The organism is Rhodothermaceae bacterium (assembly GCA_009838195.1).
In the GTDB taxonomy this organism is placed as follows: domain Bacteria; phylum Bacteroidota; class Rhodothermia; order Rhodothermales; family Bin80; genus Bin80.
The window spans coordinates 76288-133958 of record VXSC01000008.1; the positions used below are offsets into that span (position 1 = coordinate 76288).

General features: G+C 50.7%; 43 protein-coding genes and 1 tRNA gene (2 of these 44 only partly in view). 22 read left to right on the forward strand and 22 right to left on the reverse strand.

Annotated features, from left to right (window positions below):
* The coding region (locus F4Y64_01665) for a 30S ribosomal protein S1 (GenBank protein MXX96306.1) at window positions 1-2447 on the reverse strand (2447 nt) is incomplete at its 3' end.
* A gap of 154 nt (window positions 2448-2601) precedes the next feature.
* Window positions 2602-3267 carry a (d)CMP kinase gene (locus tag F4Y64_01670; protein MXX96307.1) on the reverse strand — a complete coding sequence of 222 codons (666 nt, stop codon included), beginning with the start codon at window positions 3265-3267 and terminating at the stop codon, window positions 2602-2604.
* Between the two features lie 11 nt (window positions 3268-3278).
* Here F4Y64_01670 and F4Y64_01675 point away from each other — a divergent pair, with 11 nt between their 5' ends.
* The 5 genes from F4Y64_01675 to F4Y64_01695 all read left to right on the forward strand — a co-directional run bounded on the left by F4Y64_01675 (window position 3279) and on the right by F4Y64_01695 (window position 10724).
* Window positions 3279-3809: an RNA methyltransferase gene (locus F4Y64_01675; GenBank protein MXX96308.1), complete on the forward strand. Its 531-nt coding sequence runs from the start codon at window positions 3279-3281 to the stop codon at window positions 3807-3809.
* A 14-nt stretch (window positions 3810-3823) separates the two neighbouring features.
* Window positions 3824-5245 carry a hypothetical protein gene (locus F4Y64_01680; protein ID MXX96309.1) on the forward strand — a complete coding sequence of 474 codons (1422 nt, stop codon included), beginning with the start codon at window positions 3824-3826 and terminating at the stop codon, window positions 5243-5245.
* The gene (scpA, locus tag F4Y64_01685; GenBank protein ID MXX96310.1) at window positions 5235-7352 is read left to right on the forward strand and encodes a methylmalonyl-CoA mutase; all 2118 of its coding nucleotides are present in this window, start codon (window positions 5235-5237) and stop codon (window positions 7350-7352) included. Before F4Y64_01680 ends, scpA begins: the two co-directional genes overlap by 11 nt.
* Complete coding sequence (meaB, locus tag F4Y64_01690) at window positions 7330-8307, forward strand: methylmalonyl Co-A mutase-associated GTPase MeaB (protein MXX96311.1); 978 nt, start codon at window positions 7330-7332, stop codon at window positions 8305-8307. The genes scpA and meaB overlap by 23 nt, the downstream gene beginning before the upstream one ends.
* 152 nt (window positions 8308-8459) lie before the next feature.
* A complete protein-coding gene (locus F4Y64_01695; protein ID MXX96312.1) occupies window positions 8460-10724 on the forward strand; it encodes a glutamine--tRNA ligase/YqeY domain fusion protein in 2265 nt (754 codons plus the stop codon).
* Here F4Y64_01695 and F4Y64_01700 read toward each other — a convergent pair.
* The 3 genes from F4Y64_01700 to F4Y64_01710 form a co-directional block, all read right to left on the reverse strand.
* Window positions 10682-11074 (reverse strand): ACT domain-containing protein, encoded by a 393-nt coding sequence (locus F4Y64_01700; protein MXX96313.1) that lies wholly within the window; start codon window positions 11072-11074, stop codon window positions 10682-10684. The genes F4Y64_01695 and F4Y64_01700 overlap by 43 nt on opposite strands.
* Before the next feature lie 4 nt (window positions 11075-11078).
* Window positions 11079-12563: a glutamate--tRNA ligase gene (locus tag F4Y64_01705; GenBank protein ID MXX96314.1), complete on the reverse strand. Its 1485-nt coding sequence runs from the start codon at window positions 12561-12563 to the stop codon at window positions 11079-11081.
* A 280-nt stretch (window positions 12564-12843) separates the two neighbouring features.
* Window positions 12844-13776 (reverse strand): hypothetical protein, encoded by a 933-nt coding sequence (locus tag F4Y64_01710; protein MXX96315.1) that lies wholly within the window; start codon window positions 13774-13776, stop codon window positions 12844-12846.
* A 379-nt stretch (window positions 13777-14155) separates the two neighbouring features.
* Here F4Y64_01710 and F4Y64_01715 point away from each other — a divergent pair, with 379 nt between their 5' ends.
* The 5 genes from F4Y64_01715 (at window position 14156) to F4Y64_01735 (ending at window position 20542) form a co-directional block, all read left to right on the forward strand.
* Window positions 14156-16156 (forward strand): hypothetical protein, encoded by a 2001-nt coding sequence (locus F4Y64_01715; protein ID MXX96316.1) that lies wholly within the window; start codon window positions 14156-14158, stop codon window positions 16154-16156.
* On the forward strand, window positions 16153-16995 hold the full coding sequence (locus F4Y64_01720; GenBank protein ID MXX96317.1) for a hypothetical protein: 843 nt from the start codon (window positions 16153-16155) through the stop codon (window positions 16993-16995). Before F4Y64_01715 ends, F4Y64_01720 begins: the two co-directional genes overlap by 4 nt.
* A gap of 91 nt (window positions 16996-17086) precedes the next feature.
* Entirely contained in the window at window positions 17087-18463 is a 1377-nt protein-coding gene (locus tag F4Y64_01725) for a peptidylprolyl isomerase (protein ID MXX96318.1), read from the forward strand.
* Window positions 18464-18467: 4 nt separating this feature from the next.
* Window positions 18468-19490 carry a MoxR family ATPase gene (locus F4Y64_01730; GenBank protein MXX96319.1) on the forward strand — a complete coding sequence of 341 codons (1023 nt, stop codon included), beginning with the start codon at window positions 18468-18470 and terminating at the stop codon, window positions 19488-19490.
* Window positions 19491-19576: 86 nt separating this feature from the next.
* Window positions 19577-20542 (forward strand): DMT family transporter, encoded by a 966-nt coding sequence (locus F4Y64_01735; GenBank protein ID MXX96320.1) that lies wholly within the window; start codon window positions 19577-19579, stop codon window positions 20540-20542.
* Here F4Y64_01735 and F4Y64_01740 read toward each other — a convergent pair.
* The gene (locus F4Y64_01740; GenBank protein MXX96321.1) at window positions 20502-20684 is read right to left on the reverse strand and encodes a hypothetical protein; all 183 of its coding nucleotides are present in this window, start codon (window positions 20682-20684) and stop codon (window positions 20502-20504) included. The genes F4Y64_01735 and F4Y64_01740 overlap by 41 nt on opposite strands.
* Before the next feature lie 210 nt (window positions 20685-20894).
* Here F4Y64_01740 and F4Y64_01745 point away from each other — a divergent pair, with 210 nt between their 5' ends.
* Both F4Y64_01745 and F4Y64_01750 read left to right on the forward strand, forming a co-directional pair.
* Window positions 20895-21524 carry a hypothetical protein gene (locus F4Y64_01745; protein MXX96322.1) on the forward strand — a complete coding sequence of 210 codons (630 nt, stop codon included), beginning with the start codon at window positions 20895-20897 and terminating at the stop codon, window positions 21522-21524.
* A 122-nt stretch (window positions 21525-21646) separates the two neighbouring features.
* Window positions 21647-22555, forward strand: a complete 909-nt coding sequence (locus F4Y64_01750; GenBank protein MXX96323.1) for a transposase — start codon at window positions 21647-21649, stop codon at window positions 22553-22555.
* A gap of 616 nt (window positions 22556-23171) precedes the next feature.
* Here the strand turns inward: F4Y64_01750 and F4Y64_01755 are convergent.
* Complete coding sequence (locus F4Y64_01755; protein ID MXX96324.1) at window positions 23172-24269, reverse strand: hypothetical protein; 1098 nt, start codon at window positions 24267-24269, stop codon at window positions 23172-23174.
* A 711-nt stretch (window positions 24270-24980) separates the two neighbouring features.
* On the opposite strand from F4Y64_01755, the gene F4Y64_01760 reads away from it, so the two are divergent.
* Window positions 24981-25598: a hypothetical protein gene (locus tag F4Y64_01760; protein ID MXX96325.1), complete on the forward strand. Its 618-nt coding sequence runs from the start codon at window positions 24981-24983 to the stop codon at window positions 25596-25598.
* 155 nt (window positions 25599-25753) lie between these two features.
* On the opposite strand, the gene F4Y64_01765 is transcribed toward F4Y64_01760, so the two are convergent.
* The 4 genes from F4Y64_01765 to F4Y64_01780 form a co-directional block, all read right to left on the reverse strand.
* Window positions 25754-26368, reverse strand: coding sequence for a hypothetical protein (locus F4Y64_01765; GenBank protein MXX96326.1), 615 nt, complete (start codon window positions 26366-26368; stop codon window positions 25754-25756).
* A 33-nt stretch (window positions 26369-26401) separates the two neighbouring features.
* On the reverse strand, window positions 26402-27718 hold the full coding sequence (locus F4Y64_01770) for a recombinase family protein (GenBank protein MXX96327.1): 1317 nt from the start codon (window positions 27716-27718) through the stop codon (window positions 26402-26404).
* A 175-nt stretch (window positions 27719-27893) separates the two neighbouring features.
* The gene (locus F4Y64_01775; protein MXX96328.1) at window positions 27894-29816 is read right to left on the reverse strand and encodes a type IIA DNA topoisomerase subunit B; all 1923 of its coding nucleotides are present in this window, start codon (window positions 29814-29816) and stop codon (window positions 27894-27896) included.
* Window positions 29813-32134: a DNA topoisomerase 4 subunit A gene (locus tag F4Y64_01780; protein ID MXX96329.1), complete on the reverse strand. Its 2322-nt coding sequence runs from the start codon at window positions 32132-32134 to the stop codon at window positions 29813-29815. The genes F4Y64_01775 and F4Y64_01780 overlap by 4 nt, the downstream gene beginning before the upstream one ends.
* A 655-nt stretch (window positions 32135-32789) precedes the next feature.
* Between F4Y64_01780 and F4Y64_01785 the strand changes: the two genes are divergently transcribed.
* Both F4Y64_01785 and F4Y64_01790 read left to right on the forward strand, forming a co-directional pair.
* A complete protein-coding gene (locus F4Y64_01785; protein MXX96330.1) occupies window positions 32790-34586 on the forward strand; it encodes a Na+:solute symporter in 1797 nt (598 codons plus the stop codon).
* A gap of 25 nt (window positions 34587-34611) precedes the next feature.
* Window positions 34612-35001 (forward strand): co-chaperone GroES, encoded by a 390-nt coding sequence (locus F4Y64_01790; protein MXX96331.1) that lies wholly within the window; start codon window positions 34612-34614, stop codon window positions 34999-35001.
* 128 nt (window positions 35002-35129) lie between these two features.
* On the opposite strand, the gene F4Y64_01795 is transcribed toward F4Y64_01790, so the two are convergent.
* Window positions 35130-35203: transfer RNA gene (locus F4Y64_01795), tRNA-Met, on the reverse strand.
* A gap of 88 nt (window positions 35204-35291) precedes the next feature.
* On the opposite strand from F4Y64_01795, the gene F4Y64_01800 reads away from it, so the two are divergent.
* The 3 genes from F4Y64_01800 to F4Y64_01810 all read left to right on the forward strand — a co-directional run bounded on the left by F4Y64_01800 (window position 35292) and on the right by F4Y64_01810 (window position 40489).
* Window positions 35292-36461, forward strand: coding sequence for a DNA polymerase III subunit delta' (locus F4Y64_01800; protein MXX96332.1), 1170 nt, complete (start codon window positions 35292-35294; stop codon window positions 36459-36461).
* Window positions 36462-36608: 147 nt separating this feature from the next.
* Complete coding sequence (locus F4Y64_01805; protein ID MXX96333.1) at window positions 36609-37610, forward strand: Signal peptidase-like protein; 1002 nt, start codon at window positions 36609-36611, stop codon at window positions 37608-37610.
* A 236-nt stretch (window positions 37611-37846) separates the two neighbouring features.
* Window positions 37847-40489 carry a T9SS type A sorting domain-containing protein gene (locus F4Y64_01810; GenBank protein ID MXX96334.1) on the forward strand — a complete coding sequence of 881 codons (2643 nt, stop codon included), beginning with the start codon at window positions 37847-37849 and terminating at the stop codon, window positions 40487-40489.
* A gap of 117 nt (window positions 40490-40606) precedes the next feature.
* On the opposite strand, the gene F4Y64_01815 is transcribed toward F4Y64_01810, so the two are convergent.
* Window positions 40607-42730, reverse strand: a complete 2124-nt coding sequence (locus F4Y64_01815; GenBank protein ID MXX96335.1) for an elongation factor G — start codon at window positions 42728-42730, stop codon at window positions 40607-40609.
* 148 nt (window positions 42731-42878) lie between these two features.
* Here F4Y64_01815 and F4Y64_01820 point away from each other — a divergent pair, with 148 nt between their 5' ends.
* From F4Y64_01820 to F4Y64_01830, 3 genes are read left to right on the forward strand one after another with little or no spacing between them, the layout of a single operon-like run.
* A complete protein-coding gene (locus tag F4Y64_01820; protein MXX96336.1) occupies window positions 42879-43754 on the forward strand; it encodes an acetyl-CoA carboxylase carboxyltransferase subunit beta in 876 nt (291 codons plus the stop codon).
* Window positions 43744-44460 (forward strand): glucosamine-6-phosphate deaminase, encoded by a 717-nt coding sequence (nagB, locus tag F4Y64_01825; protein ID MXX96337.1) that lies wholly within the window; start codon window positions 43744-43746, stop codon window positions 44458-44460. The genes F4Y64_01820 and nagB overlap by 11 nt, the downstream gene beginning before the upstream one ends.
* Before the next feature lie 22 nt (window positions 44461-44482).
* Window positions 44483-45604 carry a 3-deoxy-7-phosphoheptulonate synthase gene (locus F4Y64_01830; GenBank protein ID MXX96338.1) on the forward strand — a complete coding sequence of 374 codons (1122 nt, stop codon included), beginning with the start codon at window positions 44483-44485 and terminating at the stop codon, window positions 45602-45604.
* Here F4Y64_01830 and F4Y64_01835 read toward each other — a convergent pair.
* Window positions 45580-47367 carry a M3 family oligoendopeptidase gene (locus tag F4Y64_01835; protein MXX96339.1) on the reverse strand — a complete coding sequence of 596 codons (1788 nt, stop codon included), beginning with the start codon at window positions 47365-47367 and terminating at the stop codon, window positions 45580-45582. The two genes, F4Y64_01830 and F4Y64_01835, sit on opposite strands and share 25 nt — an antisense overlap.
* Before the next feature lie 85 nt (window positions 47368-47452).
* On the opposite strand from F4Y64_01835, the gene ytxJ reads away from it, so the two are divergent.
* Window positions 47453-47773, forward strand: coding sequence for a bacillithiol system redox-active protein YtxJ (gene ytxJ / locus F4Y64_01840; protein ID MXX96340.1), 321 nt, complete (start codon window positions 47453-47455; stop codon window positions 47771-47773).
* Here the strand turns inward: ytxJ and F4Y64_01845 are convergent.
* Window positions 47690-48040 carry a DUF3470 domain-containing protein gene (locus F4Y64_01845; protein MXX96341.1) on the reverse strand — a complete coding sequence of 117 codons (351 nt, stop codon included), beginning with the start codon at window positions 48038-48040 and terminating at the stop codon, window positions 47690-47692. The two genes, ytxJ and F4Y64_01845, sit on opposite strands and share 84 nt — an antisense overlap.
* Window positions 48041-48086: 46 nt before the next feature.
* Window positions 48087-50717 carry a methionine synthase gene (metH, locus tag F4Y64_01850; GenBank protein ID MXX96342.1) on the reverse strand — a complete coding sequence of 877 codons (2631 nt, stop codon included), beginning with the start codon at window positions 50715-50717 and terminating at the stop codon, window positions 48087-48089.
* A 94-nt stretch (window positions 50718-50811) separates the two neighbouring features.
* Window positions 50812-51888, reverse strand: coding sequence for a 5-methyltetrahydrofolate--homocysteine methyltransferase (locus F4Y64_01855; protein ID MXX96343.1), 1077 nt, complete (start codon window positions 51886-51888; stop codon window positions 50812-50814).
* A 141-nt stretch (window positions 51889-52029) separates the two neighbouring features.
* On the reverse strand, window positions 52030-53073 hold the full coding sequence (metF, locus tag F4Y64_01860) for a methylenetetrahydrofolate reductase [NAD(P)H] (protein MXX96344.1): 1044 nt from the start codon (window positions 53071-53073) through the stop codon (window positions 52030-52032).
* A gap of 1307 nt (window positions 53074-54380) precedes the next feature.
* On the reverse strand, window positions 54381-55397 hold the full coding sequence (gene recA / locus F4Y64_01865; GenBank protein ID MXX96345.1) for a recombinase RecA: 1017 nt from the start codon (window positions 55395-55397) through the stop codon (window positions 54381-54383).
* A gap of 324 nt (window positions 55398-55721) precedes the next feature.
* Entirely contained in the window at window positions 55722-57020 is a 1299-nt protein-coding gene (locus F4Y64_01870) for a competence/damage-inducible protein A (protein MXX96346.1), read from the reverse strand.
* A gap of 9 nt (window positions 57021-57029) precedes the next feature.
* Window positions 57030-57671: the 3' portion of an orotate phosphoribosyltransferase gene (gene pyrE / locus F4Y64_01875; GenBank protein ID MXX96347.1), read on the reverse strand. 6 nt of this gene lie beyond the right edge of the window; 642 of the gene's 648 nt are visible here — the last part of the coding sequence; its start codon lies beyond the right edge, outside the window — the gene reads right to left on this strand; the stop codon is at window positions 57030-57032.
* Window positions 57670-57671, reverse strand: partial view of a CDP-alcohol phosphatidyltransferase family protein gene (locus F4Y64_01880; protein MXX96348.1) — a 2-nt sliver only. It continues 583 nt past the right edge of the window; only 2 of the gene's 585 nt are visible here; its start codon lies off the right edge, out of view; only part of the stop codon is in view: it crosses the right edge, with 2 bases visible at window positions 57670-57671. The genes pyrE and F4Y64_01880 overlap by 8 nt, the downstream gene beginning before the upstream one ends.

A 57671-nucleotide genomic window follows, 5' to 3' on the forward strand; every position in this document is an offset into this window, starting at 1 on the left:
TCCGCAGCGGACGTCTCTTTCTCAGAAGCCTTCGTCTCTGAAGCTTCTGTATCGGGTGCTTCTTCCTCAGAAGCCTTCACCTCCGGCACTTCCGCAGCGGACGTCTCTTTCTCAGAAGCCTTCGTCTCTGAAGCTTCTGTATCGGATGCTTCTTCCTCAGAAGCCTTCGTACTGGATGCCTTTTCCTGCTCCTCCAACTTTGCCTTCAGTGATTCAAGTCCACTGAGTTCTCCAATCGTAGTGGGACCACTCGCTGCCTGCTCACGCTTCGTATGTTGACGAACCGCCTTCTCTTCCGATCGACGCTGCGCACGCTTAGCGTGCTCCTCTTTCTGGCGTTCTTGAGCCTGCTCCTGCCTCTGTCTGGCAGTTTCACTCATCACGATTTCTTTTTGGCTCACATCCAGTCGAATCACTCGGAGATCCAACTCATCTCCTTCTTGATATGGTGGGAACCCACTCTCGTGCTTGTTCTTGAGCTCATTGCTGGGTACAAAAGCCTCAACTTCAAGAGGCAACTCCACCGTTAGGCCATTACGCTCAATCCGTACAACCTTTGCCTGATGGTCCGTCCCAGTCTCATAAACCGTTGCGAGATTGGTCCATGGATTCGTCTCAATCTGCTTATGTCCTAGAGCAATCCGCTGACGCTTCTCATCCACATCCAGAACAACAACCGAGAGTTCCTGCCTTTTCTTAATTAATTCACTAGGGTGGCGGATCGTTTTGGTCCAGGATAGATCGGATACATGTACCAACCCGTCAATCCCCTGCTCAATTTCAACGAAAGCTCCAAAGTGAGTGATGTTGCGTACACGGCCTCGAAGCACCGTCCCGGGAGGATAGCGCGTTGCAATACCTTCCCAAGGATTGACCTCGAACTGCTTCATCCCGAGCGAGATTTTCTTCATATCGTGGTCTATACTCAAGACAGAGACTTTCACGACCTGTCCCAATGAAACCCGCTGCGATGGATGGCGGATATGTCCGGTCCAACTCATCTCTGAGACATGCACCAACCCTTCAATACCCTGCTCAAGCTCAAGAAAGGCACCATAGTCCGTGATGGAGACGACTTTGCCTTCCACAATATCCCCCGGCTTGTAGCGCTCTTCGATATTCTCCCATGGATGAGGCTGTAACTGCTTCAGACCCAATGAAATACGCTGACGTTCCTTGTCGTACTCAAGCACAACAACTTTCAACTCCTCGTCGAGTGAGACAACCTCGGTTGGATGGGAGACACGGCCCCAGGTGAGGTCTGTGATATGAAGAAGACCGTCAACTCCTCCCAGATCGACGAATACCCCAAAGTCTGTGATGTTCTTGGCAATTCCCTCCAGGACCTGCCCCGTCTCCATGGTGGAAAGAATGCTCTCTCGCTGAGAGGCGAGCTCACGCTCAATCAATGCTTTATGGGAAACGACCACATTCTCGTTCTCGGCATTAATCTTGACGATTTTGAATTGCATCTTGCGATCCAAGTATGAATCAAAATCTCTCACAGGACGCATGTCAATCTGAGATCCGGGCAAAAACGCTTCCAACCCATCAATCAGATGCACCAGCATGCCACCTTTAATCCGCCGGACGATCGTCCCTTCCAACACAGTTCCGTTTTTGAACGCATCCTCTACCTGCTCCCAACGTCGAACTTTCTCTGCCCTTTCTTTACTGAGAACGAGTTGGCCATGATAGTTTTCAATCCGCTCAAGATATACCTCAACCTCATCCCCGACCTTCAACTCACCTGAAAATTCGCTCTTGGGGATCACGCCATCACTTTTGAACCCAATATCGATCACGACATCTTTGTCACTGATCGAAATAATTCGTCCCGTTACAATCTCATCTTTCGAGACTTTGCTGAGTGAACTATCAATAAGTTTGATCAGCTCTTCTGCTTCGGCCTGCTCCTCATCGGTGGTTCCCGCCTGTGCGTCTAGGCTGGAAAGTGGGATGACTTCTCCGAGAATTTCTCCTGTATATCCTACCCTGAGTGGCTCTTCACCAATATCTTCCGGGGTGGAAGGCTCCGCGTCTTGAGGCTCCTCAGGAGATTCGGCGACCTCCTCGTCACCGGAGGCAGCATCCGAGGGCTCTAAAGCTGTCTCATCTGCGACCTCCGTCGTATCGGAAGGTGCTTCGTCTTCCGATTCAGTTGACTCCTCGGATGTTTCTGCCGCTGACGTATCTACGGCAGCATCAGAAGGCGTCTCCGATTCAGTTGATTCCTCCGGTGTTTCCGTAACGGTCTCTACAGCAATAGCCACCTCAGAGGGTTCCGCGGGTTTACTATCAGCTGTATCGACGGTAGTACTGGGATCAGGCTCCAATGACTGATCCGCCGAACTTGGCGGTGCACTGGCATTATTCTCTTCTATCTTTGGCTCTGGACTTTCCGCGTTGACAGAGTCCTCTACGATTGCTTGTTTTTCTTCTGACATAAAAATTTGACCCGATGTTAGGTAGGATGCACTTCCTTTGCACCAGCATCAGGTGAGGGTTTTAAAATTTAAAGGGGACACTTACGTGCAGGAAGTTGCGATATAAATCACAGACACGGGTGCCATGCAGCCCACTTATACTATCCCCAAAAATTTATCGTTCCAAGATATATTCGAGTACGATAGCTGCCTGCTCATCGGGAGTCAGATCATCCGTATTGATTACGATTGCATCGGACGCTTTTTTGAGGGGTGCGATCACGCGTTGTGAATCCTGACGATCCCGCTCAATAATTGCATCGCAGACTTCCTGAAAGGAGGTCTCAATCCCTGTTTGAGAAAGCTCGGCAAGTCGGCGACGGGCTCGTACTTCGGGAGAAGCTGTGACGAAGAATTTCCATTTCGCATCCGGGAAGACCACCGTTCCAATGTCTCGACCAACTGCAACCACCCCCGGATCTTCATCGAAGCGATCCCCGATCCCATGTTGGACGCCCAGCAAAAATTCCCGGACGCCCCTCAGCATCGCGATCCGACTGGACATTTCTGTGATCCGGGAGGTATGAAGCCGGGAGGATACGTCTTCCTCGTCAACGTAAACCTTCGTACGGGATTGAATACAATTGACTTCTAAGTTCATCGTTGGTAGATAGGCCGCAGCACCGCGCTCGGTACTTTCTATATCGTGCTTAAGGAACCCAAACGCCACTGCCCTATACATCACACCAGAATCCATGAATACGAATCCCGAGACTTCAGCAACCTGATGCGCCATGGTACTCTTACCCGACGCAGCCGTACCGTCAATTGCTACAATCACTTCAACTTAAGATGCGAAAACTCCGTCATGAAGAAATTGATCGACCATCTGCCGATCAGGTCCGGTTGCTGCCACGTCACCCGGTCACCGTTGTGCTGAACAATATACGATCAGTCCACAATGTAGGCTCCATCTTTCGCAGCTCGGATGGTGCCCTTGTTGAACGTATACTCCTCACGGGAATTACGGCAACTCCCGAGAATCCTCAAATGCACAAGACTGCCCTCGGTGCCCAGGACACGGTGCCTTGGAGCTACGAACCAGACGCAACGGTTGTAATTGATCATTTACGCAGCTTGGGCTATACCATCGCTGTCTTGGAACTTACCGATTCTTCCATACCCGTTTCCGCGGTCTCCCATGACTATTTTCCGCTTTGTCTGGTCATCGGTAACGAGCTCTCCGGGGTAGACCAGTCCCTGATCAATCAGGCAGACTATGCCTTGGAGATCCCACAATATGGTGCCAAGCAGTCCCTGAATGTGGCCGTCGCCTACGGCATCGTTATCTTCGACCTCATTAAGATCCTGCGGAATAAGTGATCATCCTTATACAGATGATAGAGCCTCTTGACTTACTGAATTTTTTCCCCGCTGTGGAGGACAAACAATGGCAGGATCTAATCTCGGACGATCTATCTTGGCAACCCATCGAGGGAATTGCAGTCCAGCCATATTATCGACGTGGTGCATCGCAGCCGTCTCCTATACTTGATCACAGCGGATGGCTCATCCGTGCTGATGTTGATCTAGAAGATGCTGCGGCTGCCCTGGATGCTGGTGCAGAAGCACTGGGATTTGTCCTGCCGGAGCCGACCCCTGTTCCAGAAGAGCTGCCCCTTGGAAGGATCCCTCTCTTTTTCCGCGGCGAAGGGGTAGATCTGGAATTTATCCAAGCTCTCCGCACCAGTACGAAGGAAAAAGGACATGAATCTGTACAGCTTCGTGGCGCAGCCATCCTCCCCGGACCACAATCAAGCCGTACAAACTTGCAGGCCGCAACGGGAACCGGGTTATGGACGGAGTGCATTGACCTTGAGACCTGGCATGACCAGGGCGCAACTCATGTGCAGGAGATGGCCTGCGGATTGGCACAATTATCTGACCTGATGGCGGAGCTTACACCTGACTGCAGCGCTGAGCATGTCTACTTTCGTGTCCCGGTTGGGGAGCGCTATCCATTAGACATTGCTCGATTGCGTGCACTGCGCCTGTGTGTGAGGGAGGTTCTGCAGGCCTATTCTGTGCAGATGCAGACCATTCCTGTCGTGGGAGTCCCAAGCCGTCGCTATGAGTCGGTGCTGGATCCCGATACGCACCTGGTCCGTCAGACCCTCCAGCATGCGGCCGCGATTCTCGGGGGCTGTAACGTGGTGGTCTCCTCCGGTACTGGACCGAACCTGCGAATACAGCAAATATTACGTCACGAAGGGAATCTCGGTGTCATTGTGGATGCAGCAGCAGGATCTTGGATGATTGAGCACCTGACAGATGCTCTTGGGCACGCTGCCTGGAAACTCTTTCAAAAGATTGAAGCATCCGGGGGATTACAAAAAGCAACCCCCTGGATCAAGGAAGAAATCCAACATGCAGATGTGCAGCGAAAAACCGCGGTATACACCGGCAAGGAGATCATCGTGGGTGTCAATACATACCTCTCTGATCAGGTGAAGCAAACAGCCCCGCAAACAAGGAGCATTGCCGCCCCACTTGAACATATCCGCCTTCGCGCAAAGGCGATGGGTAGCCAGACGCGTGTCATGATTCACGGCACGTGCGACCACCTTTGGCTTGAACGTCTTTTGGATTTATGTGCATGCACGATCCATTCTGGAGAAGCAGATCTTACCGTCACGGAGACCAAGGAAGGATTTCTGGCCCAGAACACTCAAAATGAAGCGGTTCACCTCTCTATCGGGGAGCCACTTCATCTTGCTGCCGACCGTCTCTTACAACTGCTGGAGAATCATGCGGCCTGATTTTGCATCCATCCCCTTCCAGCGATCCAAGACCTCTTCTGGGATTGAGCCTGAGACCAGCGAAAAAAGCCTCCAGTATGGCGCCGCCGACATGGAAGCATTTGAGCATCTGGATTATGCTGCAGGCATCCCCCCCTTCCTGCGCGGCCCCTATGCATCCATGTACACGATGCGCCCATGGACGATCCGGCAATATGCCGGATTTTCCACGGCAGAAGAATCCAACACTTTTTACAAAAATGCGCTCGCGGCAGGCCAACGCGGGCTCTCGGTCGCCTTTGATCTCCCGACACACAGAGGATATGACTCCGACCATGCATTCGTCCATGGTGATGTTGGACAGGCGGGAGTTGCAATTGACAGTGTTGAGGACATGCGGATCCTGTTTGCAGATATTCCGCTTGAAAATATGAGCGTGTCCATGACCATGAACGGTGCGGTGTTGCCCATCATGGCATTTTTCATCGTAGCGGCAGAGGAATTCGGGGTGCAACCCAACCAGCTTAGCGGTACGATTCAGAACGACATTCTGAAAGAATTCATGGTGCGCAACACCTATATCTACCCGCCCGCACCTTCCATGCGTATTGCAGGGGACATTATTGAATGGTGTGCCCATAAGATGCCCCGCTTCAATCCCGTATCTGTCAGCGGGTACCACATGCACGAAGCCGGAGCGCCAGCTGACCTGGAGCTTGCCTACACACTTGCCAACGGACTCGAATACGTACGCACCGGTCTTGATCGCGGCCTGGAGATTGATTCCTTCGCACCGAGACTCTCCTTTTTCTTCGGGATTGGCATGGATCATTTTACGGAGATTGCCAAGCTCCGGGCCGCCCGTTTGCTCTGGGCTAGACTCATGCAGTCATTTGCTCCCCGGAACCCGAGGTCCATGGCCCTGCGCATGCATTGCCAGACCTCAGGCTACAGCCTTACTGCACAGGATCCCCACAATAATGTAGCTCGTACGACCCTTGAGGCACTCTCTGCCGTTTGCGGCCAAACCCAATCGCTACACACGAATGCACTGGATGAAGCACTTGCACTTCCTTCAACACACGCGGCCAGAGTTGCCCGCAATACGCAGCTGATTCTGCGGGAGGAATCGAGGCTGACCCGCACGATTGACCTCTGGGGAGGCTCCTACCTGGTTGAGCATCTAACTCATGCATTAACGCATCAGGCCTGGAAGCATATTCGAGAAATTGAGTCAATGGGAGGCATGACGAAGGCCATTGCGACCGGCTTTCCTAAGATGAGGATCGAGGAAGCCGCGGCCGCCAAACAGGCACACATTGATCGGGGGGACGAAATCATTGTCGGCGTGAATGCCTTCCAATCCGGGGCAAATACCGAGATCCCGCTACTTCGAGTCGACAATGCGGAAGTTCTCGCCAATCAGTCCCGCCGATTAGAAGAACTGAAGAAATCCAGGGATATGACAAAGGTACGTGCGTCTCTGGAAAACCTACACGCTGCCGCATCCCAAAAGAACTTAAATTTACTGGACGCCGCAGTAGAGGCAGCGCGGGATCGTGCGACGCTGGGAGAGATCTCCAGTGCCCTCGAAACCGTATTTGGCCGTTACACTGCCCACAACGAAACCGTTACCGGTATTTACTCTGCCGTTATGGAAACCGATCAAGCTACTGATCGCGCCCGCTTCCTTGCAGATCAGTTTGCAGACCGCTCAGGACGCCGACCGCGGATCTTGGTCGCAAAGCTTGGCCTGGACGGGCACGACCGTGGGGCACGGGCGATTGCCACGGCATTTGCCGACCTGGGATTTGACGTTGATGTGGGACCGCTCTTTCAATCCCCTGAAGAAGTGGCTCGCCAAGCGATTGAGAACGATGTCCATATTACGGGAATTTCCAGTCTTGCTGGCGCTCATAGAACGCTTGTACCTGAGTTCATGAAGATTTTGGAGCAGCATCACCGGGCCGACATTGAAGTCGTTGTCGGAGGAATCATTCCAGCCGAGGACTACCCCTTACTTCACCAATCGGGGGTCCGTGAAATTTTCGGCCCTGGAACCGTCATCGCAGAGGCAGCAATTACGATTCTGCACCGTTTACTGGATGATCATGCTCCGAAATCCTGAAATTGAATCATTGGCGGAGGGGATTCTTGCTGGGGATCGCATGAGCCTCAGCCAGGGGATTACACTTCTCGAAAGTACATTGGAGGCGGACTGGGAAACATCGGAACGTCTACTCAGCTCTCTGCTTCCCAGAACGGATACCGCGCTCCGCGTTGCAGTCACTGGTGCTCCGGGAGTCGGGAAAAGCACGTTCATTGAGGCACTTGGGATGCATCTGGTTGAGTCTGGAAACAAGGTTGCTGTCCTGACGATTGATCCATCCAGCCCCCGAACCGGTGGGAGTATTCTAGGTGATAAAACACGTATGCCCCGGCTTGCAAAACATCCTGACTCATTCATTCGCCCCTCCCCTTCTGGAACCATCACGGGTGGGCTTGCCCACGCCACACGCTCTGCAATCCTTCTTTGCAATGCTGCGGGATATAACCCTATCCTGGTTGAGACGGTCGGTACCGGCCAGGGGGAGTATGCCGCACGGCAGACAGTTGACGTGGTCCTTTTACTGGTACTGGCACATGCCGGCGACGAACTACAGGGAATCAAACGCGGCATTCTTGAGACCGCAGATCTCATTGCCGTCTCCAAGGCAGATGGCCCCCTGAAAGAGAAGGCCTCCCTTACTGCCAAAACCTACCGGCGTGCACTTGCCCTTTCTCCAAACCGCTCCGCCATTCCCAAAGTCATGATCAGCAGTGCACTCGAAAATACCGGGACTGCAGATATCTGGGATGCAATTAAGGAATTTGAGCACACAGCAAGAAAAAACGGACAACTCGATCGAAGGCGGCATGAGCAGATCAAATTTGCGATCTTTGAAGCCGCAAAAGAACTCTTTTTGACACGCTTCAGCAAATCTAAAGATCTTCAGCATGAACTGCAGCAACTTCAGAAACAAGTCATCCAGGGCGAGTGCACGGTCAACGAGGCAGCTCACATTTTACTTCGTGATCTATGAGATTTGCAATTCGTTTGACTCTGCCCTGCATGCCATGTATGGCGGGGTTCATTATGTCAGAGAAAAAACTCTATGCCGCAAGGGTCATCCTGTTTCCCTATCCATTGACTGAAACACAACCTAGATAATCCATAAATCCCCATTCTGATTCAATGGCACAATCATCAACTACTAGCGATTTTATCCGAACGATCATCAACAGGGACCTTGATGCAGGGACACATGAACGCATCGTTGTGCGATTTCCACCCGAACCGAATGGATTTCTGCATATTGGGCACGCAAAGAGCAGCACCCTGAATTTCGGGTTGGCCGCCGAGTACGGCGGTCAATGTCACTTACGTTTTGATGACACAAACCCCGAAACAGAAGACCAGAAATACGTTGACGCCATCAAGCGAGATCTACGATGGCTGGGCTTCGATTGGGGCGAGCACGAGTACTACGCCTCCGATTACTTTGAGACGCTGTATGAGTGGGCATGCCAACTTATCCAAAAGGGGTTGGCATACGTCGATGATTCTCCAGAAAATATTATCCGGGGAATGCGGGGCACCGTTACTTCTCCTGGGAGCCATAGCCCGTATCGTGACCGCTCACCGCAAGAAAACCTGGATCGGTTCGAAGCCATGCGTATGGGGCAGTTTGACGATGGTGCCTGTGTCCTTCGTGCCAAGATTGACATGGCACATCCAAACATGAAAATGCGCGACCCACTCATGTATCGTGTTCGACATGCGACACATTACCGCAGAGGGGATCAGTGGTGCATCTATCCATTCTATGACTGGGCACATGGACAATCGGATGCGATTGAGGGAATCACACATTCGATCTGTACTCTTGAGTTTTCTACCAACCGTGTCCTCTACGACTGGTATCTGGATGCTCTTGAGATTGACCCCCGCCCTCGGCAATACGAGTTTGCGAGGCTGAATCTAGAATACAGCGTGACCTCAAAGCGCAAGTTGTTGGACCTAGTCCAAGAACATGTTGTAGATGGCTGGAGTGATCCGCGCATGCCCACTCTGGCCGGACTCAGACGAAGGGGGATACGTCCCGAAGCAGTCCGGACATTTTGTGAATCGGTTGGAACGACCAAGGTTGACAGCACACACGATCCCTCCCTCCTGGAATACTGCATTCGGGATAACCTGAATCAGCATGCCCCACGCATTCATTGTGTCCAGGATCCTCTCCCGGTCACACTGACGAACTTGCCGGAAGATCATGAAGAGAATATCCAGGCCCCCTACTGGCCTCACGATATTCCGCGTACAGGTACTCGCTCCCTCCCGTTCTCTAACAAAATTTTGATTGAGCGGAGTGATTTTTCCGACGATCCACCGAAAGGCTTCCGAAGATTGACTCCGGGTGGGATTGTTCGGTTGCGCCATGCATACATCATCCGCTGTACCCATGTAGAGAAAAATGATCATGGACAGGCAGTTCACTTGCACTGTGAACTGATCGAAGGTGCGCGAAGTGGAACGAATTCTTCGCATACTTCTCAGCCGAAACCCCAAGGGACCATCCACTGGGTGGATGCCAAGCGGTCCCTGCCGATCACGGTCCGGGAATATCACTACTTATTATCTGTGCCCACATCAGAAGGGGAGATCTGGGCCGACCTCAATCCTTCTTCTCTCATCGAGCATAGCCATGCACATATTGAGCCGAGTGTGGCGAATGACCCGCTTGATCAGAGGTACCAGTTCGCCCGCCTTGGATATTACTGGCGCGATCCAAAATTCATTGAGGAATCCCAGCCCGTCTTTAATTGCATTGTCCCCCTTCGGGACTCCTCATCGAAAGCAAAAAGCAAACCAGCTGTGGCCGCAGTCGAAAAAAGTAAACCCCAGAGCACTCAGCGCCCCTTGACACCGGACGAGAAACAGTGGCTGCAGCGAAGTGGACTGAATGCGGCAACAGGTCTGGCCATTTATCAGGTACCGGGCGCACCGGCATTCTTTGAAGAAGCTTCGGAATCCGCCCCACCCGCGTCTGTCGGAAACTGGATGGCGAATCAGCTTCTGCCCGCTCTAAAAGATCGTTCGCTCTCGGGCCTTCCTTTTGGACCGAATAAGTTCTCACAGTTAGTCCAGTTGGTTGACTGTGGGGTTGCCAGCTCGCACGAAACCCGTGAAGTACTCAAGCTCATGCTTACCACCGATGAATCTCCCACTGAGCTGCTTGCCCACGTGCAGGATTCAATTGTGAGCGACCCCGATGCACTCAAAAAAATGATTGCTGATGTTCTGGACGAATATAGCGACCGCGTACAGGCTTACGCGGCCGGTAAGGTTGGACTACTCAGCTTTTTTGTGGGACAGGTCATGAAGCGCTCGCATGGAAAAGCGAACCCAAAACAGGTTCAGATGCTGGTTTCCGAGGAACTTGCCCGAATCACCTCGTGACCGGCTTCTCGAAGTGCAGTGCGGGCCCGATTCAGATCTCGAATCAAAAAATAATCTGTGTCATAGGTTGCAATCGTTAGGATTGAGAGATCTGCATCCGCCAGTGTCCCCGCAAGCTCAGCCATAATCCCTACAGCGGAAAAATCCAATGGACCCTGACAACCCATCAGATACCATCCGCGCTCTGCAGCCTGCTCTGGTGGAATCTGGGACTCCTGACAAATCACAGCAAGCTCTTGTGGTGTTCGTGTGATTGATGTAAACGGTCCTCGTTCTGCCCACACGGGAATTTTGCTTGCAGGTGGAAAGCGGAGTACTGCAAAAGGCTCTGGATATTCTATTAGCACCATTGCATCAGTCCAGAAGGTGGACTGCATTCCGTAGGCGTCGGACACATGTATCCCGACCTAGTACATGAAGAAGTGCGAAGAGGCTTGGCCCAGCAGTAGTTCCGCTGACTGCAAGCCGCACCGGATGGATGATCCGCCCCGCTCCTACTCCACGCTCCTCTGCTAACGCTCTCAGTTCCGTTTGAAGCGTTTCTTCGTCAAACGATTTAATTGCCTCCAGGCGGTCGGCGTACCCCTGTACCAAGTCTGCTGCATCTGCCTTCCACCGTTTTTTGACACCAGCCGGATCAAACCTTTCTGGATCTACAAAGCAGTAGCTGAATCGAGTGGAGAGATCCTCCGCGTGCTCCATTCGGTCGCGAACCAGAAGGCACACCTCCTGCAAAAAGCGATGATCCTGGACCTGAATACCGTGTGCTTCAAGAAATGGCAGAGCCCGATTGGCAAGTGCTTCGATATCCAAACGTCGAAGATGTTGGCCATTGAACCAGTTCAGCTTATTCAGGTCGAATTGTGCTGGTGCTGAACCAACCCGTTCCAGGCTGAATACCTGCTCTAAATCTTTGAGCCCGAAAACTTCCTCTTCCGATCCGGGATTCCATCCCAGGAAAGCAAGAAAATTCACGACAGCCTCAGGCTCGAACCCACGTGCACGATAATCCCGCACATTGATTGGAATCCCTTGTCGCTCAGCACTCCGCTTGGAGAGTTTTCCGCCAGTTGGGCTCAAAATCAACGGCAAATGCGCCATCTTGGGCGGCTGCCAGCCAAGCATCTTGTAAAGCAGAATATGTTTGGGTGTAGAAGGAATCCACTCATCACCTCGGATTACATGAGAAATCGCCATATGGTGGTCATCCACTACATTCGCTAAATGATAGGTCGGCATGCCATCCGACTTGATCAGAACTTGATCATCAATGCTTTCAGAAGAGACCTTTACAGTCCCTTTGATGAGATCATGGAACTGCACTGTTTCGTTTTCAGGAACACGCAGTCGAATGACATGCTCTTCTTTTGCATCCAACCGCCGTTGAACAACGTCACCGGATTGAGTCAGGCTGTTATCCATTTGACGCCGCGTCCCTATACCGTACGCCGCATTGGTTTTCCGGAGTGCAGCAATCGAATCTGGAGAATCAAACGCATAATAAGCATGCCCGGAGGCCACTAGCGACTCTGCGTATTTCACATACAGAGACTGGCGCTCTGACTGGCGATAGGGACCATAGCTACCTCCCTGTTCCGGCCCCTCATTAACCTCCAACCCACACCACCATAATGCCTGAGCGATATCATTCTCTGCATCGGCGACAAACCGTGCACGATCGGTGTCTTCTATGCGAAGAACCAGATGACCTCCCTGGCTGCGCGCAAACAGGTAGCAATAAAGCGCGGTCCTTAGGCCCCCAATGTGCAGATAACCTGTGGGGCTTGGAGCAAATCTAACACGGATTGACGAGCGATTGAATTCTTGCGTACCCACGATGAAGTTTGAATAATTGTGATTGATTCATCTCAAGGAAACATGAGACCATCCAGCGTCCGCTTATGGCATACCACCTTGTCGGATGGGTTTTAACAAACACTTTGTGCATTGTTCGCTCATCCAACAGCCACCTATTTTGAGCTTACCTTAAAACAACCTAACAACCACACAAAATTCCTGGAATTTTTTCGGAAGAAACAGATCGGCTCAAATAGTTCGCCTGCTCGAAGCGGAGAGGGTTAGTGTAGAGTTGTAATCTCCGAGTTTCGGAGGGCGACGACTAGAATGACTGGAACTGCCAGACTACAAGCGTTCTATTGCCCCTCTCACCGGATGGAAGTAGCTCATACCCCCCGAACGTATACATGAGCCCATTCTTTGTTAACTCAATGTTCAAACCTCGCAAATCCTTGGTGCTTATGCCAGTCTCTGTGTCCATATTCACAATGTTCATGTTGAATTCAGCAGGCTCCTCAAACGTCACCATGCGGTGGTTTTGGTCCAACCCATAGATTGCCTTAGAGTACGTAAACTCGCGCGCAAGTTCCTCCAGTTGAGAATTGAAAATGCTCCTACTCCGAGCAGTCGCATCTCGCTCAGGGGGCCGATAGGACATAGGCCGAAAAAGTACTGGATCGCTCCCTAGCCATAGAGGCTCCCCATCACTACTCTCTGCGTAGCGGTAGAATATTCCACGATCAAAGCACGCGATCTGGTGCCCGGTATTGCCCCACCCCGCAGCAGTTGATAGTGGAAACCTAGGCTTCCTGAGATTATAATTTCGCACGTTACCCGATTCAAGGGAGTAGGCATGGATCTGGGGAGACCACCTTCTCTTATGATTCATGAAGTAAACCGTGTCCTGTCGCTCACAAAATGATGGAAAATTGGGCGGTATCTTCGAGAGTCGCTGGTCACATGATCCGTCTGCGTTGAGAACATAGACTCCCCTAGATGTGACCACGACCACGCCACCGTTCTTCAGAAATCGTGCTGACCACAAGATCCCGCTATCATTCGAACTACACTGTGAGATGTCAGTCGTACGGACATGCCGACCGAAAGCTGTAAAAACGTGCACTGGCCCTACCGGAAAATCCATCACCAGGAATTCGCCTTGATCAGATAGATCTACAAAGCCAAGTGTGCCAAAGGGCACCGAGGCATCAAAACGAATCGTATCTATCGGAGTGAAGAGATTGTCAAACTCCATGAAGTTCGATTCAATCACTCGGTATTGTGGACTTGGTGTATGACACGCTGATAGGGACATCAACCAGAAGACACTAATAATCGAACCTATCCTGTACAACATATTTGTCAATTACAACTCTCTAGAAATATAGGCAGAAACTGCCCTTTTCAATCCCTCCGAACAGCAATTTTCATTTTCACCATTACATTCATCTCCATTCCTACAATTTCATTGAAGTAGGCTGACCTCGCGCACTACGTCTGACGAAATGATAATATCCAATCCCCGATCCGACAAACAATGGTTTCCTAGATTAAACTAGCGAATTGAGTGATCTACGGAACCGTTATAGCTGATCATGGTGCAACAGCGGTTCCAAAAAATCAGATTTTCATAGATGAAGTTCGTTCGCTGTGCTGCTTTACTCGCAGCAGTATTCCTACTCTCAGATGCCTCTGCTCAGAATACAATCGTGGCAGAAATTGATGGAAAATCTCTGACACTGCAAGAGTTTGAACAGGAATACGCAGAGACTATCGGCGGTAGAGCCGCTGCGAGTGATGATTCCCTGAAGGAGTATGTCGATTTTTTGGACCGTTATGTGAATTTTCGGCTGAAACTGAAAGAGGCAGATGCTGTCGGCTACTTTGAAGATGGAGATCTCCTCGCCGAAATCAATGGGCACCGCGCTTCCATTGCAAAATCCCATCTCATTGACAATGAGATTCTAGAACCGATGGTGCGGGACATTTACGAAAAGCGCAAAGAATACGTCCACGCCAGCCATATTATGGCACTCTTTTCTTCGAATACTCCCTCCCCTGCTGATACCCTGAGAGCCTGGAATAAGATGCTGACTCTGCAGGATTCTCTCCGAGAAGGTACTCCATTCGGTGACCTTGCAGAACGAATGTCCGATGATCCGTCTGCAAGCAGCCCAACATCCATAAGAGGATATCGTGGAGATCTTGGATGGTTTACCGGAGGGCAAATGATTGAGCCATTCGAAATTGCTGCCTATAACACTCCCATTGGAGGAATATCTGACATCATCCGCAGTTCTTACGGCTACCATATTCTCACGGTCCATGATCGTGAGACAACCAAGCCAGACTATCTCGCCTCACATATCATGGTGCGGTTCCAACGTGCCACGCAGGCCGACACCGCTCGTGCATACGCCAAAATGGATAGCCTAAAAACACTGATTGATCAGGGAATGGATTTTGCCGAAGTCGCAATAAACCATTCAGACGATCGGGCAAGCGCGCAGTCTGGAGGCTCCTTGGGAGGGTTGATCCAATTTCGAAACCCTAACCTTGATCGGACCTTTCATGATGCCCTCTTTGCCCTAAAAACTCCCGGCCAGATATCTGATATCGTTGAAACTCCTTTTGGATTGCATCTGATAAAATTAGACGACATCGTTGCACTGCAAACATTGGAACAGTCCTTCGACAGACTAGCCGGGATGGTAGAGAAACTTCCCCGTATCAGAACCGCAGAGGTGGCACTGGAAAAATCACTGCGCGAGCTCTATACAAGCACTGTTGATACCCTGTTGTTGACCCGCTTAATTGGAAATGTCCTCCCGGATTCCGTCCAAAAACACCTGCAGAAGTTGGTGGAGAATGACTCCGTCGGAGCAACACCACTGATTACACTAGAGGACTCGGCCTATACACTGAAAGAGTTTGTCCGCTTTGCATCTACCCAGCCCAATCCAAACAATTCTGGGCTGGCCTCAACCGGGCAGGTCTTGGTGCACGCGGAGGCCTTCCTTGATGATAAAGTTCTTTTCTATCATTCTTTCGAACTTGAACACACTGACCAGGAGTTCAAAGAAAAAATGCGAGACTATAGGAATGGGTTTGCCATCTTTAGAATCATGGATGATTCGGTTTGGAGTGCAGCCTCTCAGGATACTCTCCGCCTGCTGCAACACTACGAAGCAAACCCTGAGTTGTATCAATGGCCAGACAGATACCGGCTTATAGAGATCTTTGGAGTGTCCGATTCCCTTTTGACCGAAGTAGTGAACCTGCTGGAACTTGGTGGCGTCTGGGAAGACCTGCAGAATAAGATTGCTGAAGATTCAACATGGACCCTGCAGTTGGATACGGTACTGGTTGCCGAGACCACCAACAGTGTCTATGACAATGCGGTCGACCTATCCGTTGGAGGGCATACGGAAATCCTTTCTACACGCAGCCGCAGACTTGTGTTGTATATGGACGGGATGGAGCCCGCCCGAATGAAAACATTCGAGGAAGCCCTATCCGAGGTTATGGCCGATATCCAGGTTGAACTGGAGCAAAGGCTTCATCACAGGCTGCGCGAAAAATACCGAGTAACAACTTTCCCTGATCGGCTCAAAAAGGCGTTCCAAGAGCAATGAGAATTTGGCTGGGAATCACTGCCCTGCTTTTGATCAGCATCTCTGGCTGCCAGCGGCCCGATTCATCCGACGACTTTGTTGCTCGAGTCGGAGATGCCTACCTGTTACAGTCAGACCTCGATGCCAGTCTCGCAAATCTGGCTTCCAATCTTGATACCACGCAGGTGCGCAGGCAACTCATTGATCAGTGGATTGATAATGAACTTCTCTATCAGGAAGCACTGCGTTTGCGCTTCTCAAACCGAGAAGATATCAGACGCCGTCTGGACGAGAGTGCTCGTGCAGTCCTGATTGAAGGATTGATCTCTGACTACCACATGCAGGCTGATCGCGAGATCACTCCGGTTGATGTGGCTACCTACTATGAAAACAACAGGGAGCAAATGCGTTTTCTGGAACCATTTGTACATATTCGCTATCTGAGTAACCCAAGCCAGGATTCTTTAGAGCTGGCCCGGCAGTTACTGGATCAGGCAGCCAACCCGGATTCGATATTTGTCACACTGATTGAGCGTTTCAGTAATTCTCCTACTGATGCTCTCGAAATGAATCAGAACTACCTCCCCGAAACTAGACTCTTTATTGATCAATTCGCGCTTAGCGATCTTCTTAGAAACACCGAGGCCGGACAACCGCCACAAATTCTGCAGGGAGATTCCCTGTATCATTTCCTACAGGTAATAGCGCGAAATCCGGCGGGTACGATTCCAGAATTACCCTGGGTGGAGACCTTCATTCGAGAGCAGCTGACGATCCGCTTCAGGAAACAGAATTATACGCGCAGCGTTCAGCACCTACGCGTGGAAGCCGAGTTTCGCGAAGATATTGAGATTAGGTGAAGATATTTTCCAGGGCACCGGCAGCATTCACTAATTGGCCTGCACAATCCGTTCTAGCTGAGTTCCTGGTATAGCTTCCATTTGCATTCGAATGCCCAAATACGCTCACATTCTCCGGTCGCTCACACTTGTTGCCATATTCCTGGCTCCACATTCCTTCGTGCTGGCACAAGAGGGTGTGGTAGATGAAATTGTGTCGATCGTTGGGGAGAATAAAATTATCCTGCGCTCAGAGATCGACGGAATCGTGCAGAATATCACGCAACAGCAGAGACTTGAATATAGTGACGAACTCTGGCTCCAGACACTACAGCAACTCATTGACCAGGAAGTGCTTGCAGAGCATGCACGACGAGACACCAACATTGTTGTTACTGAAGATCAGGTGGACCAGTCGCTGAACCAGCGCATCGAAATCATGTCACAGCAACTGGGTGGCGAGGCCAGACTGATAGAAATCTACGGTAAGAGCATCGTTCAGATCCGGGCTGACCTACGCGATGAAATACGTGATCGGCTCCTGGCTGAACAATACCAGAGCTCTAAACTCCGCAGTCTGAAGATTACCCCCACCGAGGTACGGGAATGGTTTGCACAATTTCCTACCGATTCCCTGCCTGTACTCCCCGCAATCGTACGCGTCTCGCATATTGTTAAGTACCCCGAAGTCCTTCCCGAAGCCACTGAGGAAGCACTTGAGATTATCAGTGCAATACGGGATTCGATCACTATGGAGGTGAGTACACTCGAGAGCCTAGCCCGTCGCTACTCGGAAGACACTGGTTCCATCCAAACCGGGGGAAGATATGAAGACATGGCATTGGGCGATCTGGTCCCGGAATTTGCTGCAATTGCTGCCCGCATTGATCCAGGCGAATTATCTCAGCCATTCCAAAGCCCATTTGGGTATCATATCCTTCGAGTGAATGAGCGCGTTGGAGATGTCATAGATTTTAGTCACATCCTCATCAATATTGATCGCTCACGTGCGGATCCGTCAGGGGCTATCTCAGAACTCGAAGTGATACGAGATTCAATCCTGACCTATGACATTCCCTTCGAACTGATGGCGAGGCGACACTCAGAAGAGGAATCCTCTTCCGAAATCGGTGGCCGTGTGATGGACCCGAATTCAGGAGAGCGAGACCTTTTCGTTGATGCCCTAGGACCGGACTGGAAGGATACTACCGACACGCTTGAAATTGGGCAGATCAGTCAACCGGCAGAAGTTACCCTCCTTGATGGAAACATTGCCTGGCATCTCGTACTGCTCCAGCGCAAAGTACCTTCTCACCGGATCAACATCGAAACCGATTATTCTCGTATTCAAACTCTGGCACTGGAAAATAAACGCACCCTGGAAATGCGACGTTGGCTGGACTTACTGCGAGAAGATGTTTTCGTTGAACTGCTTGGAAAAGCGCTCGAAATACAGCCACCATCCGAAAGTGATTCAGCCAGCAACTGACATCATGCCACAAATACAAATCAACGAAGAGTCACCAGTGGAAGACCTTTTCCCCGCCCTCGCCGAAGCCTTACCCTCGGCGTGCAAACGCCTTGAAGGGGAAATTTCAAAAATTATTGTTGGTCAAAAGGAGGTCATACGAAATATTCTGGTGTGCCTGTTGGCTCAAGGGCATGTACTGCTTATCGGAGTACCTGGACTCGCAAAAACTCTTCTCATCCGTACGTTGGCGGATGCACTGGCCCTGAATTTTACTCGAATCCAGTTCACCCCGGATCTGATGCCCGGTGACATCACAGGTACAGAAATCATTGAAGAGGATAAACGAACCGGCGGACGTGCTTTCAAATTTGTCAAGGGGCCCATCTTCGCCAATGTTGTACTCGCAGACGAGGTCAACCGGACTCCCCCAAAGACCCAGGCTGCGCTTCTGGAAGCGATGCAGGAACATCGCGTTACCGCTGGGGGGAACACCTTCACTCTAGAAGAACCGTTTTTTGTACTTGCCACTCAAAACCCGATTGAGCAGGAGGGAACCTATCCTCTGCCCGAAGCGCAACTGGACCGATTCATGCTCAATCTTTGGCTGGATTATCCTTCTCTTGATCAGGAGACCGAAGTCGTTCGCTCAACTACCGCTGGCCAGACTGTCGTTGTTAGACCTGCAATGTCTCGGACCGAGCTCATTGATTACCAGAAGCTTGTTCGTCATCTACCTGTCGCAAACAACGTCATCGAATATGCGGTTCGCCTAAGCGCCAGTACACGCCCCAACCGTGAGGGAGCGCCAGATTTTGTCAACGAGTATATCGCATACGGAGCGGGGCCACGTGCTTCGCAATATCTGATCCTCGGCGCAAAAGCGCTCGCGGCCATTGATGGCCGGTATACTCCCCTGATCAGTGATGTGCAGACACTGGCCACAGCAGTCCTTCGCCACCGCATCATTGCCAATTTCAATGCGGAGGCGGATGGCGTATCGGTAACCGATCTGATTGAGCGAATCCTTGATACGGTTACCACGTAGGCTTACCTTCGCATTTGGGCGGGGAATCTCCCCATTCGCATCCATCACCGTGACCTGCTGGCTGACTGCTAGCGTGTGATAAAGATATGTCCCTGCGAGCAGCCAAACTACAGCCAACACACGATCTTATCCCGCCACCATCGAAAAATCTCCGGTCTTTCGCATGGATTTCCATTGGGCTAGGATACATGATCTTGGCTGTCTTCTTCTTCAGCCTGATGTCATTGTTGGCAAAGCTGGTCTCAACGGCCATTCCAACGGGACAGATTGTTCTGGTCAGAGGGGTCGTCGGAAGCATCCTGGCATACTGGGGAATCCGTGCAATTGGTATCCCGGTCTGGGGAGCCAATAAAAAACTGTTGATTTTTCGAGGGGTAACCGGATTTGGCGCTCTGATGTGCTTCTTCTGGACCCTGATTCATCTCCCCCTCGCAGAAGCGACTATACTTTTTTATATGTCTCCCTGCCTCGCGGCAATCCTGGCAACCATCATCCTGCGTGAGCATCTGTCTATTGGGATGGTGATTGGCTTTTTGATCTGCATCCTTGGAGTAATTCTTGTCATCCAGCCCGAGTTTATTTTCAGTGTGCAGCGACTGCATCTACCATCTGTCGCTGTGGGAATTCTGGGAGCAATCCTGGCCGCCCTTGCATTCGTATCCGTCCGTAAACTGCGCGAGACCGATCACGCGTTGGTCATCATCTTTTATTTCTCATTCGTATCCGCACTTGCAGCTGTCCCCTTCGTAGCCACCCATTATGCAATTCCATCCCTCACGGAGTGGCTGGTATTGATTGGGGTCGGGATCTGTACCCACACTGCACAGATTTTTCTTACACGCAGTTTGCACCGGGAGCAAACCTCTCGGGCCATGGGAGTGAGTTACATTCAAGTCCTGTTCGCTGTTGTCTGGGGAATTGTAATCTTTGGAGATCTTCCCAATCTGCTTTCTCTCATCGGAATGATCCTCGTCGCGGGTGGCAGTGTGATTACGGCTCAGCGCCGATCAGCTAGACATCCAAGTCTTCGGCCTTCCGGGCATTCTCCATAATAAAGCGGTAACGAACAGATGGATCCCGCCCCATTAATCCAGAAATCGTGGTTTCCGCACGGGTTTTTTCGGGGATGGTAACCTGTAGGATTCGGCGTCGCGCCGGATCCAGAGTAGTTTCTTTCAACGTTTGCGGCATCATTTCACCTAGGCCCTTGAAGCGTTGCACATCAATCTTGGTTCGGGAATTTTTGCGACCTGACTTCGACGGTTTGCGGCCGTCTCGGATGTAAAAACCTTGATTTTAAGGCGTTCTGGGGAGTTTTTCTAGTTATCCGTTTGTGGTGTTCAGTTTTTTGGTACTGCTAATATTTCTTCGTATCTTCGGGGTACAGTCATCTCCACACCGTTCATGTTTGTCCGGACCTTACGCCGCACCACGACGAAAAATGTCGCGGTCAAGATTGTCGAGAACTACCGCAACAAAAAAGGCCAGCACCGACAGCGGATTGTTCGGCATATGGGGAGCGTCCCGGAAGGCAAGCCGCTGGAGGCCCTGGTTCAGCTCGCCCATTTGGAGATGGTGCGAATCCAGGAGCAGATCAAGCCGACCCTTTTTCCGGCGGAATCCTATGTGGAGGAGGTCGTTGCGGCTCGGTTAACGCCCAAGCACACCGGCCCGCTTCCGATTGCGGATGCGCGCAAGCTGGAGGAAGAGCGTCGGATCTGTCTGGGCTTTCATGAAGCATTGGGCACGCTGTATGACACGTTGAGTCTTTCGAAGGTGTTTGATGCCCGGCACCAGATGTCTCGTCGGCTCTTCAAGCAGGCGGTATTGCTGCGTCTGGCGACTCCTGGAGACAGTAAATTGGCCCATTGTCTGCGGATCTCGAAAGAGGCGGGGGTGGAAGTGCCGGTGGACAAGTTTTACCGGATGATGGATGCGGTGACCGACGAGCGGATTGAAGAGCTCAAGCACCGCGTTTCGGGCGAGATGGTGGGGATGCTTGGAGGCAAGCTGAAGATGCTCTTTTTGATGTGACCACGCTGAGTTTTGCGAGTGAGCAGGCGGATGATCTTCGCAAACGGGGGTTCAGCAAGGATGGGACGCCGCAAAAGGTGCAGGTGGTGTTGGCGCTGATCCAGACCTAGGAGGGGCTTCCGGTGACCTACGAGCTCTTTCCCGGCAATACGGCGGATATCAAGACGCTGGAACCGGCCATGTTGCGTCTGAAAGAACAATTTGATTTGGATCAGATGATTGTGGTGACCGATGCGGGCATGTTGAGTCAGGAGAATCTGTCGTTGTTGCAGAGTCTGGGCTGTGACTTTGTAGTGGCGGCGCGGCTGCGCTCCTTGAACCAGGTACACACCAAGGCCATAGTTGGGGAGCAATCCTGGACGATGCTCTCCACCGGGCGCAAGGTGAGTGAACACACGCTGGGCGGGCGGCGATTGATTCTTCGCTATTGTCCCAAGAAAGCGGCCCGCGATGTCCATACGCGGGACCAGGCGGTGGAGAAGGTGAAAAAGCGATTAGCGCAGGGCGTGAAGGGTGTGGGCCGCAGCGGTCGCTTTCTGAAGGTAGACCCACAGGGCGTACGCTTGGATGAGGCCGCCATTGCCCGAGATCAGAATTATGATGGACTCCATGGCGTCTGGACGAGTTTGAAGGACATGACGCCCGAACAGGTGTATACGCATTATGGCGAGTTATGGCGGATTGAAGAAGGCTTCCGCGTGATGAAGCACACCATGGCGGTTCGGCCCATGTTTCACTGGGTCGAGCGCCGGGTGCGTGCGCATGTCGCCATTTGTTTTGTGGCCTTTGCGCTGCTGCGCATTCTATGCCACCGGTACAATACCCTCTTTGGCGCAAAACAACGACTGAGCGAGGGACAGATCCTGGCCGAACTCAGCCAAGTGCAGGCCTCGCTCATTCGCGATCGCGGCACCGACGCAGAATATCTCCTACCCTCCAAGGCCAGGGATGAAGCGATTCGACTCTATCATGCCGTGGGTCAAAAACTCCCACGACAGACCGTCCTCTTCAAACCGGGATCGACCGCCTAACGGGATCCCCCACATTGTAAAATCCCCTGAAATCCCTTCCCAGAAGGGTCACCTGTGGTGTTCACTTTTTCCAGAAATCCCGCCCCAGTGCCCCTGTGCGCGAGGTGACCGCCGAAGTCAAGACATCCTTTAATCTATCGTCCGGGTTCCGTTAAATATCGTGTCGATCATCTGTCAGAGAATACATTTTAGTCCTGTTCAGCGGATGATCGGTGGGTGTGATTTCTTGCCACGCTTAGACCTCCCCGCGGTCATATTTCTGGGCTGAAATACCTCCCCTCGCTGCGGTTTCTCGGTCAAGATGATTGGCTTCCCTGTAAAACCTTGATGGCTTTCGCTCTTTGCACAGTCCATCCTTCCTCCCCCTTTGATGATTGACATCCCTGATCCCCTTCGTAGGTAACGAACACTCTTATGCCCCTGCCACTACATTGCTTCGCTCGTGTTTCAAAACGGCGGTAACTGGAGATGTTGCATCCCCCCACTCTGGACCAGCTATTGGACCGGCGCTGGTTCAACTTGATTTATCCCGTGAAACAGGAAATTAATGCAAATTGGTAGCCATTACCGTTCCCCACCGCTTCTCCGTGTGGTTTCTCGCCTGACATACTTCCCGTCACTCTAGGTTAAACTCGTAACCATATACATATTCTTCCCACGGTGAAGACACATACAAGTGATCTTTATGCAGGAGGAAATCTGCAGCGGGAATATCCTTGCTCTCTTCCGAGTCGGTGATGGGGCGGAAGACAATCTTTTTTACAAGCCTGTAATTCTCTTCGGACAAATCGAAAACGTAATGATCAGTTCTGGGGGATCTTGCAATTAGATAGTGGGAATTGATGAACTTGATTGTACCTATAAATGCTCGCGTGAAAGCTTCCGCTCCGGTTGGAACTCCAGCAGGAAAACCCGAAGGCTGAAAATCACGGACTTGTTTTCCCTCGAATCGAATCGTTCGCAAATGCCTGAACTGATGATCATAAACAAAGATGTACGGGAATCCCCTATATGCCATGGCAATTCGATCTCCGCCGGGAGAAACGGTCAAAACGTTGCTGTTTTCCCCCGTTTGATTCCGAAGATCCAGACGAGGAAGCAATTTAATGGACGAAATCCAGTTATACGGGGTTGACGTGCTGCGAGCGCAAACGATCCAATCATTCTCTCGTGGGTCCCCCGGACATTGCAGAAACATGTAATCCGGCGAAACCGAAAATCTATTCAATAAATAATCCATGGAGAAAAACGAATTCACATATTCGAACGTCTCCGAAAACACCTGTATCCGTTCTATTTCCTGGACGAATATGTGCGAACCGCTGTACTGTAGCCCACTTACAGTCGTAAACTCTCCGGGGCCTTGTCCTTGCTGGCCAATTTTTCGGTTCAGATAGCCATCCGCTCCTACCGAAAAAATGTTATGTCCGAAATCTTCAGAGATATAAACACTATCCCCGACTGCGATCATTTGAGACGGCCTACCCAGGATGAGCGAATCACTTGGAAGCCCTAATCGGGTTGTGGCGACCCACCTTTTCGGCTCAATGTCCGTGTTGACTACGAAGTGCGGTGCAGAATCCAGTAAGCGGTCAATGACCGGGGAATCTTCAAAACGGGTTTGCCCACTTTGACATGCAATTAAGGGCAAAAGAAACAAAACCGTTGCATACCCACCCCTGATGGGTATGCAACGGTAAGAAGTGGAATTCATTCATACGCGGTTAATTATGAGTTGCCGAATAAGCAACCCGCTTTATTCCATGGTCTCACCGCACACGGATCCTTCATACCCACCGCGACCTGGAACTATCCCCTCCCATTCGGAGCCATCGTCGCACCTGATCTTCATGAAAGAAAAGAGTTCATTTGAGATCACCATTGTGTGACACCCGTTACAGGATACTATTCAAGGAATTTGGGAATAAGCACTCTGGTTTTTTTCCGACCCAATTTCTGGACTAAAGAACAAAAACAGGCACGTACATGCCAAACAAAGTAAGCGTTTCATCGAAATGTGAAATTAGTTAATGGTTAACAGACGCAGCTAGTATAGTGACGCGATGTCAAACTTCCAAACGTTTTGGGGAATTCCCAAAAAAGGTTTTACAATCGCAAGGAGATGGATCGTTTTTCCTCGTTGCAGGGTTCGCATGATATAGCCCATATTGCGTCAAGATTTCTGGGACTCTCTGGTGTATCTGCCCTTGCGATTATGAGTACCCATAACTTCCTACCATGCGACCTGATAACGTATCACATTTATGCCTGCATTTGTCCAGCCGTCCCTTGTATACTGAGATTCAAATTGCCCACTTTTGGGCAGTCTGAATCGCGGGTTGGATTTTTCGGAGGTTTGCAATCGTTCACCGCATTTTCATGGGGTTCACAATCCCTCATGATCAATGCCCGATTACGAATTTCCATGCAAGACATCCGAACCCTACTGCGCCATTACGACGGCGAGCAGTCCAGCAAGCGGGAAGTGGCGCGTTTGCTGCAACTCTCGCCGGGGACGGTGCGCAATTATCTTCGGCGCGCGGAGGCGGCAGGGCTTTCCTGGCCGTTGCCCGAGCGCCTCACCGACGAAGAGTTGGAAGCGCTACTGTTTCCGCATTCAGGCCCCATTTCCTGTCGTCCCCAACCGGACCGGAACCAGGTCCACCAGCAGCTGTCCCGCAAGGGCATGACTCTGGAGCGAATCTTGTTTGATTGGATTCAGGAGTATCCCAATGGGTACAGCTATGGGTATTTCTGTGCGTGCTACAAGAAGAGGTGCCGTGCACAAAAGATCACGATGCGGATTCATCATAAGGCAGGAGAGCGGCTGTATGTGGACTTTGCCGGCAAGAGAATGGAGGTGATGGATCCGAGTACTGGCCAGGTCACAAAGGTCCAGATCTTTGTGGCCGCTATGGGCGGTTCCAATTATACCTATGTGGAAGCAGTGCCCGATCAAACATTGCGCAGCTGGATTGAGGCCCATGTGCGATGTCTGACGTTTTTGGGAGCCGGCCCCGCATCATTGTCTGCGATAACCTGAAAGCGGCGGTCACTCGCGCTGACCGGAAGGCCCTCGTGTTCAATACGACGTACGCAGATTTTGCACGGTATTACGATCTGACCCTCTTGGCGGCACGCGTGCGAAAACCTCAGGATAAGGCATTGGATCGTCAATTCGATCTGTTGGACACATTACTACGATACCTGGGTTGTTTGAGGGTTGGGATTCAATTTGTACATTTTGAAGGTACGTTTTGCGTTGGGAATCTCGTAGATTTCCAGATCTGGATGGTCGGACACATGTTTATAGAGATGCGAGTAGGGGACGCCAAGCTCTTCTGCAAGTTCAGGACCGCTGACACAGCCCTGCGCCCGCAATTGGTCCCGTTTTCGCCGTAGCGCACTGGTCATGTTGTGTCGTTGACGGATCGTACAAATGCTTCGTCGGGTGAACGGATCTTCGCGGGAATCTGGGTGTCCGCGTCGATTCAGTTCGTTGGCCGCCCGTTCGTCTGCATATCCTTGCTCCAGCAGGAGTTCCAATTCCGAAAGGGCTTCTTCAGACACATCACGTCGAATGATCTGCGCCCGGGGTCGGGGTAATTCAACGGGGTTCAGCTTGTGAATCCGCCCTCCGCGCAGCCGCAGTCCTACGTCCACCTGATAGCCGTTGCGGGTGAGCGTGATGTCCTCCACCAAAAGCCCCAGGAGACGTTTTCGGTCTTCGTTGATGGTTCTGGCAGCAGTCCAGACCTTGCCAAAATCCTGGTTCAGTTCCAGAATGCGCGCATCCAATTTGGTCTCGGGCATGCTGGCGTGTGCCTTCGCAACCTCCGCTTGCTCCTAAACCGCCGCTTCGTGGAGTTTTAACTGCGCCTCCCAATCCGCCTCCAGGGTTGAAGCCACCAGGCGATTGGACGGATCCAACTCCATGAATCTTCGGCGGGCCAGTTCCACCTGATGCCGTAGGGCCTCAATGTGATGCTTTCGCTGCCGATCGGCCACCTCAAAGTCGGTGCGCACCTGCTCGCGTACCATCAGCGAAAGGGCCAGATTCTCCCGATTGACGGCGGCGACCACAAAGGTACCTACCGCGGCATCCAGCACATCTCCCCGCATACTCTGACAGGTACACGTCCCGCGTCGGACCCGATTCTCCTTGCACAAATAATACCACTTCGGCTCCAAAGGCCGGTCTTTCCGGCTGGTATAGGACACCTGCATCCGATGCCCGGAAATGCCACAAATAATCCGGGAATGGAGCAGGGCCGTCCCTTTTCGTGGAGAGGGTACCCGGTCCCCCTGCAGAAAACTGGCCGCGTTCGCCTGGAGGGTCTTCCGATTTTGCTGGTATTCCTCCCAGAAGATATATCCTGGATGGGCTTCAGGAATACACACCATCCACTGATCCATCGGAAGTTTGGCAAACTGCATCGACCCGTCTGCACGTTGCCGGCACTTGGTCCGACCATAGGCATAGCATCCTGCGTATCGGGGATTGCGCAGGATTCGCTGAATTTGACTGTACGTCGGGACGCTCCAACAAAGCGCCCGGCTGCCGGTTCGAGGACGCGAAGGAAGGCGAATGCCCTTCCTTCGAAACCATTTGGTGACCTGCATGGCGGATTGGAGGCGCCGAAAGGTGCGGAACACCAACTCTATTGCTTCGCGGATCGATTGATCTGGATCCAGAATCACCTGATCGGTTGCGGTGTAGACCAGCCCAATCGCCAAGGGAAGTTTTAATTCTCCCCGCCTCGCCTTGCTGCGCTGGCCTCCAATCATGCGCGCGCGAATGTTGCGCAGTTCATATTCCGAAAGCTGTCCCTTGATCCCCATCCCCATCCAGTCGTTGAGATCTCTGGCATCGTAGATCCCGTGTTCGTCCAGAATCAGCGTGTCAGACACCTCAGCAATCCGAAGCAATTGATGCCACTCGGCATTGTTTCGACACAGGCGAGAAACTTCCAGACTCAGAATGATGCCGACCTCGGCTGCCCCGACCCGTGCGCGCAGGTCCTGAAAGCCCGTACGCTGGGCGGTACTGGCCCCGGACTTTCCCTGATCCTCATCAATGATGTCGATTCGATCCTCCGGCCAGCCCAGAGCAAGGGCACGCAGACGCAAATCATATTGACGGTACTGGCTTTCCTTATTCATTGCCACCTGACGCAACGAAGACTGTCGGATATACAAACACGCCCGTCGACCTGACTTCGGCGGTTTGCGGCCGTCTGGGGAACTGTAATCTTTGGAGATTATCCCAATCTGCTTTCTCTCATCGGAATGATCCTTGTTGCCGGTGGCAGTGTGATTACGGCTCAGCGCCGATCAGCTAGACATCTAAGTCTTCGGCCTTCCGGGCATTCTCCATAATAAAACGGTAACGAACAGATGAATCCCGCCCCATTAACCCAGCAATCGTGGTTTCTGCACGGGTTTTTTCGGGGATGGTAACCTGTAGGATTCGGCGTCGCGCCGGATCCAGAGTAGTTTCTTTCAACGTTTGCGGCATCATTTCACCTAGGCCCTTGAAGCGTTGTACATCAATCTTGATCCGGGAATTTTTACGTCTTAGTCGCCTTTCAATCCGACTTTTTTCTTCTTCATCCAACGCCCAATAGGTCTCCTTCCCCGCATCCAGTCTGTAGAGCGGTGGCTCGGCGATATAGATATGTCCCAGATCAATGAGCGGACGCATATAGCGATAAAAGAATGTTAGCATCAGTGTAGCAATGTGGTGCCCATCCGAATCTGCATCCATCAGAAGAATCACCTTATGGTAGCGCAATTTCTCAGGTTCGAGGTTGTCTCCCATTCCACATCCAAGTGCCTGAACCACGTTGGATAACTCGGTGTTGTTTCGCAGCTTTTGGGTAGTTGCCTGCTCTGCATTTAATACCTTTCCACGCAATGGGAGTACCGCCTGTGTTTTTCGATCTCGGCCCTGCTTTGCAGAACCGCCTGCTGAATCTCCTTCCACAATAAACAATTCTCCCACTGTGGGATCCATGGACGAGCAATCTGCTAATTTCCCCGGTAGCATCAACCGTCTCCGCTGACGCGCCTTGGAGCGGACCGATTTTGCAGCGGCACGGCTCGCCTGACGTGCTCGCGCTGCCTGGAGTACACGAGCACCAATGGCGTCACTGGCCGATGGATGTGAATTCAGAAATTGCTCCAGTGCAACGCGGACTGTGCCACTTACCAGTGAGCGTGCCGAGGGATTATTCAGCTTATCCTTCGTCTGCCCTTGGAATTGCGGCTCTGACATGAACATATTGATGACTGCAAAAAGCCCCTCACGTATATCTTCGGAGGTAACCTCTACTCCACGAGGGATCGCGTTGTGCGTGTCCATCCAGGAACGAACTGCCGTTCTGACCGCATCTTTGTACCCCTGTTCGTGTGTGCCACCGTCATTTGTGGGGATCCCATTGACATAAGATTTCACACATTCACGCGTGGACTCTGTCCACTGGACCGCGACTTCCAATCGTACACCGTTTTCGAATGTATCCTGCTGGATGGAAAAAACCTCCGGGTGTACTGGAGATACTCCGTCACCTTGGATCAGATGTCCCAGATAATCGACGATACCCCCCTCATGCACAAACTCAACCTCTTCTCCTTGGTTTTCATCTCTAAAAATGATCCGTAGTCCACGATTTAAATAAGCTTTGATCTCGAGTTGTGCCCGAATTAGACTCGCATCAAAAGCTACCGAGTCAAAAATATCGGGATCTGGGGCAAAGTAGATGCTCGTCCCCGTTAATCGAGTACGCTTGTCCAGGTCCACTAGCTTGCTCACCGGACGCCCACGCTGAAACCGCTGCTCATAAGTCGTCCCCCCGCGTTTGACTCTGGCAACCAGTTCTTTGGAAAGCGCATTCACTACCGAGGCTCCTACCCCGTGTAATCCACCAGAAGTCACATACTGATCTCCCTCGAATTTACCACCGGAATGCAGAGTCGTCATGATGACTTCCAAGGCAGGGATTTTCTTCTGCGGATGGGGATCCACTGGAATTCCACGCCCATTATCCTGGACCGTCACACTCGCTGCATCCTTATGAAGCGTGACTTCAATGCAATTCGCATGCCCGTTTACTGCTTCATCTACGCCATTATCCACGATTTCCCAGAGCAGATGGTGAAGCCCCGGCTTGCCTGTACCTCCGATGTACATACCCGGACGCTTGCGTACGGCCTTCAAGCCTTCCAGAACAATAATATCTGCTCCTGAATATGAGCTCATGGCAAAGGAATTTCGTGCGGTTCGACCGCGCCGGGTGTTAGCTCTCCCCGCTGGATAATCTTGCGCCCTTTACCGCCTCTGCGGGCGACTTCATATTTGGTTCGACGAATAATCTCCTGCCGCCCGCGCGGGGTTTCGACAGCAACTCCCTCGCGTACCTGGGCGCTGACATTGGCTCCAATCAGGATATCTTCCGCACCCACACGCATTCCGATGACTCCTTTCCCAGGTCCACTTATCAAGGGAATCTCCTCTGTTGGGAAAATTAGTGCACGCCCCTTTTGGGAGACTAAACAAACAAAATCATCCCCGACAACCGGCCATACGCCAGAAACTTCATCTCCTTCACTCAGACGCATACACAACCTTCCCTTACGTGTTGATACATCAGAAAATAGTTGTAATTGCTGTCGAAGAACCATCCCCTTGGAGGTGACCGCCACGAGATACCCTAAGGCAGAAACGTCCTCCTCGTCTGATACTTTGCCCGCTCGCAATACTCTGGGATCGCAAGGAATCGCACCGACAACCCGCTCCTTATCCTTAAAATCAAATAACTTCTGCAGCGGAATCCCATGTCCGGTCGTGCTGACAATATCGTTGGCTCGGACCGTGTAGGCCCGTCCAAAATTTGTCCAAAGTACCACTGTAAAGCGTGTTCCAGTGCCCAGTACCCATCCTACTTCATCTCCTTCTCGAATACGAATAGACTGAATCTCGGTATAGGACCCCTGTCTTTTAATCCAACCAGCACGAGTCACGATCACCACAGTATCCTCATCCACGATAAAGTCTTCTTCGGAATACTCATAGAGCCCTTCATCCCCCGAAGCCAGTATCGTACGTCGGTCGGTGGAAAACTTCTGCCGTACTTCCTTTAGTTCATTCCGAACCAGCTTCCAACGTGCAAGCTCGTCGGCCAGCAACTCCCGGATCTCCTTGGCCCGTATCTGCTTGACTTTGAGCTCATCTCGTACTGCGTCGATTTCCAGCTGTGAGAGCCTGTAGAGCATTGTTTCGAGAATGGCATTCGCTTGAGGTTCGGAAAGTATAAACCGGTGGCGCAAGCGCTGTGACCCGTCCGCCTTATTCTTTGAGGCCCGGATAATCCTGATTGCCTCATCCAGATCATCAAAGATGATGTCAAAACCATCAAGAATATGAATCCTCTCCTCGAGTTGCCGCAACTCGTATCGCAGCCTTTGTGTAACCACCTCGAGCCGAAATTCCAAGAAATACTCTAGGGCTTCCTGCAGATTAATCCGTTTCGGTTCACAAATCTGTGGATTCGTCGTTGGGAGAAGACACGTCAGGTTGACTTGGAATCGCGACTCCAATGGCGTGTACTTGTAGAGATAACCCATGGCTGCCTCCACGTTCGCTCCGCGCTTCAGATCCATCACAATCCGAATATCATCCGTGGATTCATCCCGAATATCCAATAACTGCGGAACTCGACCATCCCCGATAAGATTGGCGATTTTCTCAACCAAATCACTTTTGTTGATGGCATAGGGAATGGAGGTGATGACCACCTTTGATTTACGTTCAACCAGATAAGTACCTCTCAGAATAATCGCCCCTTCCCCCTTCTTGTAGATCTGATGTAACTCCTCTTTGGAATTCATCATTCTCCCGCCGGTCGGAAAATCCGGTCCGGTAATGTAGCGGTCCAGCAAACGGTTCAGCGCATTTGCCGGCCAGGAATGCTTTGACCGCCGAAGCAAAGACTCTACCATGTAGATGGCTCCACTCACAACCTCACCAAGGTTGTGGGGAGGGATGCTGGTCGCCATTCCAACTGCAATGCCAGTAGCACCATTGACCAGTAGATTCGGAACACGCGCGGGCAGCACTACCGGCTCTGATAAGGTTGCGTCGAAATTTGGCCTGAATGGAACGGTATTCTGACGGAGTTCCTCAAGAAAGGTCATCGCCAGGGGGCGCAATTTTGCCTCTGTATACCGCATGGCGGCGGGCCGATCCCCATCAATAGATCCAAAGTTGCCGTGTCCGTCCACCAACGGGTCGCGCAGAGAGAAGGCCTGTGCCATCCGTGCCATTGCATCATAGATTGCACTGTCTCCGTGAGGATGATACTTCCCCATGGTATCCCCAACGATGGTCGCACTCTTTCTGTACCTTGCGTCGGGGTACAGTCGAAGACCTGCAAACATTGCATACAGGATCCGGCGCTGCACCGGCTTCAACCCATCCCGAATATCTGGTAGTGCTCTACTGGTAATCACCGACAGCGCATAATTCAGATATCTCGAATTTGCAAGTTCATGAAGTGGCGCAGAATCTGTATGGTCCATCCCCTCAGCACAGATCTGATTTATTCCATGAAAATACTGCCAAAAACATCATGTTCCTTTTATAATTGCTACGATTCGGTAAAGATGCCCTGCAGTTGATGCTAGGTCAAGTCCTGTCAATGGTGATACGATCTCAAGCTGTATTGGAACCATGCTGCGCATTTTACGACATCAAATGTTTTAGGCATGGTTTTATTCTGGGAAGAACGGTCAGGTTTACCTAACTTCAATAAGGTAACCGGGCGCAAATCAATTCTACCTGATCGTCCAACCGTGCATCTGGGTAAATTAGGGTACTTCGAAAAAATCGCCCCTGCTAACCCGGAAATAGGAACAATGAGAAGCTTCATTTTACTATGGACCACCGGGACATTTCCCTCCTGACATGTTTTCTTTGTTAGCCTCCAAAGATGCTCTCTTCATATCAGAGTCCACAATGTGCAACGGAGCCGTATCACTAACCGTGAACTGGGAAAAGCATCCATGACTTGAGAAAGAAGCTACGAGTATCCATGAGCTTCTTCCACGGGCCCACCACGACTGCACTGAGAATCGAGATGCCCCGCAGAGGTAATACGATTCTATTGCCTACTTTAGGAAGGAATCCTTTCAGAACCACTAAACCAGTATATGATTACCACTCTGTGCAACCATTATAAACATGACACCACTTGACTGGACTATTGTAGGTCTTTATTTCCTGATTGTCCTTGGGATTGCCCTGTATTATTCGAAACGTGCCGGGCAGAATACTTCTGAATTTTTCCTGAGTGGACGACGGATGACTTGGTGGCTGGCCGGAATCAGTATGGTTGCAACCACTTTTGCGGCAGATACACCAATGGCCGTAACAGAACTTGTGGCTCAGAATGGCATTGCCGGCAACTGGATTTGGTGGAATTTTGCCTTTGGCGGTATGCTGACTGTGTTCTTTTTTGCACGTTTGTGGCGACGATGCGGAATTCAGACAGATGTGGAGTTCGTGGAGGTTCGCTACACAGGATCGGCCGCCGCCTGGCTTCGCGGAATTAAGGCCGTATACTTTGGCCTGCTACTGAACATCATCATTATTGGCTGGGTCTCGCTTGCAATGGAAACGGCCATCAATGTCTTATGGCCGGAATTGACCATCTTCGGGCATACTACGGTCTCGATCGGTGGACTTACGATGAGTGCTGCACTGGTGATTGTCAGTCTACTTGTGGTACTGGTTTCCGTTTTTGCACTGCTATCTGGCTTGTGGGGAGTAGCAGTCACCGATGTGATGCAATTCATATTAGCCATGATTGGCTCAATCCTGATGGCAATATTTGTGCTTCGTATTCCCGAAGTAGGGGGAATTGCCGGCCTGAAATCACACTTGCCGGCAGAAACATTTCGCTTCTTTCCTACGATCGGGGAAGCGTCTGGAGCTGTAGCAGCTTTTGCGCTGTCGATCCCCGCTTTCGTTGCCTTCATTGGAATTCAGTGGTGGAGCAGTTGGTATCCGGGTTCTGAACCTGGTGGTGGTGGATACAGTGCACAGCGCATGATGGGAACTGCCAGCGAGCGAGATGCGACTTTTTCAGCCCTTTTATTCACCATCGCTCACTACTGCATCCGCCCATGGCCATGGATTATTGTTGCTCTGGCTTCACTGGTCCTCTACCCTGATCTTACCCACTCACGAGAAGGGTTTATCCTAGTCATGCGAGACGTGTTACCGATTGGGGTACTCGGGATTGTATTTGCGGCATTTTTGGCTGCATTCATGAGTACGATTTCAACCCAATTGAATTGGGGCGTTTCCTACCTAGTGAATGACTTTTGGCGCAGATTTGTGAATCCTGACCGTAGTGAGCGTCATTATGTTTTCGTTTCGCGAACTCTCACGTTCATTGTGGGATTGCTGAGCATTCTTCTGGCCACCCAACTTGAATCTATCAGTCAGGCATGGACATTGATTATCACGGCATCTGCAGGACTCGGGACGGTACTGATCCTTCGCTGGTACTGGTGGCGGATTAATGCCTGGAGTGAACTCGTGGCAACCCTGGCTCCGATTGTGATGGTCCTACTAACATTGTTGGGGGTTCCGATTCCCGGAATTCAGGAACCCTTCCCATCCAACTTATTTGTTGTCGTGGGGGTGACCACGGCTCTCTGGCTTATAGCTACCTTCTTGACAAAACCGACAGATCCGTCTACTCTCGAGGCCTTTTATACCCTGGTTCGACCCGCGGGTCCTGGCTGGCGCCCGATTGCTGCTCTACATCCAGATATACAACCGGATGCGACCATTTCTTCTATGGCACGTCAATGGTGTGCCGGAATTGCACTGGTCTATGCCTGTCTTTTTTCGGCAGGTTATTTGATCCTTGGAAACACTTTGGCCGGGATTCTGATGCTGCTTGTGGCAATCGCTTCGACCCTCTATTTAAGATGGACGTTTGATCAAAACAAGGCCCATTGATCTTGACTGGATACATCGTTGAATCATGTCGGAGTTGATTATTGTCGGCGATCGCGTACTCATCAGACCCGATAGCGGTGAACAGCAGACCGAATCTGGGCTGGTTTTACCGGCATCCGTGGCTGAACGTGACCGAATTGGATCAGGGCGTATCGAACAAGTCGGTCCTGGTCATCTTATCCCAAATCCTGACTATTCTGATAGTGAACCCTGGGCAGAACCAAAAAAGATCGGAAGATATCTGCCTCTGGAAGCGAATGTCGGCGATTTGGCTTTCTATCAGCGCAAGGAAGCAATCGAATTCACTTACAAACAAACGAAATTCTTCATCGTGCCCCATCACGCCATCCTTGCTCTGGTCAGACCAGATCATGAAGACGTAATCAGTGAACTTCTCGATTCAAATCGGCCCTAGCCCGTAGATTGTCCTGGGTCTTGAGAAATGACCCCCATCAAGATATTGATATACGATCCTGATGGTTAACGCGACGCTAGAAGAGCTGTGGGCGGAGGCTTGAATTACCTGGATGCTCTATGAGAGGGTGGCGTGGGAGAGACTCGAACTCTCGACCTTGCGATTATGAGTCGCACGCTCTAACCGACTGAGCTACCACGCCAGATGAACGCTTGAACGGAGATAGTCCGAAACGTGTTGCAACCACCTAGGGAAGCACTGGTACTACAAGCACGGATTTTATAGGAAACATGCACTGGGATAGTATTATCGGCCAGGGGAAGGTGGTTGAGCTCTTGAGACGTTCCGTAGATTCTGGACGTGTGGCTCACGCGTATCTGTTTCATGGCATGGAGGGTACTGGAAAGCGTGCAGTTGCCCTAGCATTTGCACGAGAATTGCAGTGTGAAGGCTGCAACGGGAGCGAACCTTGCACATCTTGTAGGCAGGCAGCCCAATTGGAGCACCCTGATATACATGTTTTGATTCCTGAACCCAGTGATGCCAAACCCCGGGATGTAGCCGAACGGATTGCGCTACTGGCTGAAGATCCATACGCGGCGGTAGATTTTGTTCGCGCTCCTACATTGGGATCTGGAAAAAGTGCACCCGAAAAACTTAAGCAAGCATTTTATTCTGTCGAGCGAATCAACCTGCATTTACGTCAAAAGATGATGATGCGCCCCCTGAGGGGAAGATATCGCATAGCAATCATTACCGATGCAGATACTATTCGCGAGCAGGCCGCAAATACATTCCTGAAACTTCTTGAAGAGCCTGGCCCTGACACGCTGTTCATCCTGACGACATCCCGAAAAGACCTACTTTTGCAGACGATCCTATCACGCTGCCAGCACGTGGCATTTGAGAATCTCTCGCCGGATACGATCTCTCGAGCGTTACGCGAGCGCAAAGGAATTGAGATTGAGCTTGCAGAAATTGTGGCGAATATGTCTCAGGGCTCCTACCTGCGTGCTCTGGAGCTGACTCAGAGCGAAGAACTCCGACGTGACCGTGACCGAGTTTTAACATTTCTGCGTCTGGCCTTCACAGAAAGGTTTGTTCAGCAAACGAATCTCATCGCAGAGATCAGTCAGTCCAGTCGGGATCGTATCAGGAATTTGCTTCGGCTTCTGTTGAGTTGGATCCGTGATGTTGCATTGTACCGGGAGATCGGAGAAGATGCACCGATCACAAATCGTGACCAGAAACAGGAAATTTCAAAGTTCAGCCAGAATCTTCAAAGTGCCGACCTGGATGCAATGTCTTGTCTCATTGAAGAAGCACTTCTGTTGAGTGAATCGAATGTGAATACAACATTATTGCTGATGAACCTATCACTGAGCCTGGGCAAAGCCATGCGAAGCCCACATAGCGGCAAGTTATTTAAACCCCTTACGAGCCTCCATCCAATTTCATAGTAATCACCTCTTTTGCCGCATCAAAATTCGGTTCTCCTGATGTCAGGACTCTGATTTCTCACACGCTCACAGTTCGAACGTTGTTACGTTCGCGGCGTAAATCCAATTCAGTATGCAAGGCCCCTTACTGAAATAACCAAATCTATCATGGCTTGTGGCGCAAACGGTGCGTGCGGTTGCAGCGGAAGTTCATTAACCGGCTACGGCGGTTGCAACGATAGTTGTCCGTCTGTGCAGATTTTTGACTGGCTTCCTGCATCCTCCAAGAATCCCGGTCGGGACCATTGTGATTTGGTCGAAGTCGTATTTAAGGGCCGACGCAGAAAGGTGTATCAAAACAAACAAAAAATACCTGTACATGCTGGCGACGACATTATTGTTTCTGCGCAGCGGGGACTGGATTACGGACAAGTTGCGCTCACTGGTGAGTTGGTACATATTCGTGCAAGACAGAACCCAAACTATGGCCAAGTCCTCCGCCTAGCCTCTTCAAATGATCGGAGTATTCACGAGGAGAATAGGGAGGCTGAAAAAGAAGCCCTGCTCGCTGCGAAATCAACTGTTGGGAGACGGCAACTTCCCATCAAACTTGTGGATGCAGAATGGCAGTTTGATCGAAAGCGGCTATCCATCTTCTATACTTCCCAAACTCGGGTTACGATGCGACCGGTCATTAGTGAACTCTGCCGGCACTTTGAGACACGTGTCGAATTCCTTCGCTTGAGCCCTCGCGAAGAATCTGCTCGGATAGGTGGCCTTGGTGTGTGTGGGCGAGAGCTCTGTTGTTCTTCCTGGATGCGACAAATTCCACCGGTATCCGCTTCGGCCGCAAAAAAAATGCACTTTCCCCTCACTAGTGAAAGATTGACGGGACGATGTGGGCAACTGAAATGCTGCCTGAATTACGAGCTTGAGCAGTATATGAAAATACTTGAGGAATTCCCTCGAAAAAACGCAAAAGTGGATACCTCCAATGGTCCTGGGCGAGTCCGGAGCATGAATATTTTCTCCCGCACGGTCCGCGTAAACCTTAACAATAATCTGATTGAGGAATTTGACCTCCAGGACATCACGTACATCAAGAAGAAGCGGCCACCGCAGCGTAGTCGTAAATCCGCACACACAAAAAGTCGATCAAAGCGGCGCTAAAACTGAGGTATACTGCAATTAGTAGACGTTCGCTTGATGTGGCCGTGTCATGATTCCTACATATCAATGGAAACAATTCGCCTAATCAAACAGATTGTAATCTAGCGGGGTTTGGTCTAAGCGGCTGGCTGAGATCTATCGTATACGGAATTATGGCCTGATTCGTGGATATGATTGGATCACTCAATCAAAATCACGCTGATGAGCACCTGAATTCCCAATAGATTGAATTCATTATGAATACCTTCAATAATATGATTCAAAAGTGTCTGCCCGTATGGGCAGTGAGCAGCTTTCTGCTCCTATCAACAGCCCTGGCGCAGGGTACTGCCACGTATGAGCTCACCTTTACTTCAACCTGGTCGGCGTCTACACATCCCACAGATTTTCCATCGAATCCTCATTTTTCTGGGCTAATTGGAGGGACTCACAACAGTTCAGTTACGTTCTGGAGCACTGGATCAACGGCCAGTGCCGGAATCGAGAGTATGGCAGAAACAGGAGGGACATCAACACTTCGCAGCGAAGTTAATCAGGCAATCAGTGCGTCAAATGCGGGTGAAGTCATTAGTGGAGGCGGCATTGGTCGATCGCCGGGATCTGTAAAAACTACCTTTCAGGTTACCCCTCAGTGGAATCTTGTGACAGTCACCTCTATGCTCGCACCCAGCCCAGACTGGTTTGTTGGCGTTTCCGGGCTGAATTTGCTGGATAATGATAATAACTGGAGACAGCGAGTTGAGGTTGACTTGTTTGTCTATGACGCGGGAACCGATAGTGGCCCCAACTATACCTCACCGAATGACGATACGGATCCTGCAGAGAATATAAGCCGCATCGGTACGTCTCCGTTTTTGGTTGATGGGTCCGTCAAATCAGTAGGAAGCTTTGTCTTCGAACTGAAATCAAGCACACCCCAGGTGAGCTTATCGGTAGATAATAATTCTGTAGAAGAGGGAGAGGCGGTTACGGTGACCATAGAGTTGTCCGAGGCTCTGACGAATAATGTGAGCATCCCCCTAAATCTTACACCTGGGACCGCCGAATCCGACGACTACGACAGTACCTCTCCAGTGAATGTCACGATCACTGGAGGTCAGACGGAAGCCGACCATACCATCAACACCTATGAAGATAACGATATTCAGAATGAATCCTTCACTGTGCAAATAGATACAGACAATCTACCCTCTGGAGTGGTGGCGGGTAGTCCCCTCTCGGCACAGGTCACGATTACAGATGACGATGTACCGGAAGTCTCCCTGTCGGTTGATAATAATTCTGTCGAAGAAGGAGAGACAGTGACGGTAACCGTGGAATTGTCTATACCGCTGACAAGTAATGTGACTATCCCCCTGAATCTCACATCTGGGACTGCTGAATTCGGCGATTATGACAGCAGGACTCCAGTGAATGTCACTATCACCGGTGGCCAAACTGAAGCCGACCATACAATCAACACCTATGAAGATAGCGACGCGAAAGATGAATCCTTCAGTGTGGCCATAGATGAGGATAATCTACCCGCTGAAGTGATAGCTGGAAGCCCCCGCTCAGTAAATATCACGATCACAGACCCCGATGTGCCGGAGGTCTCTTTGTCGGTAGATAAAAATTCTGTGGAGGAAGGAGAATCTGTGACCGTGACGGTCGAACTGTCTGACGATCTGTTCAGTAATGTGACCATTCCCTTGGAACTTACATCCGGAACAGCTGAATCCAGTGATTATGACAGTACGTCTCCGATCAACATAGAAATCATTAGTGGCCAAACTGAGGCCGAGCACACCATCAATACTTACGAAGATGACGACATTGAGGACGAGTCTTTTACAGTGGCTATCGATGAGGACAGTCTGCCATTTGGCACCCTGCTAGGTAGTCCAGCCTCAGCGGACATCACGATCATAGATGCCAGCATGCCGGAAATTTCACTGTCAGTAGATCAAGATTCTGTAATGGAAGGACAATCGGTGACGGTAACGATAGAGCTGTCCGAGTCTTTGGCAATCAATACGACCATTCCCTTAATACTCACATCTGGAACCGCCGAATCCGACGATTATGACAGCGCCTCTCCGGTGAACATAGACATCACCAGTGGTCAAACTGAAGTTGAGCATACCATCAACACCTATGAAGATGCCGATACCGAAAATGAAACCTTCACGGTGGCCATAGATGAGGATGATCTACCAACCGGAATTATTTTGGGGAGCTCGATTTCCGCCGAGGTCACGATCACGGATAACGATATGCCGGGGATATTGGCCCCCGTCTCTGTGGAGGTTGACGAGGGGAAATCAGAAGCAGTTCAAGTTTCGCTTATGACGCAACCTTCAAGCGATGTAACCGTGACCATCACCGGGTATCAGAATACCAACATGGAGCCTGATCAGGAGACACTGACATTTACGCGAGACAACTATAACACTCCACAGACCGTAACCTTAATCACAACAGAGGACAGTGACCTATTAAACGATGAGGTGACACTGACACTGGCGGCATCGGGAGGAGGCTACGATGAAGTATCTCACACATTGGCGGTGACGATCAGAGACAATATGGGTGTAGGCATTGAAGATGAAGAGCCAACCATCTCCATTACGCTTTGGGGGAATTATCCAAATCCGGTGTCAGACCTCACAAAAATAGTGTTCGATCTGCCAGAACCAGCACAAATATCAATTCGTGTGACCGACCTATTGGGACGGATCGTTCAGACGACTCCCTACGGATGGTATGAAGCCGGCAGAGATCATACGGTAGAGCTTGGCACAGACAACCTGACCTCAGGAGTCTATTATTATACACTCAGGATAGATACGGGAGATCAAGTTTTTCAACGATCAAAGGCCATGTCAATCGTGAGATAGATTGACCCGAAGTCTAGGCCTAGCCCTATCAAGGACATCCCATCCTAGATCGTAGCTAACAAGCTTTTCGCATTTATGCTTGGATTGCAAGTGCCCAAGAACTTGCTTGCTGACTTTCTAATCCTGATCCTCTTTGGCAGCAACAGCCACGACCTTTTCCTGCACATTTCTCGGCATAGCTTGGTAATGGCTAAACCGTGCACTGTGGATCCCCCGTCCCTGTGTCATCGAACGAACACGGGTGGAGTATTGATATAACTCGGCTTCGGGGACCTGGACGAGAATTTTTTGCATCGTCCCTTCAGCTTCCATGCCCTTGATCGTTGCACGGCGTCCATTCAAATCCCCCATCACATCCCCCGTATATGTATCTGGTACAGTGACCTCCACATCATGGATCGGCTCCAGGATGACCGGTTTTGCTTTGCGGAATGATTCCCGGAACACCATCCGTGCCGCCGTTCTGAAGGCATTCTCATTCGAATCTACCGAGTGCATTCCCCCATCAAAGATGACAAATCGAACATCTCCAACTGGGTAACCCGCCACAGGACCTCTTTGCATGCCTTCCAAGACACCTTTCTGAATCGCACCAAAAAAGCGCCGCATATCAATCACACCCCCAACAATTGCATCAATGAACTCAATCGTTGATCCCCAGGCAGTTTGGGATTGCGCAACATTACGCACGTTGATATCCGGTCGCTTCCGAAATTCACCATCAAGTGGCTCAATCAGAACAGAAATGTCAGCGAACTGTCCCGCACCTCCCGTCTGTTTCTTATGCCGATAGGAATCGCGTGCCTCGGTTGTAACGGTTTCGCGATAAGCAACCCGCGGACGAGTGTATTCCACCTCTACATTCACCTTGGACTTGAGCCGATACTGAGCAACCTTAAGATGCATCGCCCCCTGCCCACCCAAAGTGATCTGACTTAAATGCGGCTCATGCATCACCACCAGAGAGGGGTCCTCTGCAGTGATTTGGTGTAGTCCCTGTGCAAGTTTATCCTCCTCGCCCTCCGTCTTCGCTTGAATTGCCTCACGGTAACGCGGTTCTGGGAAGGGAATGGGGGTAACAACCACCCTGTTTCCTTTCTTGTGAAGCGTATTATTGGTATGGGTATCCCGCAGCTTGACCAACGCTCCGATGTCTCCCATATTCATACGCGAGACCGTTTCACGATCGCGCCCACATAATACATAGAGCTGCCCCAGGCGCTCAGATGTCCCAGATTGAGCATTCTCAAGATCCATTCCCGACTCGATTGCACCGTTGCATACACGAAAGAATGAATAATCTCCGACATGATGCTCTGCCATTGTGCGATAGACAAAAACGATCGGATTCCCCTCCATGCTCGGTTCAGCCACCTTACCCTCCGTCAACGGAAGAGAAGCGGCCTCCAACGGGGATGGCACTACATTACCGATAAAACTCATCAGGCGGGCAGAGCCCACATTCTCGGTCGCTGCTGTGCAAAAAATTGGATACAGCGATCTCTGCAGCATTGCATCACGCAGTCCGGCACGCATTTCATCCTCGGTCAATCGCTCTGACTCCAAATATTTCTCCATCAATTCCTCGTCGCTGACCGCGATGTCCTCTACCAATGCATTGTGTAACTCTTCTGCACGTTCGCGAAACTCATCTGGAATTTCACTAAATGTAGGCGGCCCTTGAGAGCTTGAGTCGAAGGTAATTTTCTTCATGATCAGCACATCAATCAATTCATTCGGGGCCCCGCCCGGGAATTGAATGACCGTAATCCCAGAACCAAAACGATCTCGCATCTGCGTAATGAGTGAGTCGACATCCGCTTGGGGGCGATCAATCTGATTAATGACAAACATTGCTGGCTTTTCATTCTCCGTCGCCGCAGCCCAGGCTAGTTCTGTACCCACCTCAACCCCTTCCTGGGCATTCATCACAAAAATGGAGGTGTCTGCGACTCGAACAGCTGCAACGACCTCACCAACAAAATCCGGGTATCCTGGAGTATCAATGATATTGATCTTGTGCTCTTTCCACTCCGCGTGCAAAAGAGACGAGAAGATGGACATCTGCCTCTCCTTTTCACTCGGCTGATAATCACTGACCGTAGATCCTTCGGTGACCGTACCTAAACGGCGTGTCTTTTTGCTGACATACAGCATAGACTCAGCCAAGGAGGTTTTTCCACTACCTTGATGGCCGACCAACACAACATTTCGGATATGCTCAGGATTATATACTTTCATTAGCTCTTATCTTAGATGTCTCTCGAGATACTCGCCGCAAAATATACAGCCTGGGAAAGAATTTACCTGCTTTTCTACCTTAATTGTACTAATGGAGAACACCCTCGGATAAAACCGTTTAAGTCGCTATGCTGTAGCACCAAAAACAATGTCTTGGTTCAAAAGAACGAAAAAGGGAATTCTGACTAGTCGTAGTGGTCAGCACGAGATGCCTGCTGGACAATGGCAAAAGTGCCCAGGATGTGCAGCTGTTAACCCTGTCCGGGCACTGAATGGTAATCTGAACATCTGCCCCAAGTGTGACTACCATGGTCGCCTAGGTTCAAGCGAATACTTTGCGCTGCTGCTTGACGATGGCTCCTGCCAACTCCAGGATCAGGAAATTATCTCAACAGATCCCCTTGAGTTTACAGATCGAAAACACTATTCCGATCGGCTTGAGAGCACGCGAAAAAAAAGCGGATTGCCTGACGCAGTACAGGCCGCTATCGGACAAATGGATCGGCATACCGTATCTATCGCTGCCATGGATTTTAAATTCATTGGGGGATCGATGGGCTCCGTTGTCGGTGAAGTCATTGCCCGTTCTATACGTAGAGGGGTTGAACAGAATATTCCCGTCATTGTCATAGCACAAAGTGGCGGAGCCCGGATGATGGAAGGTGCGCTCAGTCTAATGCAGATGGCCAAAACCAGTGCACACCTTGCCCGGTTACACGAAAAGGGGATCCCATATATCTCCGTATTAACGAATCCAACGACTGGCGGTGTGACCGCGTCCTTTGCGATGCTTGGTGATATCAATATCGCCGAACCTGGTGCACTCATCGGTTTCGCGGGCCCCCGTGTTATCCGCGAAACGATTGGGCAAGATCTCCCAAAAGGATTTCAAAGTTCCGAGTTTCTCAAAGACCATGGTTTTGTCGATATGGTCGTGGATCGACGAAAACTTCGTACAACATTGATCCACCTTCTCAACCTTTTCCAAGAAGAATCATCTACCAGTAAGACAGATGGTGATTGAATGCTTCCAAGATTACGAGTCCGTAAGCTCACGTGCTGCGGAACTCGTATGTGAAGTTATCTCCGAAAATCCCAGCGGTGTATTTGGATTTGCGACGGGGAGTACGCCTGAAAGACTCTACGAGTTACTCGTCACCCGTTATCAGCGTGGCGAGATCTCGTTTGACCGACTCACTACGGTGAATCTGGATGAATATATCGGGCTTGCCATCAACCATGAGCAATCCTACGCGACTTTCATGCAACATCACCTTTTTGGGCATGTCAATGTGCGGCCAGATTCCATTCACTTCCCGGCAACAGTCCCAGACCCGTCAGCGTTTGAGCGACTCATTCAGAACAAAGGGGGGATTGATCTTCAGATTTTGGGGCTCGGAAGCAATGGCCATATTGGCTTCAATGAACCTGGCTCGCCATTTGATTCCCGTACCCGGGTTGTATCACTTGCCCCATCGACGATCCAGGACAATGCCCGATTTTTCGATTCCATAGAAGATGTACCCCACCAAGCAGTAACGATGGGGATACAAACAATAATGGAGGCCCGCAAGATCGTGCTGCTCGCATGTGGCCCCGCAAAAGCCGATGCGGTAGCACGGTGCCTGCAAGGCGCCCAGACAGAAGACGTGCCAGGTAGTTGCCTACAGGCTCATTCTGATGTCACTGTATTGCTGGATGAAGCTGCATTTTCGGGGCTTAACAAGTAACAACCTAGAATCTACTTTAACCGTGATACTCATATTAAAACCCAATACGGACCAGGATTCGCCACGGTATGGACTCCTGACGCGTTATCTGGACTCGCTCGTGAACATTACCTATCAAGTCCGGCATATTCAGGGTACTGGTCAGCGACTGACTGAGATCTACCTACTGGGGGATACCAAATCCCTCTCAATGGAATTCATGCGAAGCCTGCCCTGCGTGCAGCGTGTAGTCCGTGTACAGGAAGCCTACCGAGTGCTCGGAAGACATGGCCAGGAAGACTTCCCTCATCAGTTTGAATACAACGGAATCACATTCAATCAAACGAATCTCCATGTATTTGCTGGACTGTGCGCAGTGGATACTCCGGAGCATGTAGAACTCATGATGAAGGCGCTCAAGGAAAACGGGCAAGCCTGCACTCGAATGGGAGCCTACAAACCACGTACTAATCCCTATTCTTTCCAGGGACACGGAAAAAACTGTCTCCCCTATGTCTTTCAACTCGCGGGCAAATACGACATCCGAATCATTTGCATGGAAGTCACGCACGAATCGCATATCCTAGAGATTCATGAGGCTCTCGAGGCCACAGGGCATCCCACCGGCGTCATGCTGCAGATCGGTACGCGTAATACACAGAATTTTGAACTACTCAAGTGTGCTGGCCGTCAGGATAACTACCCCGTCCTGATCAAGAGAGGATTTGGAATCACATTAAATGAATCACTGAATGCGGCGGAATACCTGGCCAGTGAAGGGAATCGACGCGTGATCTTTGCACTGCGTGGAATGAAAACGAACCTGGGTGATCCACATCGAAATTTCGTTGACTTCTCGCATGTACCGGTCGTCCATCGACTCACTCGAATGCCTGTATGCATTGATCCATCCCACTCTGTCGGCAACAGGCAACGAAGCCCGGATGGATTATTGGATGTGATGCATGCTACAGCACAGGGCATTATCGCCGGAGCAAATATGGTACTTGTTGATTTCCATCCAAAACCTGCCAAGGCATTGGTGGATGGCCCCCAGGCACTGCGTCCAGATGAACTTCCGCTCTTTCTGGAAGATGTTCAGATTGCACGTGATGCCTATCTCAAACGTGTTGCGCTGGTTCAATCCAGACAAGAGGCCGCGTAACAGGCTTCGGCCCGCTCGATCAGTGCTTCGACCTCACTGAGTCCTTTGTGCCAGAATTCTGGATCTTGCAAGTCAACCCCCAAGCGGCCAACAAGGATATGTGGCCAATCGGATCCACCTGCCCTCATTAACTCAATGTATTGATCTGGAAATTCGTCAGGAGATTCGAGGTAGCGTTTATACAGGGCCAATACTAACAGCTCCCCGAATGCATATGCGTAGACATAGCCTGGTGTATGCAAAAAATGCGGGATATAACTCCACCAGCTACGATACTGCTCAGTGAGTACCACGCTATTGCCAAACATAGCTGATTGAGTAGACATCCAGTACTCTGCAAATTTATCCGACGATAATTCTCCCTCCTCACGCCTTGCGGTGTGGATCGCGTGCTCAAATCGATTCATGGCAACTTGGCGGAAGACGGTTGCCATGGTATCATCAATCTTGCTCACCAGAAGCGTCAGCACATTACGTGGATTAGGCTCTTCCGCCAACAAGCGCTGGAACGTAAGCATCTCCCCGAACACAGAGGCCGTCTCCGCCGTAGTTAACGGGGTAGAAGCCTGCAAGTAACCCTGTTCTCTTGAAAGGAACTGATGCACCCCATGCCCAAGCTCATGTGCTAGGGTTTGCACATCTCGTGCACGCCCGGTATAATTTAACAGCACGTAGGGATGTACACTGGGGACTGAGCCATGGCTGAATGCCCCACCCTGCTTGCCCACCTGTACGGGTGCATCGATCCACTTTTCTTCAAAAAACCGCTCGGCAACATCCGCCAGAAGTGTATGAAATCCCCGGTAACTCTCCAGGGTAATATGTCTGGCATTACTCCATGAATAGTGGGTGTCGCTCTCTCCGACAGGTGCATACCGGTCATAATCATAAAGTGGGTTGAGCCCCAGAATTTTAGCCTTAAGTTCATAAAAGCGAGCCACCAGGTCATAACGGCTCACTACCGCCTGCACCAGAGCTTCTGCTGTTTCATCGGCAATCTCATTGCCCAGGTTACGGGACTTGAGCCAGTGTGGCAACCCTCGCATACGGTCATTTGCAGCCTTGTCAGCCAGCAGTGTATTGAAGATGTACGTGAGCGTATGCTCATTCGAGGCGAGCCCTTTTGAAAAGCTGTCCGCAGCCTCTTTGCGTAGTCCCCGGTCGTGGGCATGAAGCTTTGTGAGCAAATGCTCCTGAGGAAGAACTTCTCCTCGAAGTGTAAAGCGCATTCTACTGGTTGTCTCAGTGAAGTAGCGCATCCAGGCAGATCTTCCGGTCACCTGCGTCTCTGCCAGAATCTTCTCCTCTGCCTCTGAGAGGGTGTAGTCCTTAAGAAGTCGTTCACATTCTAGAAAATGACGATATCCGGCAAGTTCGTCACCCTCCATCAATACCCGAGCCTGATCATCATCCACTCTCATCCACTCCAACCCAAAGAATAGCAGGTTCTTACTAATTTGCGTGGACAACTCACGAACATGCTGCAGAAGTGCGCCACGTACCGGATCATCCGTAGCCGTAACCCACGAGAGGTAGGCATAAGTCATTGCGCGACCAACCCGCTCTTGAATCAGCTCGTACTCCGTGATCGCCTCCTTCATCTGAATTACCTCCAGACTTGCTACCCTGCCCCTCCATGACTTGTTAAACCTTTCCGCGTCACTGGTTACATCAATCAGGTCTTTTCGTAAATCGGACTCACTCAGATAAAGATGAGTCAGATCCCAATGTACATTTTCAGCACCGGTCGTTTGAGAGTCCATTACACTGTGGAAATTAGCACTCGCGTAGAACCTTGATTGCTATAAATTGTTGTAATCTGATACCGTAACACAATCCAATACCTTGATGTCCTATCAGTCAATTGACTCCATTAATGATTTCGATGCGATCCTAAAACAGTCCGATTCGGAAACAGTCGCAGTCTTCAAGCATAGCTCCACTTGCGATCTCTCTGCTACGGCCAAGGATGAAATGGCAAACGTCAAGCTCCCCGTCTTTGAGCTTGTTGTTCAGACGGCACGCCCTCTGTCCAATCATATTGAGGCTCATTTTGGGATTCGACACGAATCGCCTCAAGTGATTTTAATCTCCCGAGGCGAGTCCATCTATAACGCGTCTCATCGGGCTGTGACTGCGGACAGTATCCACGCAGCTGCTGCACAGTAGTGGTCCAGGAGTCAGATGAGCCATTCTAAGCAATCTTGAGGTTCCCCGTCCGCTGGTTAGGGATAATGCTATATCGCTGGCCAGATTTATAGTCGCTTTACCCGGATTTAGGCTGAGAAATTCCGCAAATTTGTTCGTTATTTGAACAAATTCCTCGTGATCTTCTGGCGACTCTCTCATTCGAGTGATATTTCGCCAGACCCCGAAATATTCCGTATTGAATTTTAGCCATTTGGAGTCAGGATCATCCTCATTTTCTGGCTTCATCGCCTCAATGGGGCATTCAGGTTCACAGACTACACCATCGATGCATTCACCCTGCTACTGCTTCGACTTCTGCTGGATCATAGTTCAAAATCGGCCCTAACCAGCGCTCCACCTCACGCACCTGCATCCCTTTGCGGCGAGCATAGTCCTCAACCTGATCCCGATCAATCCGGCCAACGGCGAAATAAGTGCTTTCTGGATGCGCAATGTACAATCCAGAAACAGAGGCAGCGGGGATCATTGCACAGCTAGTGGTCAATTCCATCCCAATGCGATTCGCGTCAAGCAAGCGAAAAATCGTCTCCTTCTCCGTATGGTCGGGCTGGCAGGGATAACCCGGCGCCGGTCGAATACCAGAGTAAGCCTCTTTGATTAAGGCTTCATTGTCATAGTTTTCATCCGCCGCATATCCCCAAAGCTCCTTCCGGACACGCTCATGCATATACTCCGCCAGAGCTTCTGCAAATCGATCAGCAAGGGACTTGATCATGATCGCTGAATAGTCATCGGAATCGGCCTCAAACATTTTGGCAATCTGCTCCGCCTCGGTTCCGGAAGTGACCGCGAAGGCCCCAACATGATCACCCACCTCTGCAATGAAGTCAGACAGAGCAAAATTGGCTCGGCCATTGTCTTTTATCATTTGCTGACGAAGTGTAAAGAACGTTTCGCCAGTATTGAGCTTGATATCGTCACCGTCCCGGGAAGCCTCCCAAAAACCAACAACAGCTTTCGGCTTGAACCAACCCTGATCCATGATTTGTTGCAGCATCACCTGGGTATCGCGCCAAAGGTCACGCGCCGCTTTACCTTTCGTCTCGTGTTCCAGGATTTTTGGATATCGTCCAGCTAGGTTCCAGGTTACGAAATATGGGGTCCAGTCAATGTAGCGAGCGAGCTGTGACAGATCAAAGTCCTCAAAAACTTTGGTGCCTTTATAACTCGGGACTTGAGGAGCCGGAGTCTGCAGCTTGTGCGCGTGGCTACGTGCTACTTGAATCGAATAGCGTGGCTTTGGTGGACCACCCACTCGGCGGTCACGCATTCGCTGATACTTGGCCTTTATGGTCTCAACAAAAAGTGGGCGCTCATCATCGGAGAACAATGAGGAGACAGTCCCAATCGCACGGCTTGCATCGGTAACGTGAATAGATGGGCCATTGCTGCGGGCCGGGTCGATTTTCACGGCTGTATGCACTGGAGAGGTAGTTGCCCCTCCGATCAACAGAGGCTGTTTCATGCCAAGACGCTGCATTTCGCCTGCTACATAGACCATTTCGTCCAGACTTGGTGTGATGAGTCCAGAGAGACCAATAATATCAACCTGTTCTTCTTTGGCTTTGTTGAGAATATTCTCACACGGCACCATAACGCCCATATCAACAACCTCATAGCCGTTGCACGCAAGCACTACACCGACAATATTCTTCCCGATATCGTGTACATCACCTTTGACGGTGGCCATCAGGATTTTGCCATTCGAAGCGTCAACGACTCCTAGCTTTTCTTTATCGGCCTGCATGAACGGGTCGAGATAAGCTACAGCCGCTTTCATGACACGGGCAGACTTCACAACTTGCGGCAAGAACATTCTACCGGACCCAAACAGGTCACCCACCACGTTCATGCCATCCATGAGCGGGCCTTCAATAACATGCAACGGGCGGTCCGCCTCAGCTCTGGCCTCCTCCGTATCCTCGACAATAAATTCGGTGATTCCATTTACAAGTGCATATTCAAGCCGCTTCTCCACAGGGAGTTTGCGCCAAGACATATCTTTTTGTACCGACTTTCCTTTTTGACCACGGAACTGCTCGGCGTAATCAACGAGCGCCTCTGTCGCGCCCTCATTACGGTTGAGGATCACATCTTCGACCAGTTCTCGCAGTGTCGGTTCAATCTCGTCATAGATATCCAGTTGACCAGCATTCACAATTCCCATGTTCATCCCGGCAGGGATCGCGTGATACAAAAAGACGGAATGCATCGCCCGACGCACTGGCTCATTGCCACGGAAACTGAAGGATACATTCGAGAGCCCACCCGAGATATGACAGCCAAGGCATGTCCTACGGATGACCCGTGCTGCCTCAATAAAATCAACTGCATAATTATTGTGTTCTGGAATTCCCGTGGCAACGGCAAAAATGTTTGGGTCAAAAATTATGTCTTCGGCGGGGAAACCAACTTCTTCGGTAAGAATCTTGAATGCCCGCTGACAAATCTCAATCTTGCGTGATGCAGTGTCCGCCTGACCCACCTCATCAAACGCCATCACGATGACTGCTGCGCCGTAAGACAGACATGCATGTGCTCGCTCTCGAAACTGATCCTCTCCTTCCTTCAGTGAGATTGAATTGACCACGGCCTTGCCTTGGACACATTTGAGACCTGCCTCGATCACTTCCCACTTTGAGCTGTCAATCATGATTGGCACCCGGGCAATGTCGGGCTCGGCGGCAATCAGGTTGAGGAAGGTTTGCATGGCTTTGACACCATCAAGCATCCCCTCATCCATATTTACATCAATGATCTGTGCACCGCTTTCGACCTGCTGTCGTGCAACTTCTACGGCGGTCGCATAATCGCCACTCACGATCAGTCTCCGGAACTTGGCGGAACCGGTCACATTGGTCCGCTCACCAATGTTTACAAATGTCTGGGCAGCTGTACTCATTCCCTATCCGGGCCTTTGTTTGGCCAGAAGCCCTTGAGGTTATGATTATCAGGATTGGTCACCCTATTGGCCATAGATCCCCTTCTCCCTCAGTTTAATTCGCCAATTCAAAAGATTCCAAGCCCGCAAGTCGTAACGTATCCCTACTTCCGACTGGAATTCGTGGCTGCAAACCCTCTATTGCCTCCGCGATTGCACAAATATGCTCTGGAGTAGTGCCACAACATCCCCCGAGGATATTCACGATGCCATCCTGAGCCCATTTACCGACTTCGTCTGCGGTCTCCTGTGGTGACTCCTCATACTGTCCCATCTCGTTGGGCAGCCCAGCATTCGGATACGCGGCAACCCAGGTATCTGCAACACGGGACATAGCGGCAATATGCGGACGCATTAGATCGGCACCAAGTGCACAATTGAACCCCACCGCAAATGGTTTTACGTGGCGTATCGAATGCCAAAATGCTTCAACTGTTTGACCTGACAGGGTGCGCCCCGACCGGTCTGTAATAGTCCCGGAAATCCAAACCGGTAGCTTTTCAAGGCCTTCTGCCTCGAGATCAACGATCGCTTTGATTGCTGCCTTGCAGTTTAGTGTATCGGTGACCGTCTCGATCAAATAGAGATGTACTCCGCCTCTATTCAGAGCTTCGATTTGCTCACGATACGCTTGGTAGACCTGGTCAAATGTTACTTCCCGTGCGCCAGGATCATTGACATCTGCGCTCATGGAGAGCATCTTGTTCAGCGGCCCAATGGAGCCTGCGACGAAGCGTGGCTTCTGCGGCTCTTTTTTTGTCCACTTATCTGCCGATGCGCGGGCAAGTTTTGCACCTTGGTAATTGATATCAACGACTGACCGGAGATCAAGTGCGTAATCATCCTGTACGATCGTTGTCGCGGAGAAGGTATTCGTCTCTGAGATATCCGCCCCGGCCGCAAAATAGGCGTCATGCAATTCTGTCACATACTCTGGTCGTGTTAAGCATAGAATATCATTATTGCCCTTCATATGAACCGGGTATTCTTCCTCAGAGAACCGTGCCCCGCGATAATCCTCTTCTTCAAGCCCCATTCTTTGAAACATCGCACCCCAACAACCATCAAGTAGCAATATGCGCTGCTTGACAGCTAAGTAGAGCTGATCAATACGGCCTTGGCGATTGGTCATCAAACTTCGGCGACGGTTACATAAATGAGCATAGCGAAGCCTGTATCTATCCCTCGACTACGGCGCGAACGAATCCTGAAGAGCACTGCCGGAGCAGTGCATTGACAATCCGGTAATGAACAAGAACTTTCCATGGTCCTATTACACCACCGCCTGCGGCTTCAATCCAAGTAATCGACAGGTAGACAGTGCCAAGCTCGCGCGATTAAGCGTATAGAAATGAAACTCATTCACGCCTTGCTCTGATAGCTTGTGGCAGAGTTCGGCGGCTACATTCGCCGTGATGAATTCACACGTCACCGTATCTTCATCAGTCCCCTCGTAAAGCTCATGCAGCCAGTCTGGTAAATTGACCTGGCAGAGATCTGCAATACGTTTCATGCCTTTGAAGTTCGGTTGCAGCATGATCCCGGGTACAATCGGCATGGTAACCCCACCTGCCCGTGCACGGTCAAGAAAGGCAAAGTAGACCGCCGGCTCAAAGAAAAATTGTGTAATCGCGCGGTCAGCACCAGCATCCTGTTTGGCTCTTAAAAATGCGATATCCCGGTCCCAGCCTCGACTATGCGGATGTTGCTCTGGATAGCAGGAAACGCTGATTTCAAATCTGGCATCAGGCACAGCGTCATGTGCTCGAATCCCCTCAATCAATTCGATGCTATTGCGAAAACCACCTGGATGTTGCTCAAATTTTTCGCCGATGCCTTCGGGAGGATCGCCTCGCAGTGCCACCAGGTGACGTATGCCCGCTCGCCATAAATCGACTGCGACCTGTAAAACTTCTTCCTTGGTTGCGCTCACACAGGTCAGATGCGCGGCCGGCAAGAGCGGAGTGTCCTGTGCAATTTTGGTGACAATCCTTTGCGTTCGATTTCGTGTAGTGCCACCAGCTCCGTAGGTTACAGACACAAAACGCGGTGCCATTGGTGTCAGGCGTGCAACCGATTCCCAGAGCTTGGCCTCCATCTTGTCCGTTTTCGGTGGAAAGAACTCGAATGAGACGTTGGGAGCTGGTTTCGATTGCTGCTCCGCAGCGGCGAGTTGATTCACGCTGTAGCCTCCTGGTGGACTGGCATGCCAAGTCGCCGTCCAAATGAGAACGCTGATGCCCTGATCAAGTGAGGCGGGTGGGTCAAATTTCTTCACCTGTACGGAAAACCCGGCTGCTTCCGCCCATTGCAGCATATCGTCTTCGGAAATTCCAAGCCGATAGTGTCCCTGGGATTCACGTAAAAACTCGAGTTCATGCGGGGCAAAATCAACGACAAGAAGTTGCCCTCCCGGTTTGAGAATGCGTGCAGCCTCTGTGATTACATCCTCGGGTTTTTCGAGATAATGCAACACTTGATGCACGATAACAAAATCAGCACTATCGCTCTCGAAAGGGGTATGCGTGGCATCACCCTGACGAACGCGTGCGTTGCCTATCCCTGCTCGGCTGAGGTTTGCCCGTGCAACAGTTAGCATCTGATGGGCGAGATCAAGGCCTTCGGCCTCCTGTGTGTACGGGGACAGCAAAATCAGCATCCGCCCGGTACCGGTCCCAAGATCAATGACGCGCTCAAAGTGGTATGTCCCAATATGATCAAGGATGGCCTGCTCAATTGCTGCATCGGGATAATGCAGAGCCCGCAACCGGTCCCAGTCTTCGGCGATTTCTGAAAAGTAGGTCGCGGCTGATTTTGCACGAACTTTGCGAACCCGCTGCAGGGCTTTAAGGTCAGACGTAAATGGATCACTATCGGTCTCTAATTCAGCAAAGAGTCCCTGCAGTAGCCTTCCGGCCCAACCTTTATTTTGGATTCGATAGAATACCCAAGATCCCTCAGGCAGCCGTTCGACCAAGCCCGCCCGTGCCAATGTCTTTAGATGATGTGAGAGACGTGGTTGACTTTGATTGAGAATTTGTGCCAGTTCACCAACAGCAAGGTCGCCACAGCGCAGCAGCACAAGAATGCGTAGCCGGTTCGGCTCGCCAGCCGCCTTCATAGCACCAATAAGCAGCCTCTGACACACGTCCATCAGAACTCATTATAAATATTTGTTTATATAAACGCACCTTTTAATGAAAATGTTCAGAAATTGCAAAATTTAAATGTCTTCGGGTCGTCGAAAGGGGCTCATGCGGGGTCAGGTCCTAATGTGCATCCGATGAATCGCTGTGGTTTCAACTTTTACCTCGAAACGGGAAACCGTAGGTGGAAATGACTGCTTTTACAGGTTAGTCTACCAACCAAAGCAGTACTTCTATGGGTATCACTGAATATTCTTCCCTTCACGTCTAACCAACCCCAATAAACTCAAAGAGTGGACTCCCGTCGCACCACAGACATCGGGAATCTTTGGTCAATAGGGACTACCAGTTTTGTGCTCACCGAGCACTACAATACATTCGTGAATCTGGTAAGTGCAATCACAGAGGGGACCCACCCTGGAGCGCTCACATCTAATAGCAAGCGGGCAGGGATGCTCTTTCAGGAAAATGGCAATCACTACGCACTCTCAGTAGGAACACTGAGGCCCAAATTCTCGCGTACGACAGCCTTGATTGATTGGTACTCGTCGGGATTTTCTCTGAGCCAGTTCTTAGCATTATCACGTCCCTGACCAATTCGTGCATTTCCATAGCCATACCAGGAACCGCTTTTGGTAATAAGACCAATATTCACCGCTAGGTCAACCAATTCCCCGACAGATGAAATCCCCTCTCCGTAAATGATATCAAACTCAGCGTTACGGAACGGAGGAGCCACTTTGTTCTTGATCACTTTGACACGCGTTCGGTTACCTATCACTTCGGTCGCACTCTTGATTGCACCAATCCTACGAATATCTAACCTGACTGAACTGTAAAACTTTAGGGCTTTTCCACCTGGCGTCGTCTCAGGGTTTCCGAACATCACCCCAATTTTTTCACGTAACTGATTAATAAAAACCACAGCCACATTCGATCGGTTGATGATACCGGCCAACTTTCTTAGAGCTTGGCTCATAAGGCGAGCTTGCAAGCCAACGTGACTATCTCCCATATCCCCTTGAATTTCGGCTGCAGGCACCAGAGCCGCCACCGAGTCAACTACAATGAGATCAAGCGCACCACTGCGCACCAGGGTTTCGCAAATATTTAATGCCTGTTCTCCTGTGTCGGGCTGCGATATGAGTAGCTGGTCAATATCTACACCTAATTGCTCGGCATAGGATGGATCGAACGCATGCTCAGCATCAATAAATGCGCATTGTCCTCCCAACTTCTGTGCCTCGGCAAGGCAATGTGTGGCCAATGTAGTCTTGCCCGACGATTCAGGACCAAAGATCTCAACGATTCGTCCACGGGGTATGCCACCTACACCTAGCGCAGCATCCAAAGCTATAGATCCGGTTGGGATAGCTTCCACCTGTACGGGGGGAGAATCCCCCATCCTCATGATGGATCCTTTGCCATGTTGTTTCTCAATCTCTTTGATTGCGAGGTTGAGAGCCCGCATTTTAGGGTCTTCTTTTGCACTCATGATTACATTATTGCATTAGGCCGTTCAATGATACAACACTTTGACCAAGTTTTTTACCTCCTTCTGCCACTATTTTGTAACGCACTCTCGAAAAACCTTGATGTATCGAGACCTAGGCTCCCAGAGACGCATTTGGTGTTAGGTAGCTACTGCTTGTTTGGAGTCCCCATAACCAGGTATATCGGCGTAAAGTACGCAATTTCCATATGCACTGGTTAACTGGGTCAGGGCGGTTTTGAGGCGCTCTCCGTTGAAATGAAAAACGTAAATCATCGACGGATTCCTGAGGTGGTCATTACGCGAGACAAGCGGTTCTGACTCCAATCAACCAATCTTTTCTGGTTGGTTTGAGGGGAAATCAATATTACTACTGCGGTTGCTTCGTTTGCGCAATGACTGAAGTACTATATTCAGGGCAGCAACCACACTCTTCTGCTTATTGCGATCACGATCCTGGCCAAATTGATGCTTAACAGCCCATGCTTCGTGGGCGTCCGCATACCCAATCCAGACCAGACCAACAGGCTTTCCTGCTGTTCCTCCCGAAGGCCCAGCAATCCCTGTCACAGATAACCCTATATCACTGCCAAAGCAAGTGCGCACTCCTTCCGCCATTTGCACAGCAACCGGTTCACTCACGGCACCGAATTGATCCAATATATCGACATCCACATCCAAGTGGTGCTGCTTTACGAGATTTGAATAAGCAATCACGCCCCCCATAACATAATCAGAAGATCCTGGCACATCAGTTAACCGATCGAGTACCGAGCCACCGGTACAGCTCTCCGCGACGGCAATGGTCATTCCCTTATTCCTCAATAGACTTCCTAGAATACTTTCCAATGTATCGTCATCTTGGCCGAAGATGACTGACCCAAGTTTCGCTCTGATAAATTTTTCCGCAGCATCCAGACGCTCACCGGCATCATTCCCCCTGATTGTTAACCTGACACGAACGCTGTAAGCTCCAGGCAGATACGCAATCTGAAGATCTGGCTCCAATAAATGAGATATAGATTCGATCTTGCTTTGAAGAAGGGTCTCCCCTACTCCGGCAGTCTTGATTGTACGCTGAGCAATCTCTGCACGACCATCCATCTGCATGATTCGAGGGATTACATGATCAGAAAAAATAGCTTTCATCTCATGAGGAACCCCTGGAAGAAGAACCACCACACTCCCATTTGCTCCTCTGTGCCATAGACCGGGAGCTGTGCCCTTGGAATTTGGTAGTATCTCGAAACCACCTGGGACACTCGCAACTCGCTCCGAACCACTTGGTACAGAGCGTCCGAGGGATGCGAAGTGACGTTCAATTGCAGCCAAGATTGTGGGATCTACCGTGAGAGGGGAACCGGTAAATGCTGCAGCGGCCTCTCTCGTAAGGTCATCAGGAGTAGGGCCAAGGCCTCCAGTTACCAAAGTGAGATCACAGCGACGCACACCATCCTCGATCGCAGCTTTTATTGCTTCTTGATCGTCGGCAACTGTTAGCGAATACGAAACGGAAATCCCCAAACGAGTCAACTCTGCCGCAAGATAAGACGCATTGGTATCCACCACCTGCCCTACTAGAAGCTCATCTCCTACTGTTACAATACTTGCGATGAGCTGTGTCACCTCAACCTCTCAGTGTTTTAGCGTCCACGCTTGATAATCACTGCGCCACTCCAGAAGAGAATCCCGCAATTCGGAAGTTATATGCCCGGTCTCGAATGCAACTTTTAACAAGGCATCAAAATCAGACAGAGTCTCCAGCGGAGCCCCCTTCTTTTGGAATAATTCTGCCACTCCTTCCAGGTTGTATGTAAAGATCGCCAAGGTGACAACCGGCATTGAGCCAGTGGCTTTTTGTATAGCTTCGGCAGCCTGGATTGACGAGAGACCAGTAGCCACGAGGTCCTCAATCAACAAGACCTTGCTGGTTTCCGGTAGATAGCCTTCAATCTGATTCTGATGTCCATGGCCTTTGGGCTCCGGTCGAACATAGATTAGAGGCAAAGAAAGGCGCTCAGCTATCCATGCCGCGTGGGCAATACCAGCTGTTGCCACACCTGCAACGCGATCAAAATCATACTTTGAAGCCTTTTCGATAAACCCGTCCGTCAGCATTCGTCGGATCTTGGGATAGGAAAGCGTCAGGCGATTGTCGCAATAGAATGGAGACAGCATACCCGAAGACCAGACAAATGGCTTCCCTGAAGTAATTGCTATAGCCTTGATTCCGAGTAACTCTCGGGCCACTTCAAATGCAATTGACTCAGATTGATC

What these genes read in the sequence shown, in the direction of transcription:
- F4Y64_01675 (MXX96308.1), top strand. Translation starts at nt 3,279, where the DNA reads ATGCGAAAACTCCGTCATGAAGAAATTGATCGACCATCTGCCGATCAG.
- F4Y64_01680 (MXX96309.1), top strand. Translation starts at nt 3,824, where the DNA reads ATGATAGAGCCTCTTGACTTACTGAATTTTTTCCCCGCTGTGGAGGAC.
- scpA (MXX96310.1), top strand. Translation starts at nt 5,235, where the DNA reads ATGCGGCCTGATTTTGCATCCATCCCCTTCCAGCGATCCAAGACCTCT.
- meaB (MXX96311.1), top strand. Translation starts at nt 7,330, where the DNA reads ATGATCATGCTCCGAAATCCTGAAATTGAATCATTGGCGGAGGGGATT.
- F4Y64_01695 (MXX96312.1), top strand. Translation starts at nt 8,460, where the DNA reads ATGGCACAATCATCAACTACTAGCGATTTTATCCGAACGATCATCAAC.
- F4Y64_01700 (MXX96313.1), bottom strand. Translation starts at nt 11,074, where the DNA reads ATGGTGCTAATAGAATATCCAGAGCCTTTTGCAGTACTCCGCTTTCCA.
- F4Y64_01710 (MXX96315.1), bottom strand. Translation starts at nt 13,776, where the DNA reads ATGGAGTTTGACAATCTCTTCACTCCGATAGATACGATTCGTTTTGAT.
- F4Y64_01715 (MXX96316.1), top strand. Translation starts at nt 14,156, where the DNA reads ATGAAGTTCGTTCGCTGTGCTGCTTTACTCGCAGCAGTATTCCTACTC.
- F4Y64_01720 (MXX96317.1), top strand. Translation starts at nt 16,153, where the DNA reads ATGAGAATTTGGCTGGGAATCACTGCCCTGCTTTTGATCAGCATCTCT.
- F4Y64_01725 (MXX96318.1), top strand. Translation starts at nt 17,087, where the DNA reads ATGCCCAAATACGCTCACATTCTCCGGTCGCTCACACTTGTTGCCATA.
- F4Y64_01730 (MXX96319.1), top strand. Translation starts at nt 18,468, where the DNA reads ATGCCACAAATACAAATCAACGAAGAGTCACCAGTGGAAGACCTTTTC.
- F4Y64_01735 (MXX96320.1), top strand. Translation starts at nt 19,577, where the DNA reads ATGTCCCTGCGAGCAGCCAAACTACAGCCAACACACGATCTTATCCCG.
- F4Y64_01740 (MXX96321.1), bottom strand. Translation starts at nt 20,684, where the DNA reads ATGATGCCGCAAACGTTGAAAGAAACTACTCTGGATCCGGCGCGACGC.
- F4Y64_01745 (MXX96322.1), top strand. Translation starts at nt 20,895, where the DNA reads ATGTTTGTCCGGACCTTACGCCGCACCACGACGAAAAATGTCGCGGTC.
- F4Y64_01755 (MXX96324.1), bottom strand. Translation starts at nt 24,269, where the DNA reads ATGAATTCCACTTCTTACCGTTGCATACCCATCAGGGGTGGGTATGCA.
- F4Y64_01760 (MXX96325.1), top strand. Translation starts at nt 24,981, where the DNA reads ATGCAAGACATCCGAACCCTACTGCGCCATTACGACGGCGAGCAGTCC.
- F4Y64_01765 (MXX96326.1), bottom strand. Translation starts at nt 26,368, where the DNA reads ATGCCCGAGACCAAATTGGATGCGCGCATTCTGGAACTGAACCAGGAT.
- F4Y64_01770 (MXX96327.1), bottom strand. Translation starts at nt 27,718, where the DNA reads ATGAATAAGGAAAGCCAGTACCGTCAATATGATTTGCGTCTGCGTGCC.
- F4Y64_01775 (MXX96328.1), bottom strand. Translation starts at nt 29,816, where the DNA reads ATGAGCTCATATTCAGGAGCAGATATTATTGTTCTGGAAGGCTTGAAG.
- F4Y64_01780 (MXX96329.1), bottom strand. Translation starts at nt 32,134, where the DNA reads ATGGACCATACAGATTCTGCGCCACTTCATGAACTTGCAAATTCGAGA.
- F4Y64_01790 (MXX96331.1), top strand. Translation starts at nt 34,612, where the DNA reads ATGTCGGAGTTGATTATTGTCGGCGATCGCGTACTCATCAGACCCGAT.
- F4Y64_01800 (MXX96332.1), top strand. Translation starts at nt 35,292, where the DNA reads ATGCACTGGGATAGTATTATCGGCCAGGGGAAGGTGGTTGAGCTCTTG.
- F4Y64_01805 (MXX96333.1), top strand. Translation starts at nt 36,609, where the DNA reads ATGGCTTGTGGCGCAAACGGTGCGTGCGGTTGCAGCGGAAGTTCATTA.
- F4Y64_01810 (MXX96334.1), top strand. Translation starts at nt 37,847, where the DNA reads ATGAATACCTTCAATAATATGATTCAAAAGTGTCTGCCCGTATGGGCA.
- F4Y64_01815 (MXX96335.1), bottom strand. Translation starts at nt 42,730, where the DNA reads ATGAAAGTATATAATCCTGAGCATATCCGAAATGTTGTGTTGGTCGGC.
- F4Y64_01820 (MXX96336.1), top strand. Translation starts at nt 42,879, where the DNA reads ATGTCTTGGTTCAAAAGAACGAAAAAGGGAATTCTGACTAGTCGTAGT.
- nagB (MXX96337.1), top strand. Translation starts at nt 43,744, where the DNA reads ATGGTGATTGAATGCTTCCAAGATTACGAGTCCGTAAGCTCACGTGCT.
- F4Y64_01835 (MXX96339.1), bottom strand. Translation starts at nt 47,367, where the DNA reads ATGGACTCTCAAACGACCGGTGCTGAAAATGTACATTGGGATCTGACT.
- ytxJ (MXX96340.1), top strand. Translation starts at nt 47,453, where the DNA reads ATGTCCTATCAGTCAATTGACTCCATTAATGATTTCGATGCGATCCTA.
- F4Y64_01845 (MXX96341.1), bottom strand. Translation starts at nt 48,040, where the DNA reads ATGAAGCCAGAAAATGAGGATGATCCTGACTCCAAATGGCTAAAATTC.
- metH (MXX96342.1), bottom strand. Translation starts at nt 50,717, where the DNA reads ATGAGTACAGCTGCCCAGACATTTGTAAACATTGGTGAGCGGACCAAT.
- F4Y64_01855 (MXX96343.1), bottom strand. Translation starts at nt 51,888, where the DNA reads ATGACCAATCGCCAAGGCCGTATTGATCAGCTCTACTTAGCTGTCAAG.
- metF (MXX96344.1), bottom strand. Translation starts at nt 53,073, where the DNA reads ATGCTGCAATGGGCGGAAGCAGCCGGGTTTTCCGTACAGGTGAAGAAA.
- recA (MXX96345.1), bottom strand. Translation starts at nt 55,397, where the DNA reads ATGAGTGCAAAAGAAGACCCTAAAATGCGGGCTCTCAACCTCGCAATC.